Source organism: Curtobacterium sp. MCPF17_003 (assembly GCF_003224385.1).
GTDB classification, from domain to species: Bacteria; Actinomycetota; Actinomycetes; order Actinomycetales; family Microbacteriaceae; genus Curtobacterium; species Curtobacterium flaccumfaciens.
The window spans coordinates 55,959-105,161 of record NZ_QKLC01000014.1; the positions used below are offsets into that span (position 1 = coordinate 55,959).

Annotated in this window: 45 protein-coding genes (1 of these 45 cut by a window edge); 28 read left to right on the top strand and 17 right to left on the bottom strand. The window is 66.9% G+C overall.

Going from position 1 to position 49,203, the window contains the following annotated elements:
- Positions 1 to 1,420, bottom strand: partial view of a bifunctional lysylphosphatidylglycerol flippase/synthetase MprF gene (locus DEJ30_RS13880; protein ID WP_146238596.1) — the 5' portion only. The gene continues 1,079 nt to the left of window position 1, outside the view; only the first 1,420 of its 2,499 coding nucleotides appear in the window; its start codon is at positions 1,418 to 1,420; its stop codon lies beyond the left edge, outside the window.
- 5 nt (positions 1,421 to 1,425) lie between these two features.
- On the bottom strand, positions 1,426 to 2,757 hold the full coding sequence (locus tag DEJ30_RS13885; RefSeq protein ID WP_110862306.1) for an esterase family protein: 1,332 nt from the start codon (positions 2,755 to 2,757) through the stop codon (positions 1,426 to 1,428).
- Positions 2,758 to 2,940: 183 nt separating this feature from the next.
- Between DEJ30_RS13885 and DEJ30_RS13890 the strand changes: the two genes are divergently transcribed.
- On the top strand, positions 2,941 to 3,633 hold the full coding sequence (locus DEJ30_RS13890; RefSeq protein ID WP_258369959.1) for a CoA pyrophosphatase: 693 nt from the start codon (positions 2,941 to 2,943) through the stop codon (positions 3,631 to 3,633).
- A 15-nt stretch (positions 3,634 to 3,648) separates the two neighbouring features.
- Here the strand turns inward: DEJ30_RS13890 and DEJ30_RS13895 are convergent, their stop codons facing one another.
- Complete coding sequence (locus DEJ30_RS13895; protein WP_146238597.1) at positions 3,649 to 4,170, bottom strand: hypothetical protein; 522 nt, start codon at positions 4,168 to 4,170, stop codon at positions 3,649 to 3,651.
- A gap of 44 nt (positions 4,171 to 4,214) precedes the next feature.
- A complete protein-coding gene (locus DEJ30_RS13900) occupies positions 4,215 to 5,375 on the bottom strand; it encodes an ROK family protein (RefSeq protein ID WP_110862308.1) in 1,161 nt (386 codons plus the stop codon).
- 132 nt (positions 5,376 to 5,507) lie between these two features.
- On the opposite strand from DEJ30_RS13900, the gene DEJ30_RS13905 reads away from it, so the two are divergent.
- The 6 genes from DEJ30_RS13905 to DEJ30_RS13930 all read left to right on the top strand — a co-directional run bounded on the left by DEJ30_RS13905 (position 5,508) and on the right by DEJ30_RS13930 (position 12,805).
- A complete protein-coding gene (locus DEJ30_RS13905; protein WP_110862309.1) occupies positions 5,508 to 6,806 on the top strand; it encodes an extracellular solute-binding protein in 1,299 nt (432 codons plus the stop codon).
- Positions 6,807 to 6,818: 12 nt separating this feature from the next.
- Positions 6,819 to 7,775, top strand: coding sequence for a carbohydrate ABC transporter permease (locus DEJ30_RS13910; RefSeq protein ID WP_110862310.1), 957 nt, complete (start codon positions 6,819 to 6,821; stop codon positions 7,773 to 7,775).
- Entirely contained in the window at positions 7,775 to 8,689 is a 915-nt protein-coding gene (locus tag DEJ30_RS13915; RefSeq protein ID WP_027466185.1) for a carbohydrate ABC transporter permease, read from the top strand. The genes DEJ30_RS13910 and DEJ30_RS13915 overlap by 1 nt, the downstream gene beginning before the upstream one ends.
- 92 nt (positions 8,690 to 8,781) lie before the next feature.
- Entirely contained in the window at positions 8,782 to 10,440 is a 1,659-nt protein-coding gene (locus DEJ30_RS13920; protein WP_110862349.1) for a glycoside hydrolase family 13 protein, read from the top strand.
- A gap of 215 nt (positions 10,441 to 10,655) precedes the next feature.
- The gene (locus tag DEJ30_RS13925; protein ID WP_110862311.1) at positions 10,656 to 11,591 is read left to right on the top strand and encodes an ABC transporter ATP-binding protein; all 936 of its coding nucleotides are present in this window, start codon (positions 10,656 to 10,658) and stop codon (positions 11,589 to 11,591) included.
- On the top strand, positions 11,588 to 12,805 hold the full coding sequence (locus DEJ30_RS13930; RefSeq protein ID WP_110862312.1) for an ABC transporter permease: 1,218 nt from the start codon (positions 11,588 to 11,590) through the stop codon (positions 12,803 to 12,805). Before DEJ30_RS13925 ends, DEJ30_RS13930 begins: the two co-directional genes overlap by 4 nt.
- Positions 12,806 to 12,830: 25 nt before the next feature.
- On the opposite strand, the gene DEJ30_RS13935 is transcribed toward DEJ30_RS13930, so the two are convergent.
- Entirely contained in the window at positions 12,831 to 13,463 is a 633-nt protein-coding gene (locus DEJ30_RS13935) for a TetR family transcriptional regulator C-terminal domain-containing protein (protein WP_110862313.1), read from the bottom strand.
- Positions 13,464 to 13,628: 165 nt separating this feature from the next.
- On the opposite strand from DEJ30_RS13935, the gene DEJ30_RS13940 reads away from it, so the two are divergent.
- Positions 13,629 to 15,023, top strand: a complete 1,395-nt coding sequence (locus DEJ30_RS13940) for a recombinase family protein (RefSeq protein ID WP_110862314.1) — start codon at positions 13,629 to 13,631, stop codon at positions 15,021 to 15,023.
- Between the two features lie 70 nt (positions 15,024 to 15,093).
- Here the strand turns inward: DEJ30_RS13940 and DEJ30_RS18270 are convergent, their stop codons facing one another.
- Both DEJ30_RS18270 and DEJ30_RS13945 read right to left on the bottom strand, forming a co-directional pair.
- Complete coding sequence (locus DEJ30_RS18270) at positions 15,094 to 15,270, bottom strand: hypothetical protein (protein ID WP_181420144.1); 177 nt, start codon at positions 15,268 to 15,270, stop codon at positions 15,094 to 15,096.
- A gap of 204 nt (positions 15,271 to 15,474) precedes the next feature.
- On the bottom strand, positions 15,475 to 16,995 hold the full coding sequence (locus DEJ30_RS13945) for a phage/plasmid primase, P4 family (RefSeq protein ID WP_110862315.1): 1,521 nt from the start codon (positions 16,993 to 16,995) through the stop codon (positions 15,475 to 15,477).
- A 1,241-nt stretch (positions 16,996 to 18,236) separates the two neighbouring features.
- Here DEJ30_RS13945 and DEJ30_RS18675 point away from each other — a divergent pair.
- The 14 genes from DEJ30_RS18675 to DEJ30_RS17940 all read left to right on the top strand — a co-directional run bounded on the left by DEJ30_RS18675 (position 18,237) and on the right by DEJ30_RS17940 (position 30,293).
- On the top strand, positions 18,237 to 18,518 hold the full coding sequence (locus DEJ30_RS18675; RefSeq protein ID WP_110862316.1) for an HNH endonuclease: 282 nt from the start codon (positions 18,237 to 18,239) through the stop codon (positions 18,516 to 18,518).
- Between the two features lie 84 nt (positions 18,519 to 18,602).
- Positions 18,603 to 18,854, top strand: coding sequence for a hypothetical protein (locus DEJ30_RS17910; RefSeq protein WP_146238598.1), 252 nt, complete (start codon positions 18,603 to 18,605; stop codon positions 18,852 to 18,854).
- A 2-nt stretch (positions 18,855 to 18,856) separates the two neighbouring features.
- Positions 18,857 to 20,269: a terminase large subunit domain-containing protein gene (locus tag DEJ30_RS13955; protein ID WP_181420145.1), complete on the top strand. Its 1,413-nt coding sequence runs from the start codon at positions 18,857 to 18,859 to the stop codon at positions 20,267 to 20,269.
- A gap of 62 nt (positions 20,270 to 20,331) precedes the next feature.
- Complete coding sequence (locus tag DEJ30_RS13960) at positions 20,332 to 21,504, top strand: phage portal protein (protein WP_110862318.1); 1,173 nt, start codon at positions 20,332 to 20,334, stop codon at positions 21,502 to 21,504.
- Positions 21,497 to 21,676, top strand: a complete 180-nt coding sequence (locus tag DEJ30_RS17915) for a hypothetical protein (protein ID WP_146238599.1) — start codon at positions 21,497 to 21,499, stop codon at positions 21,674 to 21,676. The genes DEJ30_RS13960 and DEJ30_RS17915 overlap by 8 nt, the downstream gene beginning before the upstream one ends.
- Positions 21,669 to 23,201, top strand: coding sequence for an HK97 family phage prohead protease (locus DEJ30_RS13965; protein ID WP_110862319.1), 1,533 nt, complete (start codon positions 21,669 to 21,671; stop codon positions 23,199 to 23,201). The genes DEJ30_RS17915 and DEJ30_RS13965 overlap by 8 nt, the downstream gene beginning before the upstream one ends.
- Positions 23,201 to 23,506 carry a hypothetical protein gene (locus DEJ30_RS17920; protein ID WP_146238600.1) on the top strand — a complete coding sequence of 102 codons (306 nt, stop codon included), beginning with the start codon at positions 23,201 to 23,203 and terminating at the stop codon, positions 23,504 to 23,506. The genes DEJ30_RS13965 and DEJ30_RS17920 overlap by 1 nt, the downstream gene beginning before the upstream one ends.
- Positions 23,503 to 23,886: a hypothetical protein gene (locus DEJ30_RS17925; protein WP_146238601.1), complete on the top strand. Its 384-nt coding sequence runs from the start codon at positions 23,503 to 23,505 to the stop codon at positions 23,884 to 23,886. Before DEJ30_RS17920 ends, DEJ30_RS17925 begins: the two co-directional genes overlap by 4 nt.
- Positions 23,887 to 23,922: 36 nt before the next feature.
- Entirely contained in the window at positions 23,923 to 24,324 is a 402-nt protein-coding gene (locus tag DEJ30_RS13970) for a hypothetical protein (protein ID WP_110862320.1), read from the top strand.
- A 2-nt stretch (positions 24,325 to 24,326) separates the two neighbouring features.
- The gene (locus DEJ30_RS17930) at positions 24,327 to 24,737 is read left to right on the top strand and encodes an HK97 gp10 family phage protein (RefSeq protein ID WP_146238602.1); all 411 of its coding nucleotides are present in this window, start codon (positions 24,327 to 24,329) and stop codon (positions 24,735 to 24,737) included.
- 25 nt (positions 24,738 to 24,762) lie between these two features.
- Complete coding sequence (locus DEJ30_RS13975; RefSeq protein WP_110862321.1) at positions 24,763 to 25,026, top strand: hypothetical protein; 264 nt, start codon at positions 24,763 to 24,765, stop codon at positions 25,024 to 25,026.
- 193 nt (positions 25,027 to 25,219) lie between these two features.
- Entirely contained in the window at positions 25,220 to 27,367 is a 2,148-nt protein-coding gene (locus tag DEJ30_RS13980) for a phage tail length tape measure family protein (protein ID WP_110862322.1), read from the top strand.
- Entirely contained in the window at positions 27,364 to 29,592 is a 2,229-nt protein-coding gene (locus tag DEJ30_RS17935) for a hypothetical protein (protein ID WP_146238603.1), read from the top strand. Before DEJ30_RS13980 ends, DEJ30_RS17935 begins: the two co-directional genes overlap by 4 nt.
- A gap of 8 nt (positions 29,593 to 29,600) precedes the next feature.
- On the top strand, positions 29,601 to 30,293 hold the full coding sequence (locus tag DEJ30_RS17940; RefSeq protein WP_146238604.1) for a hypothetical protein: 693 nt from the start codon (positions 29,601 to 29,603) through the stop codon (positions 30,291 to 30,293).
- Positions 30,294 to 31,233: 940 nt separating this feature from the next.
- On the opposite strand, the gene pnuC is transcribed toward DEJ30_RS17940, so the two are convergent.
- Complete coding sequence (gene pnuC, locus DEJ30_RS13995; protein WP_110862325.1) at positions 31,234 to 31,902, bottom strand: nicotinamide riboside transporter PnuC; 669 nt, start codon at positions 31,900 to 31,902, stop codon at positions 31,234 to 31,236.
- A gap of 393 nt (positions 31,903 to 32,295) precedes the next feature.
- Here pnuC and DEJ30_RS14000 point away from each other — a divergent pair, with 393 nt between their 5' ends.
- The 6 genes from DEJ30_RS14000 (at position 32,296) to DEJ30_RS14025 (ending at position 37,020) form a co-directional block, all read left to right on the top strand.
- On the top strand, positions 32,296 to 32,850 hold the full coding sequence (locus DEJ30_RS14000) for an alternate-type signal peptide domain-containing protein (protein WP_110862326.1): 555 nt from the start codon (positions 32,296 to 32,298) through the stop codon (positions 32,848 to 32,850).
- A 45-nt stretch (positions 32,851 to 32,895) separates the two neighbouring features.
- A complete protein-coding gene (locus DEJ30_RS14005; protein ID WP_110862327.1) occupies positions 32,896 to 33,474 on the top strand; it encodes a TasA family protein in 579 nt (192 codons plus the stop codon).
- Positions 33,471 to 34,367 carry a hypothetical protein gene (locus DEJ30_RS14010; RefSeq protein WP_110862328.1) on the top strand — a complete coding sequence of 299 codons (897 nt, stop codon included), beginning with the start codon at positions 33,471 to 33,473 and terminating at the stop codon, positions 34,365 to 34,367. Before DEJ30_RS14005 ends, DEJ30_RS14010 begins: the two co-directional genes overlap by 4 nt.
- Positions 34,364 to 35,167 (top strand): signal peptidase I, encoded by an 804-nt coding sequence (locus DEJ30_RS14015; protein WP_258369962.1) that lies wholly within the window; start codon positions 34,364 to 34,366, stop codon positions 35,165 to 35,167. Before DEJ30_RS14010 ends, DEJ30_RS14015 begins: the two co-directional genes overlap by 4 nt.
- Positions 35,133 to 35,564: a hypothetical protein gene (locus DEJ30_RS14020; RefSeq protein WP_110862330.1), complete on the top strand. Its 432-nt coding sequence runs from the start codon at positions 35,133 to 35,135 to the stop codon at positions 35,562 to 35,564. Before DEJ30_RS14015 ends, DEJ30_RS14020 begins: the two co-directional genes overlap by 35 nt.
- 136 nt (positions 35,565 to 35,700) lie before the next feature.
- Positions 35,701 to 37,020, top strand: coding sequence for a GNAT family N-acetyltransferase (locus DEJ30_RS14025; protein WP_110862331.1), 1,320 nt, complete (start codon positions 35,701 to 35,703; stop codon positions 37,018 to 37,020).
- Between the two features lie 40 nt (positions 37,021 to 37,060).
- On the opposite strand, the gene DEJ30_RS14030 is transcribed toward DEJ30_RS14025, so the two are convergent.
- From DEJ30_RS14030 to DEJ30_RS14070, 9 genes are all read right to left on the bottom strand, one after another.
- Positions 37,061 to 38,065: an ABC transporter permease gene (locus DEJ30_RS14030; protein ID WP_110862332.1), complete on the bottom strand. Its 1,005-nt coding sequence runs from the start codon at positions 38,063 to 38,065 to the stop codon at positions 37,061 to 37,063.
- A complete protein-coding gene (locus tag DEJ30_RS14035; RefSeq protein WP_110862333.1) occupies positions 38,062 to 38,997 on the bottom strand; it encodes an ABC transporter permease in 936 nt (311 codons plus the stop codon). Before DEJ30_RS14035 ends, DEJ30_RS14030 begins: the two co-directional genes overlap by 4 nt.
- The gene (locus tag DEJ30_RS14040; protein ID WP_110862334.1) at positions 38,994 to 40,736 is read right to left on the bottom strand and encodes an ABC transporter ATP-binding protein; all 1,743 of its coding nucleotides are present in this window, start codon (positions 40,734 to 40,736) and stop codon (positions 38,994 to 38,996) included. Before DEJ30_RS14040 ends, DEJ30_RS14035 begins: the two co-directional genes overlap by 4 nt.
- Positions 40,733 to 42,400: an ABC transporter substrate-binding protein gene (locus DEJ30_RS14045; RefSeq protein WP_110862335.1), complete on the bottom strand. Its 1,668-nt coding sequence runs from the start codon at positions 42,398 to 42,400 to the stop codon at positions 40,733 to 40,735. Before DEJ30_RS14045 ends, DEJ30_RS14040 begins: the two co-directional genes overlap by 4 nt.
- A 204-nt stretch (positions 42,401 to 42,604) precedes the next feature.
- Positions 42,605 to 43,558 carry a cation-transporting ATPase gene (locus DEJ30_RS14050; RefSeq protein WP_110862336.1) on the bottom strand — a complete coding sequence of 318 codons (954 nt, stop codon included), beginning with the start codon at positions 43,556 to 43,558 and terminating at the stop codon, positions 42,605 to 42,607.
- 228 nt (positions 43,559 to 43,786) lie between these two features.
- Entirely contained in the window at positions 43,787 to 45,061 is a 1,275-nt protein-coding gene (locus tag DEJ30_RS14055) for an FAD-binding protein (protein ID WP_110862337.1), read from the bottom strand.
- A gap of 17 nt (positions 45,062 to 45,078) precedes the next feature.
- On the bottom strand, positions 45,079 to 46,614 hold the full coding sequence (gene araA, locus DEJ30_RS14060) for an L-arabinose isomerase (protein WP_110862338.1): 1,536 nt from the start codon (positions 46,612 to 46,614) through the stop codon (positions 45,079 to 45,081).
- Positions 46,611 to 47,321, bottom strand: a complete 711-nt coding sequence (locus DEJ30_RS14065) for an L-ribulose-5-phosphate 4-epimerase (RefSeq protein WP_110862339.1) — start codon at positions 47,319 to 47,321, stop codon at positions 46,611 to 46,613. The genes araA and DEJ30_RS14065 overlap by 4 nt, the downstream gene beginning before the upstream one ends.
- Entirely contained in the window at positions 47,318 to 49,021 is a 1,704-nt protein-coding gene (locus DEJ30_RS14070; RefSeq protein WP_110862340.1) for a xylulokinase, read from the bottom strand. The genes DEJ30_RS14065 and DEJ30_RS14070 overlap by 4 nt, the downstream gene beginning before the upstream one ends.
- Between the last annotated feature and the right edge of the window lie 182 nt (positions 49,022 to 49,203).

Sequence of the window (49,203 nt, forward strand, 5' to 3'; positions counted from 1 at the left end):
GCCCGTCGAGGTCGCTGTCCGAGGGCCCGGCCCCGGTCGGCCGGACCGCGGCGATCGCCACCGCGAGCCACAGGAGCGGGCCCGAGATGCCCACGACGAACCGCAGCGCCGGCTCGGCCTGCGCCAGGTGCGTGGGCAGGGTCACGGGTGCGATCGGACCGAGCACGGCGAGCGCCAGGTGGAGGGGCGCGCGCACGCTGTCGCCCGAAGCCACGGCGACGCCGACGACGACGACCGCGAGCACCACGGCCGATCCCGCGACCGTGACGGCGAACCCCAGCAGTCGTCGCCGGTCGGTCCGCACCGGGAAGTCCGCGCGGCGAAGGACGAGCACCACGGCGGTGGCGATCGGCACCAGCACCGACGCGACGAGCGAGAGCGAGACCGCGAGGTGGTCCGAGGCCAGACGCTGCACGACGGCGTGGTGCCGCTCGGGCAGCACCCCGTACGAGACCGCGGTCGCGACGCCTGTGATCAGGTCGACGGTCACGACGAGCCACAGCGCGAACCGGCTGCCGCGTCGGAGCCCCACCGCACCGACCGCCAGGACCACGAGCGGCATCACGGCCAGCAGCGACTGGAGCGGGCCGTGCGGGTGCACCGCGGCGAGCGCCCGGACGCAGCTGGCGGTCACCCCGGTCACCGAGCAGTGCGGCATCCGCCCGGTCGGCCCGGTGTCGAGCACCACGGCGAGCGGGGCGAGCAGCCCGAGCTGGGCACCGGTGACGAGCGCGAGGACGGGGCCGACGGCCGACACCGTCACCGCGGCCACCAGCAGCACGCGGGTCTCGCGTGAGGAACTCCGGGTCCAGCCGCTCCGCACCGGCGACCGCCGCAACACGCGGCCGAGCACCAGGCCGATGAGCAGGGCGAGCGCCGCGTGCAGGTCGGACGCGTGCCCGGAGTACAGCAGCAGCGCGGCGACGACGGCGATCGACACCACCCGGATCCGGCGTCGCCACAGCGCGCCGGCGAAGGCGCTCGCGGTCGCGATGGTCCCGACGATCCAGGTCCAGGGGCCGACGTGTCCCAGGTGCACGAGGAAGCCACGGGTCGCCGGGGCACCGTCGAACAGCTGCAGCACGGCAGCGAGGCCGGTCCCCACGACGGTCGTGACGACCATCGCGAGCAGGGTGCGCCGCCAGCCGAGCAACCGTTCGGACGCCCCGGTGCACACCACGACGGCGACGAAGGTGACGAGGAACCCGACGACGCTGCTCGTCACCGCGACCACGCCGAGCGGGCCCATCGTCCCGCCCAGGGTGTCGGGCGTCCGACCGCTGAGCGCGCCGATGCAGCGGAGCACCACGGCGGCGATGCCGGCGACGATCGTCAGGGCCGAGACGACACTCGTCAGTGGGTACCGACGAGCCACCGGGACGAGACGCTTCGGGGTCGCCCCCGCGAGGGCCGCGGTCACCGCGCTCACCGGAGGCCCAGGTGCGCGATGACGCCGGGCATCCCGACGCGCAGGGCGTAGCGGACGGTGTTCCAGTCGTGCGCGGAGCCCTCGGACACGAACAGTCGGGTCTGCATCCCCGCGGCGTCCGCAGCTGCGCGGAGCGCCGTGGTCGACGCGACGTAGGGTGCGTCCTCGCTCCCGTAGGCGAACACCGTCAGGCGCCCGGGGTAGGGACCGTGCGCCCGCATGATCGCCCGTGGTGCCGCTGCGGCGTACCGGCTGGCGGAGCCGCCGAACCCGACCTGGATGCTGTGCTGGACGGAGCCGTTCAGGGGTGCGAGTTCGCTCGAGATGGCGAAGGTCGTGCCGAACGCGCCGGGGTGCGCGGTGGAGAACTGCATGGCGCACGTCGCGCCCTGCGAGAACCCGACGATGCCCCAGGCCGAGGGCGCTGCCCCGACGCGCAGGTGCTGCCGGATCCAGTCCGTGGTGTCGGTCGTGATGTACGTCGCGGAGTGCCCGAGGGGCGAGTCGACGCACATCGGGTTCCGGTCCGGTGCCCCGAGTTGGTCGGGCGCGACGACGATCGGGGCGAGTCCGTGGTGGGCCTCGGCGAACGCGTCCATCACCGCGCCGAGCCGACCGGCCTGGAACATGTCGCTCGGCTGGCCGGGTTGTCCGGCCAGGCTGATCAGGACCGGCAGGGTCGGTGGTCGGTCGGTGAGGGCGGCCGGCGGCAGGTACACGTCCGCCGGCCGCGCGTGGAAGTGGGAGACCGTCGACGGGATGGCGACGGAGAGCACCTCCCCGCGTCGCGGCATGTCGGCGGGGGCTCGCCAGGTGGCCGGGTCGACCACCGGACTGGAGGCGCGCCCCACCCCCGTCTCGTGTGCCATCGGACCGGACGGGTACGGATCCGTCGCGACGGCCTGCTCGATCGTGCGGTACGCCCCGAAGTCGACGTTGACGCCGAGGACGGCGGCCAGGGCCACCGCCACCGCCACGAGCACGCCGAGCACGCGGCGGACCCAGCCGCCCTGGACGACCGTCACCACGAGCAGGCCGGCAGCGCCGAAGGCCAGGGCCACCCACATCCGGGTGATCGGGGTGAACGACACCCCGTACAGGTCCTGCACGTCCCCGAACCACCACACCGCGACCAGGCCGATCACGGCACCGACGGCCACGGCACCGAGCCGCCAGACCAGCCCCCGGACCGGGTGCCGGGAGCGACGACCGAACGCCGGCAGCAGCGCGGCGACGGCGAGGAGCCCGGCGGCGACGTCCACCGGGACGAGCACGGCCGGTGCGACGACGGCGACGTGGAACAGGGGTCGGAGCAGATCGTGGAACATGGGGCCTCCCGGCGGACGATGCAATCGTGGCGGCGGCCCGCTGCGAACGGGGCACCCAGGCGCTTCCGGTTCGCACAGTTCCCACCTGTGCAGCTCTCAGGCGGCACTCGAACGACCCCCAGCTCAGCGTCCGGTGCGACGGTGCCGCCAGACCTCTCGGTGGCGCACACCTAGGGTGAACGGGTGACGCACGACGGATCGGTACGGGCTGCACTCGCGGCGGTCGCAGCGGATGGCTGGGGTGACGGTGGGCCGCTCGTCGAACCCGGCAGCACGGCCTCGCCCCGACGGGCCGCGGTCCTGATGCTCTTCGGCGCGCTCGACCACGCGCCGAGCGACCGACCGGCAGCAGCACCCGGGGTCCCGCGCGACCTCGACGTCCTGCTCCTCGCCCGGGCCACGACCCTGCGCGCGCACGCCGGCGAGGTCGCGTTCCCCGGTGGACGCATCGACCCCGGTGACGCGGACGCCGTCGCCGCCGCACTCCGCGAGGCACAGGAGGAGACGGGACTCGACCCCGCCGGCGTCGAGGTGCTCGGCACACTGCCAGCCGTGCCCCTGGCGTTCTCGAACCACCTGGTCCGGCCCGTCATCGGCTGGTGGCGCGACCCCTCACCGATCCGCGTCGTCGACGAGCACGAGTCGGCGGCGGTGTTCCGGGTGCCGGTGGCCGACCTGCTCGACCCGGCGAACCGCGGCGTAACCGTGCTCCGCCGCAGTGGTCAGGAGTGGCGCGGACCGGCGTTCACAATCGAGGCCGACGGGGACGAGCACCTGGTGTGGGGCTTCACCGCGATGCTGCTGGATGCGCTGTTCGACCGACTCGGTTGGACGGAACCGTGGGACCGCCAACGGGAGATCCCACTGCCGGGCTGATGCGCCGGGTTCGCGTCAGAGCCCGTTCGCACGGCGACGGAGTTCCTCGCGCACGACCTCGGCCTTCGCGAGCGCGCGGGGCGTCGTGATCACCGAGAACAGCAAGAACCCGACGAAGAACGCCACCCCGAACCACCACCAGGGCGTCGAGGTCAGGGCGAGCCAGATGGCGAGGACGACCATCACCCCGAAGACGACCGGCCCGAACCACCGGCTCCGCCGCAACTGTCGGTGGTGCTCGTCGACCGTCGCGGACCACGTGGCGAGATCAGCGCCCTCGGGTACCTCGCCGCGCTTCAGACCGCGCTGCACGTCCGTCAACTCCGTCGCGCCGCCGGCTCGCCGACGAGCCTTGCTGATCCATACGCCGAAGAACGCCGTCATCGCACCGGCGTAGAAGACCGTGCCGATCGCCCGCCCGAGCAAGGAGATGTCTCGAGGGGAGACGAGCAGCCCGATCCCGAACCACATCCCGCCCGCGAACAGGAAGAGCACCGGCAACAACACGGGCATCGGGAGGGATCGGAGACGGTGCACCACGAGATCCTGTCAGATCTGCAAGAACCCGGTGCGCCGCGTGGTCATGATGCGAGCATGGGGCGGAGCGCGAACGCCAGCGGGTCGGCCCGCACCGCGTCGACCGCGTGGGCCACGGCCCCGATGACGACGACGTCGGCCCCGAGCGAGGACGCGACGAGTTCGGGCACCGGGTCGAAGTGCCCCTTCGCGAGCAGGTCACGCGCGCGGTCGATGACGGCGACCGCGGGCTGGGCGATCGCGCCGGCGACCACCACGCGGTCGATGTCGAGCAGGCTCGCGAGCAGGATGCAGACCCTGGCCAGGCGGTCCCCCAGGCGGTCGACGATGGTGCGCGCGACCGGATCACCGCTCCGTGCGGCCGCGAACACCAGGGCGGCGTCGGCGGCGAGCGCGGAGTCCGCGGGGATGTGCCCGGCGGCGACGGCGTCGGCCACGAAGGCGCGGGCGACGGCGCCGATGCCGTCGGACGAGCCGACACCCTCGACGAGTTCGAGCACCCGCATCTCGCCCGCACCGCCGTGGGCACCGCGCAGCAGGACCCCGTCGACGACGAGTCCCGCGCCGAAGCGTTCGCCGGACAGCAGCGCCGCGAACGAGGCGTCACCCGAGGACGGCCGCTCGGCGAGCGCGGCGAGGTTCGCGTCGTTCTCGACGAGCACCCGCCCGTCCGGCACGGCGTCGACGAACCCCGGGTTCATCCGGACCCAGAAGCCGCCGTCATCGGGCGAGGCACCGGCGGCGTCGACCGGTGCCGGGATGCCCACGACGGTGACCAGGACCCGGGCGCGGTCGACGTCGGCCGAGTCAAGTGCGGCGGCCACGGTGTCGGCGAGGACCCCGAGCCGCACGGGCACGTCGAGGCCCGATTCACCGAGCGCGCCCTCGGCACGACCCAGCACCGTGCCGCGCAGGTCGGCGACGAAGGCCGTGACCCGGTGCTGGCCGGCGTCCACACCGACGACGACCCCGGCGACCGTGTCGAGCTCGTAGCGGCGGGCGGGGCGTCCCATCCGGTACTCCCCCGCGGCGCGGGCGTCGTCGAGCTCGCGGAGCCAGCCGAGCCGCACGAGTTCCTCGGCCGCTCCCAGCACGGTCGACCGGGTCAGGCCGGTGGCGTCGATCGCCTCGGTCGCGGTGAACGCCGACGAGTCGAAGGCGTACGCGAGCAGCGTCTCTGCGCTCGTTCCACGGGGTGGCGGCATGTCGTGACCCTATCGCGCGACGAGTTCCTTGCGGAATTAGATTTTCTCGCTACATTTAGTTCCGCGGGTGGCATCGGAGCCACCCGCGGGACGGAACGGCAGGGACGCCGGGTCCGGACGGACGGAGACGACGTGCAAGCACACGCCACCGCCAGGAGCGCAGCATCGGTCAGCCGACGCGGGTTCCTGCTCGGAGCGGGCGGCATCGCAAGCGGGCTCGCGCTCGCCGGATGCGCCCCGATCGGGTCCTCCAGCGCCAAGCCGGAGACCATCACGTTCTACGTGTCGAAGCCCGAGGTCATCGGCTACTTCGACGACGTCATCGCGCAGTTCCACCAGACCCAGTCGAAGGTCCGGGTCGTGCGCGACTCGACCTCGAGCATGTCCGCGAACTTCGTGCGAAACCGGCCGCCGGACCTCGGCTGCTGGAACTACAACTTCTCGGTCGTGCCGTTCGTCGAGCACGGCGCGCTGACCGACCTGTCCGACCTGCCGCAGGCCGACACCATCAACCCCGACCTGTGGCCGCTCATGGAGCAGACCGCCGACTACCCCGGCCGGAAGAGCGCCCTGCCGTACTCGGTGACCGCGGCGTCGGTGATCTACAACAAGGCGCTCTTCGCGCAGCAGGGGCTCGAGGTCCCGACGACGTGGAGCGAGTTCGCCGACGTGTGCGAGCGCCTCACCAGGGCCGGGATCGCGCCGATCTACGGCACGTTCAAGGACAACTGGACGATCGCCCAGGGCATGTTCGACTACTCGATCGGCGGCATGATCGACACCCCGGCTACCTTCGAGGCACTCCGCCGCGAGGGCACGAACGTCGGCAAGGGATCCGCCGTCTCGTTCGAGCGCGACCTGCGGAAGCCGATGGAGCGCATGGTGCAGCTCCGCGCCTGGCACCAGGACGGCGCAGCGAGCCGCGGGTACGGCGACGGCAACCTCGCCTTCGCCCAGGGCAAGGCAGGCATGTACCTGCAGGGACCGTGGGCCCTCGGCGAGATCGCCAAGACCACGAAGGACATGGACCTCGGCACCTTCCCGTTGCCCGTCACCGACGACCCGGCCGACCGGAAGGTGCGCGTGAACGTCGACCTCGCGCTCTGGATCCCGGAGGCGTCGCGCAAGCAGGAGGCCGCCCGCGAGTTCCTGTCGTTCCTGATGTCCAAGCGGGTCAACGACGAGTACAACGCGGACAACAACGGCTTCGGAGTGCGCAAGGACGCTCCCCCGGCGTCGAACCCCGCCCTCCGTGGCATGCAGTCGTACTACGACGACGCAGCCTTCTACCTCGGCGCCTCGCAGCTCATCCCCGCCGAGATCCCGGTCGCGAACTACGCGCAGTCGATCGCCTTCGGCGGCGACCCGCAGCGTCAGCTCCGCACCCTCGACGCCGACTGGGCGCGTCTCGCGCTCCGCACGGCCGCGTAAGGAGACGTCCGAATGGCAACCACGACCACCGAATCCATCACGACGGCGGACCGCCGCCGCCGTGGCGGAGCCGCCACGGGCCTCCAGGCCGGAGGACGGAACGGACGACGCAAGCCCCGCGTCGACCCGCTCTTCCTGGCGTTCCTGCTGCCCACCCTGGTGCTCTTCACGCTCGCCATCACGCTGCCGGCTGTGATGGGCATCGTGCTGAGCTTCACGAACTCCGTCGGCTTCGGCGAGTTCCGCTTCACCGGGCTCACCAACTACGTCGCGGTGTTCTCCGACCCCGCGATCCTGCAGGCGTACCTGTTCACGCTCGGGTTCTCGCTCGTCACCGTGATCGTCGTGAACGCGATCGCGTTCCTGCTCGCCATCGCGCTGACGTCGAAGATCCGCGGCAAGATCGCGCTGCGTGCGGTGTTCGTGCTGCCGATGGTGATCTCGGGGATCGTCATCGCCTACGTGTTCTCGTTCCTGTTCGCGAACAGTCTGCCGGCCTTCGCCACCGCGATCGGCTTCGGGCCGCTCGAGCAGAGCATCCTGGCGAACCCCGACCTGGCCTGGCTGGCGATCGTGGTCGTCACGGCCTGGCAGGCGATCCCGTCGACGCTCCTCATCTACATCGCCGGTGTCCTCTCGATCCCCGGCGAGGTGTACGAGGCAGCCGCCCTCGACGGTGCCAGCGCCTGGCGGCAGCTCGTCTCGATCACCGCACCGCTGACGGCGGGCTACATCCTGATCAACCTGGTCATCGGGTTCAAGAACTTCCTGAACTCGTACGACATCATCGTCGGCCTGACCGACGGCGGCCCCGGCACCTCGACCACCAGTGTCGCGATGTCGATCTTCAAGGGCTTCAACGGCGGCGACTACGCCTACCAGATGGCGAACGCCACGATCTTCTTCGTCATCGCGGTCGTCATCGCCGTGATCCAGCTGCGGGCGACCCGCGGGAAGGCAGCGCTCTGATGTCCCTGCAAGCACCCCTGCGACCGGGGACCACCGCGACCGGCAGCATCCGTTCCGTCGACGCCGACCGGTCCTCCGGCTCGGGCAAGGCCGGCCGCGGTCGTTCGAACTGGCCCGTCACCGTCGTCCTCGTGCTGTGCGCGCTGTCGGTGCTCGTGCCGCTGTACGTCACCCTGACGATGGCGTTCAAGACGACCGGCCAGGCCGTCGACGGCAACGCGTTCTCGCTGCCGGCACCGTTCAGCGTCGACGGCTTCGTGCAGGCGTGGCAGCTGACGGACTTCCCGCGCGCCTTCGCGGTCTCGGTGTTCGTCGCCGCGATCACCGTCGTCGGCACGATCCTGCTCGCCTCGTTCACGGCCTACGCGATCGCCCGGAACTGGGACCGCCGGCTGTTCCGCTGGTCGTTCTTCTACCTGCTCGCGGCCATGTTCCTGCCGTTCCCGGTGCTCGCGCTGTCGCAGGTGAAGCTCACCGGGCTCGCGCACCTGGACAACCCGCTCGGCGTCGCGATCCTGCACGTCATGTTCCAGCTGTCCTTTAGCGTGCTGCTCTTCACGGCCTTCCTGCGGTCGATCCCGGCGGAGCTGGAGGAGAGTGCACGCATCGACGGTGCGAGCACGGGGCAGGTGTTCTGGCGACTCGTGTTCCCGCTGCTGGCACCGATGAGCGCCACCGTCGGCATCTTCGCGTTCCTCGCGTCCTGGAACGACTTCGTGATGCCGTCGCTGATCACCTCCGACCCGGCGCTGCAGACCCTGCCGGTGCTGCAGCAGATGTTCCAGACGCAGTTCAGCAACAACTACAACGTGTCGTTCGCCTCGTACCTGATGGCGATGGCCCCGGCGATCATCGTCTACCTCGTCACCCAGCGGTGGGTGATGGCCGGCGTGACCCAGGGCGCCATCAAGTGACCGACACCGCCGGTGCGGGCCCGACCGCGATCGCCGGCGCAGGCCCGACCGACACACACCCCTCGAACCCCTCGAACCACGAAAGGCCCGACGTGACCGACACCCTCGCCCAGCCCGCCGCCACCACGCACGACGAGACCTGGTGGCGCCAGGCCAGCGTCTACCAGATCTACCCCCGCTCGTTCGCCGACGCGAACGGCGACGGCATCGGCGACCTGCCCGGCATCACCGAGCGGGTGCCGTACCTGGCCTCGCTCGGCATCGAGGCCGTCTGGCTCAGCCCCTTCTACCCGTCCGCCCTGGCCGACGGCGGCTACGACGTCGACGACTACCGCGACGTCGACCCGCGCCTCGGCACACTCGACGACTTCGACCGGATGGTCGAGGCACTGCACGCCGCCGGCATCCGGGTGATCGTCGACGTCGTCCCGAACCACACGAGTGACCGGCACGAGTGGTTCCGCGAGGCCCTCGCGGCCCCCAAGGGCTCCCCCGCCCGCGACCGCTACGTGTTCCGCGACGGCAGCGGACCTTCCGGCGAGGACGCCCCCGCCGACTGGATCTCGATCTTCGGCGGCCCGGCCTGGACCGCCGTCGGCGACGGCCAGTGGTACCTGCACAGCTTCGCGAAGGAGCAGCCCGACCTGAACTGGGCGAACCGCGAGGTCCGCGACGACTTCCTGCACACCCTGCGCTTCTGGTCCGACCGCGGCGTCGACGGGTTCCGCATCGACGTGGCCCACGGCCTGGCGAAGGACCTGGGCGAGACCCTGCCCACCTGGGCCGAGCTCGCCGAGATGCCGAAGGACGGCACGCACCCGCTCTGGGACCGCGACGACGTGCACGAGATCTACGCCGAGTGGCGGACGGCCTTCAACGAGTACACGCCGGCCCGCACCGCGGTCGCCGAGGCCTGGGTCCCCGCCCACCGCCGTGCCCGCTACGCCAGCGCCGAGGGACTCGGTCAGGCGTTCAACTTCGACCTGCTCGAGGCCGACTTCGACGCCGGCCAGTTCCGCACGATCATCGAGTTCAACCTCGGCCTCGCCGAGCAGTCCGGCTCGTCGACCACGTGGGTGTTCTCGAACCACGACGTCGTCCGGCACGCCACCCGCTACGCCCTGCCGCCCCGCGCCGGTGGCACCGACAAGCAGGGCAGCGCCTGGCTGCTCGCCGGCGGCTCGCAGGACGCGCTCGACCGGTCGCTCGGCCTGCGCCGCGCACAGGCCGCCACGCTGCTCGAGCTCGCCCTGCCCGGCTCCGCCTACCTGTACCAGGGCGAGGAGCTCGGCCTGCACGAGGTCGGTGACATCCCGGACGCCGACCGCCAGGACCCGGCCTTCTTCCGCAACCCCGGCGTCGACGTCGGTCGTGACGGCTGCCGCGTGCCGATCCCGTGGACGCGCACCGGCTCGTCGTTCGGCTTCGGTCCGGACGGTTCGCACCTGCCGCAGCCGGCGTGGTTCGCGGACTCCAGCGTCGAGGCCGAGGACGCCGACCCCGACTCCACCCTGAACCTGTACCGGAAGGCGCTCGGCCTGCGTGGCCAGCTGCAGTCCGAGGAACAGCTCGAGTGGATCGAGACCGGCCGTGACGACGTGCTGGCGTTCCGTCGGCCGAACGGCTGGACCAGCGTGACGGTCTTCGGCGACGAGCCCTTCGCGTTACCGGCCGGCGAGCTGCTGCTCACCTCGGCCCCCGTGGTCGACGGCGCCCTGTCGGGCGTGGGGACGGCCTGGTTGCGTTCCTGACGCGACGCTCGCGCCCTGGGCGTGAGCGGACGACGGACGGGAGGCGCGATGCCGGCTGACACCGCGCCTCCCGTCCGCCGGAAACGGGCGTACCTGCCGGAAATGGGCGTACCTGCCGGAAACGGGCGTACTGGGTCGAAAGTTCCGACCAGGTACGCCCGTTCTCGCATCCCATCGCGGCCGTTCTGGGAAGAAAGTCCCGGTAGGGTCGCCGCATGAGCGGGGCGAGCATCAGCGTGCAGGACTTCGTGATGCGGTTCGGCGACCGCAACGTGGTCGACGGGCTGTCGTTCGACGTCGCCCCCGGTGAGACGTTCGGGCTGCTCGGCAGCAACGGCTCCGGCAAGACCACGACGATCCGGGCCCTGCTCGGCATCACCACCCCGACGGCGGGCACGCTGACGATCGACGGCCTCCCCTACCGGCCGGCCACCGGCGGCATCGGCTACCTGCCCGAAGAGCGCGGGCTGTACCGCAAGGAGTCCGTCATCGACGTGATGACCTACTTCGGGCGCCTGCGCGGGCTCCGCGGTGCCGAGGCGACCGCGTGGAGCATGGACTACCTGGCCCGGGTGGGGCTCGCCGACCGCGCGAAGCTGCGCGTCGACAAGCTGTCCGGCGGGCAGCAGCAGAAGGTGCAGCTCGGCATCACGATCATGGACCGGCCGCGGCTGCTCATCCTCGACGAGCCGACGAAGGGGCTCGACCCGGTGAACCGGCGACTCCTGCTCGACCTGGTCGACGAACGGAAGGCTGACGGCGCGACCGTGGTCCTCGTGACGCACCACATGGACGAGGTCGAGCGGCTCTGCGACCGCATCCTGCTCCTCAAGGACGGGCGGGCCGCCGCGTACGGATCCGTGCCCGACGTGCAGGACGCCTTCGGTGGCGCCGTCGCCCGCGTGGGGCTCGACGGCCCGGTGCCGAAGTCGCCGCTGTACCGACTCGCCCGCCACGAGGGGCACGTCGCCTACCTGGTCCCGACCCGGGCCGCCGCTCCGGACGGTGCGGACGTCCTGGCAGAACTGGTCGCGGCCGGGGTGCACGTCACCTCGTTCGAGATGCGCCGGATCCCGCTCGACGAGATCTTCGTGCAGGTCTACGGGCACGACGCCCTCGCCGCTGCGTCGTCGGACGGAGTCGCGGCATGAGCAACCTCGGCACGGTCGTCCGGTTCGAGTTCGTCCGCGCGGTCAAGAAGCCCGCGTTCTGGATCGGCACCCTCGCGCTGCCGGTCGTCATCGTGGTCGTCTCGCTGCTCGTCGGCATCGGGCAGGCCGCCGGCACGAACTCCGTGGTGTCCGGGTCGTCCGCCACGAAGACCCCGTTCCACTACGTCGACGAGTCCGGCCTGGTGTCCGAGTCCGTCGCTGCGAAGTGGGGCGGGACCCCGTCCACCGATGCCGCCGCCGACCGCGCCGCCGTGCGGTCCGGCGACCTCGACGCCTTCATCGTGTTCCCGTCGTCGCCGTCCACGACGGCCATCCGGGTCGACGCCGCCGACCGCGGGCTCTTCGCCAACGGGGTCTGGTCGTCGCTGGCGGAACGGGTGCTCGAGCAGAGCGTCGCCGCTTCGGTCGACGACCCCGAGACCGTGGAGCTGCTCCGCAGTCCACCCGCCACCGACGTCACCACCTACGCCGACGGCCGGGTCGCGCCGGGCTGGTTGTCGGTCGTGCCGCCGTTCCTGTTCGTCGCGGCGTTCTTCGGGCTCGTCATCCTGCTCGCCGCCCGGATGGTCACCGTCGTGGTCGAGGAGAAGGAGAACCGGATCTCCGAGATGATCCTGACGACGGTGACCGCGGGCGACCTGATCCGCGGCAAGGTCGTCGCCATGCTGCTCGTCGGCTTCGTGCAGGTCAGCGTGTTCGTCGTGCCCGGCCTGGTCGGGCTGCTCGTCGCCCTGCCGCTGGTGGCGTCGCAGCTCGGTGGGCTGACGGTCGACCCGTGGCGGATGGTGACCGGGGCGCTGCTGCTCGTCGGCGGGGTGCTGCTGGCGTCCGGGCTGTTCGTCGCCGTCGGGGCCGCCGTGCCGTCGATCAAGGACGCCTCGGCCCTGCAGTCGGCGGCGATCTTCGCGCTGATCATCCCCCTGTACGCGGCGTTCTTCGTGATGACGACGCCGACGTCGCCCGTCGCCCAGTTCTTCACGTACTTCCCGACCTTCACGCCGATCACCGCGATGGTGCGGAACGCCGTCGGGGCCCTGACCGTGACGGAGTCGGTGGTCTGCATCGTCGAGGTGTTCGTCGTCGCCGGGCTGCTGCTGTGGTTCGCGGAGTACCTGTTCCGGCACTCGGTCGCGCAGTACGGGTCGAAGGTGACGGTGCGGCAGGTGTTGTCGTGGCGGGGGCGGCGGGGCTGACCTCGTCGGTCGTCGCCGCGCGGCGTCAGACGCGGACGGGTGCCTCGTCGAGGTCCCACGACGGGACAGCGTGCCGCTTCCATCCCTGGCGCAGCGTGTTCGCCGCACGGTCGAACTCGACCAGGACGTCGATGTGCGGGCGGACGAGCATCTGGATCTGCAGCCCCTCGAAGACCGCGAGCAGCTGCGTCGCTGCCTGGTAGGCGGGGATGCCGGCCTCTTCCGCGCCCTTGTCGAAGTCACGCTGCAGCCCGACGGTCAGCTGCTCGGCGTACTCCTCGAACCGCTTGCGGAACAATTCGGCGAACCCGGACTCCGAGCTGGCCACGGTGATCAGCCCCGCGAGCACCCGGACGAGCCCGGGGTCCGCGACGTCCTCGGCGAGGGTCAGGCGGACGTGCTCGATCGTGCACGCCGGCGGGTTCTTCCGCCGGGTCCCCCGCAGCTGCGACCACCGGTCGTAGGTGACCAGGAGCAGGGCGTCCCAGGTCGGGAACAGCCGCTCGACGGTCTCGAGCGGGATGCCCGCGACGTCGGCGACGACTGCCGCGTCGACGTCGTCGAACGGGTGCAACCGGTAGGCGCGGATCGCCGCGCGCACCGTGCGTTCTGCGAGGGACTCGTCGTCCTCGACGCGTTCGCCGTGCAGGGGTTCCATCCGACCATCTCAGCGCATTCCGGGCCGTTTGTCTCGTCCCAGAGCGGGGGCCGTGCTCCCCGCCGCGTCAGCGCGCCGCCACCACGGCGGTCAGCCGACGGTCACGGGCGCCGCCGGCGGGCGGACCCGCTGGCGCATCCACACCCGGAACCGTACATTGACCGTATGAGTGATCGTGCAGCCCTCTACGTCCGGCAAAGCGTGGAAAACGCCGAGGGCATTGACCGTCAGCGTGAGCGTACGCGCAAGCTCGCAGAGGGCCGCGGTTGGACGGTCGCGGAGGTGTTCGAGGACAACGGGGCCTCAGCGTTCAAGAGCCGCGGGGCCTCAACGGGTTGGGGCCGGATGCTCGCAGCCGCGGGGCGGGGAGAATTCAGGTACGTGGTCGCCGTGGACCTGGACCGGCTGTTGCGGGGACAAGCCGACCTGCTGGCACTGATCGAGTCTGGCGCTCGCGTGGTGACGGTAGACGGGGAGATAGACCTGGCGACCGCTGACGGAGAGTTCAGGGCGACGATGACCGCAGCACTCGCCCGGTTCGAGGTTCGCCGCAAATCGGAGCGTCAAAAGCGCGCGAACCTGCACCGGGTGACACAAGGGAAGCCTGTCCCCGGCCGACGCCGGTACGGGTATGAAACGGACGGAATTACACCCCGGGAGGATGAGGCCGCGGTGGTCCGACGCATCTTCGCGCACGTGCTCGGAGGCGGGTCCCTCTACAGCCTTGCCGGTCAGCTGAACGCTGAGGGGGTCCCGACCGGAGGCCGCGCCTCGCAGTGGAACACCCGCAGACTCCGTGATCTATGCAAAGTCACGGCCTACGGCGGTCAGGTCGAACACCTTGGGACGGTCGCGGACTCGGAGCACATCACGCCGGTGGTCCCCCGCGCCGACGCCGTGGCCGTCCGTCAAATCCTGAACGCCCCATCCCGACGCACTACACCCGGCAATAAACCCGTCCACCTGCTGTCGAGCATCGCTACGTGCGGGGTGTGCGGCGCGACCCTCACAGCGCGCCTGAAGCGGTATGAGTGCAGGGCTTCGAACGGCGGGCACGTCAGCATCCGAGAGGACCGGTTAGACGGGTTCGTCATTGAGGCGGTCGGCTTCCAATGGCGCATCCAAGAGCCGTCTGACGCCGTCGTGAGCGCGGGACTAACTTCCCTGCTCACCGAGTCTGCGGAGCTGGCACAACGCCGCTCAGAGGCCACTGAGCTGATGTTCGAGCCGGGTATCGACCGCACCGTGGTCCGGAAGCGCCTCACTCAGATCGACTCGCGCTCCATCGAGGTTGAGGCTGCAATTGTCCGGGAACGCGGAGAGAGCGCCGCGAACGGGATCGCAGCGGAGGCCCGGGCCGCGTGGGTCGCAGCGGGAGCGGACAACTACTCGGAAGCCGGGTTCCCAGCGTTCTGGGAAACCCTCGAATTGGAGAAGCGCCGTGACATTATCCGGGGCATGTTCTCCGTGACCGTGACGCGCCCGGACGGGAAACGCGGAGAGATGGCCGATTTCGAACGTACTACTATCCTCCGCCTTTCGGACGGTAAAGCTGTATGATAGAAGTACCCATTTCAATCCCGATATGGGAAGCCCCGCGGAATCAGTCAACCGCGGGGCTTTCGCTTTGTCAGTAGTTGATACGAACGATGGCAGTCCACGGAATCAGCGTAGCTTTCTCTCCATGCCCATCAAGGTAAATTCCCCGGTCGTCACGATTGCCGAGAGTGCCTCCGACGAGTTCGCCATTCACAAGCCGTATCTCTACGTCAGTTCCCGTCGGAAGCTCTTTGTACTGATCAGGCATGATCAACTTTCTATTTAATGATTGAATATATATCGGTAGACGGGACTGTCCTCCTATATGGAAAGGATTGACAGATTCTTATGTGCACGGTTCTCAAAGGGCTATTTCCACTTCTGGACCGGGGTGGACCGGGGTACTTGGTTAAAGCTCTATACTCACTTGTATAGGCTCTTAAAAACAACCCCGGTCCACCCCGGTCCAAATTCATGAATTGAACCGAACGCCCTTCCAAACTCGCACCTTGCCCGTCAGGGTTGATGCCCCAAAAGCGTAGCGTCGAGAGAAGATTGTTGACGCGTTGACATTGATGCGGTCCTTTGTGACGTTGTTGCGGCTACACAAGTCATGCGTGCTGAAGCGGCTGGTGAAGGTCTGGTCATTCCAGACTGACCGGCCAGATTCCCTGAGCCAGTCCGTGAAGTCTTCGAACAGATCAGTGGTAGGCATCATAGCTGTCGGATCGAAACTCAGCCGATCTTGGGCATACGCGAGAATCAAGTCAGCTTCGGCGCGCCATGCCTGAGTATCACTCTGAATGGTCAGCGGCGTCGGTAGCTGCGCACGATCGTTGCCGTACCAGAGGCGCGCGCCCTCCACTACCCACGCCAGAACGGCTTCAAGCTGTGCGTCAGTGTTGTCACGGATGCGCTCACGTAGGCCGGGAACGCCATGACGCTCGTTAGGGGCCATGAGCGGTTCGGAGGGGTGCACGTACTTATATGGGAACAGGACCAGCTGAAGCCGTCTCCACGTGCCGTGGTCGGTCTCGGCAACCTGTAAGTCATAATTGGTGTCCACAAACAGCGTGTGTGTTGTGTTCCAACTCACGAAATCCTGACGCATGGCACGCGCCGTCATGACAGGCGTTCCAATCAGGTCTTTTAGGCGCTTAGTTGGGAGCCGGTGGCCGTCCGGTGTCTCTTCAATGAGCGCGTAACGAGCACCGCGAAGTGTCATCATTTCCGTGGGGTGTTCACCAGGGTTGGCAAGCAACACCTTGTCGGGAACCACGACACCGTAGCCGCCTACGGCCCTATGGATACCTTGCGTGATCGTTGACTTACCGTTCTGGCCTCCACCCTTCTGAATGATCAGTACATCATCGTCCACAGGGTGGCCCGTTATGGCCTGCCCGTATCGAACCTGCATGTACTCCCGCACATCATCGGGAAGGGCCTGTAGCGCCGTGTGCCAGTCCTTGTGCTCTGCACCTGGGTAGTAATCCACCGCAGTAATCTTCGTGAGCATCCACTTGGGGTGGTGATCGAAGATTGTGCCAGACGTCAGGTCAATGATGCCGTTCTGAGCGTTGAGGTAATCAGGGTACCTGTCGAATTCCGCCGCATCCGTAGTGAGCAGACCCTTCAGGAAATAGGAGACGTTGACAGCCTTGTTCTTAGCTAGGAGGATCTTGTACTGCGTGTTCGTGTGAGGGTCCGGGTGAGCGGATATGACCTTGACGAACATCTCCTTCAGAATGGCGCGAACCACGTCAATAGCAACGGGTTCGGGTACAGCTGACCACACCTGACCGTCCCATTGCATCCATCCCCAGTCCTTCACCCATCGCAACGAATGGCGAAGAGGGGCAATTGGGTTGATGCGACCGGTGCTATATGTCACTTTGCCCGTTGCAATGTACTCAGCAAGTAACGAGTCTTGAATAAGATTTTCGTCAATCATTGCCGCCCCCGGGGCCTCCGAGGGCTTGGGTAGTTCAGTCATAATTATCTTTCTTGAAATAAGAACCGCCCGGCTCAACCTCTATGAATCTCACAACATAGAGGGAGCCGGGCGGAAGAATTTGGTAAACAGCCGCGAGGGTGAGATTGTGGCTGTTCTACTATTGTACGGCTATTCGGAATGACCGAGAGAGGCTTTGACCAAACCTCTCACTTCATGTCCAATTGCGATCAGGCAGGCCTCAGCCGTGCGAGGCCAGAGCGTCGAGTCCTGGTCCTCATGCATATCGGTAAACCTTCTCCCATGTTATGAGGGCGTCCACGGGTCCAAGCAGGTACGCGTTGCCCTGCTCAAAGAGCCATCCACCTTGTACTGGCATATAGTCGGCCCACTTTGAGCCATCTCGGATAATGATTCGATTCTGGTGATCGAGCGTGATTGACATTTGTGCTCCGTTCGTTATTCCAATTGTCGGAGAGTCGCAGAGCAGCGATTTATCCTCAATCAGTTATAACGTCCGATTTGACGCGGTAATCAAAGGGTTGTCCACAGCAAAAAAGTGTTTGAAGCCTCAATCGCATCCGGAAATATAACTGATAATAGATATATGGACGTTGAAGAGCTTTGCCCCGGATGCGAGGTTAACCCTGCCCGGAATTCGGCGTCACGCCTTTGCGGGCCTTGCTATAAACGCGAATGGTACAAAAAGCACTATGTGCCGCACCCGAAAGCACCAGCCAGCGAAAGCACAAAGCCTATTTCGTACAACGGTGCGCATCTGAAACTCAAGCGCATTCGAGGACTCGCAAAAGCTCAGGTATGCGTGGATTGTGGAAAGCCCGCACTCGAATGGAGCTATAACGGCGATTCCGATTATGAGCAGGTTGCATCTGTGGAGATGACCACGGATGGCCACAAATACGAATCGATCATGAAATGGTCCCCATACATATGGGACTACAGCCCCCGGTGCCGCATGTGCCATCGAATCTATGACGGGAAGGCCCCCAATGACCAGCCGTAAGACACGCCTGGAAGCCCTCAGACGGGCTTTGAACAACATTCCGGATGACGGTATGACCGTCTTCGAATTGAAGGCTCTGAGCGCCATATGGCGCTTCACAGTGCGAGAGATTGAGAAGGAAGAGTCATGAGCGAGGAACTACGGGCACGCCTCCACCAGATCGTGGACGCAGCCTGTGACACGCACGGCCTCAGCGACCGCTACCGTGCGCAGGCCCACGCCGACATAGACGAGAAAGCACGGAGACAGGCAGAGAGCGATGAGCCAACACAGCAGTAAGGGCACTGAGTGGGAGGCATTGAAGCTCCGGGTATGGCAGAGGGATGACTACCGCTGTGTGTATTGCGGTGTCGATCTAGATGCAACTAACGGACCCAATGGTCGCACTGTAGATCACCTCCTAAGCAAAGCAAACGGAGGACTTGACACTATGGATAACTGTGTCAGTGCGTGTAGGTCCGACAACTCATCTAAGGGCGTCCGCGATCTAGTACGCCGCGCATGGGTCAACCCGAACTGGCTGACCAGAATTCCGGCCTGACCGGCGGGGGTCTTCTCTGACGGTCGGCCGTCGAGTCCCCGTCAAACTCAACTTTTTACTCGCAGAACCCAGAATGTTTCAACTATGACTGTCCGCAAGGCAACTCTCTCCGCCGCCACAGAGCGGTTCATTCGTGACGTTGAAACAGACCTTATTGACGCTGATCTTCCGGCAATTAGCCAGCTCCGCTTGCTCGCAGGGCAGATCGACACCGATCCATCCGTATCGAGTCTGCACGGACAATACGGCTTGACTTATAGGGACTTGGTGAAGCGTCTGGAGCTACGAAAGGCCCCTGCTACCACCGATCCGCTGGAAGCGTTGCTACAGACATGAGAATGACACCGGCGCTGTCCGGTGTCTTCCCGTCCGATATAGACCCGTACCTTCCAGCCCTCCGCTACGCGTGGATTCAAGCCACCGGACACGACTTCGACGCATGGCAAATAGACCTACTCCGCCGCGTCTTCGAGGTCTACCCGGACGGGCACCCGCTCGCCGGTGAACTGAGGTACCGCCAGGTCATCATTTCGATGGCGCGCCAGCAGGGAAAGACCGAGATTGCCGCTGCCATCGGTCTCTATGGCTTGCTGCGTGAGGGTGCAAGCGCGTATGTGGTCGGTATCGCCAGCAGCGCCGAGCAAGCGCGTTTGGTTTATGACCGAGCAGCGAATGTAGTGGCCTCCAACCCTGCCTTGAAGCGACGGTTTTCCAAGCTTACGGAGACCCGTGGACTCCGCACTATTGAGGGCGGCCGTTGGGAAGTGAAGGCCGCGAAGAGTGCCAGCCTTCAGGGCATCCCGACCTCAGTTGCGATCTGCGACGAGGTTCACCTTCTGAAGCCCGCGTTGTGGACGGACCTGCTGAACGGTCTCGGTGGACGCCGTAACGGGATTGTTGTTGGGATCACAACCGCCGGGGACGATTCCAGTGAGCTATTGAAGAGCCTCTACATCAATGCAGACAAGGCCATAGCCGGTGACCTGGACCGTTTCGGTGCGTTCATCTATGAGGCCTCAGCGGCCCGCATTCCGGACGATGACGCCGAGCTTGGGCGGCTGCTCATGGAGGCCGGTCCTGCCCTCGCAGAGGGGCACGCAGCGGGCAACCTCGCTGCCGTCATTGCGGACGTGCGGAGCATGCCTGCTGATGAGGCGATCCGGTACAGACTCAACCGATTCGTCTCCGGCTCATCCGGATTCATGGATTCCTCCCTTTGGGGGAAGGCCTCAACGGTCGAGCCGATGCCGACTGGCAAGGCCGTCATCGCAATTGACCGCACCACTGACTGGAGCAGTGCAACGGTCGCTGCCGCGTGGAAGGCCGAGGACGGCGCGGTATGGACCGAGTTGGTCGGCTCCACGCTCCGGCCGTCTCTGGATCAACTGGAGCGCATGGCCGTTGCCCTGTGGCAGACGGGGCGCGTGCAGACGTTCGTGCTGGACGCGTATGGCCTCAAGGAACTCGCCACCCGACTCCAGGACCGCGGATACCCCGTGCAGACACTTGGACAGGCTCAGCAGTACCAGGCACCGAGCACGCTCTACGCGCTCACCGCGCGCGGCAAGCTCCGTCATCCCGGGGACCCGCTGATGACCATGCAGCTCCCTCGCGCGGGAACGAAAGCCCAAGGGGAGGCCTACCGCATTGTGCGCGGCGCATCCGGCTCCGATATTGATGCAGTTATTGCAACAGTCGAAGCGGTCTACGTCGCCGAAACGCGTAAAGATATGGGGCTACAGATTAGCTAAACCCTCAAGTCACTATCCCGATTATCAATTACAATTGATATATCGAATACGACGGGATAGTAATGGGTGTTTGGAACGAACTCTGGAAGACGCGGGAAACGCGTTCTGACGTTCCGCCTGCCACCAACTCTGGTGACAACCGCCTTGCCCGCCGTGCGCCGTCACGCAGTGACGCTCCGCTCAGCGTAGAGCCGAACACAGCGCTAACGCTGTCCACCGTTTACGCCGCTGTAGGACTCATCGCGACCGGTGTGAAGCAGGCATCAATAGACGTGTACCGCAATAACGTTGCGGTCGCAGTCCCAGCGTGGGTCCGTCAGCCAAACGCCTCCCAGTCTCAGCGCGCCTTCAACGAGCTGACGGTTATCAGTCTTGCAACCCGCGGTAACGCCTACTGGAAAGTGGACCGCGACCAGGCGGGTCGGGTCCTCAACCTCTCGGTACTCGACCCACGGTCCGTGTCAATCCACACGGACCCAAAGACGGGCGCTGTCAGCGGGTACCTCGCAGGTACAGACATGCTCCGTCCCGACCAGGTGAAGCACCTCGCAGTCTTCCGCCGCCCGGGTGAGGCCTACGGTCTCGGACCGATTCAGGCAGGCGCACGAGACCTCCGCTCCGCTCTTGACACTCGCGATTTCGCCGGTGACGTATTCGGGCGCAGTGGAGTTCCAACCAAGGGGTACCTGAAGGCAGACCAGCAGCTATCACCCGAAAGCCGTTCGGAAGCCCGCAGTGCATGGACTGAAGCGGTATCAGACCCTGACGGAATCCCGGTCATGGGGCAGGGCATTGATTACAAGTCCGTAATGCTTTCTCCCAAAGAAGCGCAGTGGATTGAGTCTCAGCGATTCTCCACTACTCAGGTTGCACGCATTTTCCATATCCCCGCTTCCATGCTTCTCGCTGACGTTGAGGGCACAAGCCAGACCTATCAGAACATCTCCCAGGCGTGGGTTGAGTTTCAAAAGTTTGGAATGGCCCCGTACGTCCTCGAAATAGAAGACGCCCTGTCGAGCCTTCTGCCTGGTGTTGGTGTCGTCCGGTTCAATTTCGAAGCCCTTCTCCGCGCGGATACACAGACACGCTATGCCACCTACGCAATGGCGACATGGATGACCAAGAACGAAATCCGCGCCATCGAGGGCCTACCACCGGTTGATGGCGGGGACACGCTCTCCGCTCCGGTAGCTCAACCGCCGGCCCCTGCCGAGGACGGTGAGGCCGATGGCTGAAAACGTCTCAAATCAGATCGAGACCAGCCCTGATCTGACCATCGATCAGACCAACGCCCAAAAGGCGATTATCACCAGCCCGGAACCGGTCCTCCAGACCGCATCCGTCCCGTACCCACAGAACCCGACCGGCCCCGTCGAGGACCCGGAAGCCGAGGAACCTAATGAGTGAGATTCAAACCAGAGCCGTTGAGCTCCGCGCAGATACCGAGACAGGAATTGTCGAGGGCATCGCAGTGCCGTACGGCCAGCGCACCAGTATTGGTGGCGATTTCACTGAAATGGTTGAGCGCGGTGCTTTCGAAGGTTCCGAAGGCGTGAAGCTTTTCTGGTCCCACTCGGAGATTATCGGACGCGTCACAGACATTGAGGATCGCGAGGAAGGCCTTTATATCAAGGCGCGCATCTCCGACACGGCGCAAGGCCGTGACGTCCTCACCCTCCTACGTGACAACGCCGTAGACAAGTTTTCCATTGGATTCATTCCAGTGGAGTCCCGAACAGACGATGACGGCACGGTTGTTCGCACCCGTGCGGAGCTAAAGGAAGTCTCTGTCGTCCCGTTCCCAGCGTACGCGAACGCGAACGTTGCCCAGGTCCGCGAGGCCATAAACACTATTAAGGAAACTCCAATGGCAGATCAGCCAAACAACGCGGACCTCACTGAGGTACGCGAGTCAGTAGAGAACATCGAGCGCCGCCTCGACGTTCTCGCCTCCCGACCAGCCGAGCAGGTAGCGCCTGCCGTAGATACCCGCTCCGCTGGGGAAATCGTCAAGGCGATCGCATCCGGCGACCAGGACACCATTGACACGGTGAACCGCGCTTACACAGGCGCTCAGCTTTCGGACTCGGTTGTCCGTCCGCAGTTCATTGGTGACCTCACCCGCCTCGTTTACAACGCCTCCCCGCTGCGTGGAATCTTCTCGACCGGCACACTCCCTCCCGAGGGCATGAGACTCGAATACTCCAAGCTAAAGAGCAACAGCGTTCAGGTTGCAACTCAGGCCAATGAGGGCGACAACCTTGTATTCGGAAAGGTCGCATTCGACCAGGAATACGCCGACGTAAAGACTTTCGGTGGCTACACCGAGCTGTCACGTCAGGTCATCGAGCGCAGCTCTATCAACCACCTGAACCACACTCTCACTGCTCAGGCCAACTCCGCCGCCGCCTACTTGGACGCCAACTTCCGCGCCGAGTACACCGCAGAGGTTGCCGCACAGACCACAGCTGGCAACACCGTTGTTCTCGACGTGACCAGCACGGACTATACGAAGTGGCTTGACGGCATCATTGACGCCGCTGGTTTGTACCAGCAGAACGGTCGCACCCTCGACGCTCTCGTTGTGGACCGCGCCGGATTCAAGGCAGTATCTCACCTCGTTGGTGCAGACGGTCGCCCGCTCTTCTCCCTCAACGGTGGAGGCCAGGCCGTCAACACAATCGGAACGTTGAACCTCACGGGGATCACCGGCCAGATTGCAGGCGTTACCGTCGTGCTTGATCCACTCCTAACCGGGAACGTTGCATTCGTGAACGCTGCCGCACTCCGTGAGTACCGCAGCCCGCTCGTGCAGCTTCAGGACGACAACATCATCAACTTGACTCGCGACTTCTCCGTATACGGGTATGTCGCTGTTGCTCACGAAGAGCCAGGTTCGATCGTTCCTGTTAAGAAGACAGCATCTGCGTAATGGTTACCCTTGACGATTTCCGCGCCTACATCGGTGACGCCCGCGGCGACGATGCTCCACTAGAGCGTGCCCTTTCAACGGGCATTGCTCTAGTTGACCGCGCCATTTCCGGTGTCACCAATATCCCGGATGCCGTCACCGACCAGGCGTACCTGATTGCAGCATCCGAGATACACGCTCGGCAATCTGCCCCGCAGGGGGTCTCGCAATTCGCCTCACCGGATGGTGCACCCATCAGGCTCGCGAGAGACCCCCTGACCCCGGTGTACCCGATCATCGCGCCGTATGTCGGGTGGTTCGCATGAGCCTTGATCTTGCTGCCGAACGCGAATACATCGCAGACATTCTCGACGGATTGAATTTGGCCACAAGCTACACATTCATTCCGGCCCGGCTAACTGTCCCCGGATTCATCGTAGTTCCGGATGCGCCTTACCTCACAAGCGGGGGCACCTTCGGGACCGCCGTTCTCCACCTTCGCGTCACCTACGTTTCGTCTCCCGGCTCAAATGAACAAGAACAGGCCGACGTGGACAACGCAATCAGCCATGCAGCAAACGCCTTTCTAGCGGACGACGGGCGCATATCAATTGATGGCGCATCCAGTCCCTATGGAATCGCGACGGGCAGCGGCCAGACCTACCTTGCAGCTGACCTTCAAATCAGCTTCACAATCAATCTCTAAGGAAGACTAATAATGCCTACCGCAACATCGAAGCGTATGAGTGGAACGACCCTCAGCTTCCTCCTCGGCACGACCGAATATAAGGCCGACGCCACAAACGTCACTCTCACTTGGGATGACGCCGACTCCGGCACCGTCACTTTTGCCGATGCTGAGGCAGGCGGCAAATTCCAGGCAACCCTTTCGGGTACCGCTATCCAGAGCACCACGGCAACGTCTTTCTGGACGTACGCGTGGCTCAACGTTGGAACCACCGTCGCATTCAAGCTCGCCCCTAATGGCAACACCACAGCATCGGCGGACGCGCCTATCTTCTCCGGAAACGTGAAGATCGGCAAGCGACCTGACCTCGGTGGTGACGCACAGATCAGCGGAGATGACTGGACGTTCGATTTCGAGTGGACCGTCATTGGTGACGTTACGAGAGCCGTTTCGTAGTCATGCCTCAGGACGTCATTGAGTTCGGCAACGGTGATAGCCGTGTCCGAATCGAAGGTCTGAATAAGACCATCAGGGGTCTCCGCAAAGCCGGTGCTGATTCGCAGGACATGAAAGACCTCATGCACGCGATCGGAGAGGTTGTTGTGGGGGCGGCTCAGGGTGGCGTTCCCAAGGAGACAGGAAAGCTCAGCGACACCATTCGCGCGGGCCGCGGCGCTACAAAGGCCGTGGTTCGTGCGGGTGGCGCTCGCGCCCCCTATGCGGGCGTCCAGAATTACGGATGGCCTTCCCGAAACATTCGAGGGACCAACTATCTGACGGATGCTGCAAACCGCAACCAAAGCACCGCTGTGGACATGCTTCAGCAGGGCCTAGAAGAAATCGTCCGGCGTAATGACCTCGCCGGTTAACAACACGTAGAACGGAACACTACTCATGGCAAGTCTGGATGACTTCACTATCCGCGAACTCAACTTCATTGAAAACACTATCGGTGCTTCCATCGGCTCTGTCGCTGGCAGCGAGGACCGCCCGCAGGGCATGTTCCTTGCTGCAATGGCGACGGTCTACAAGAAGCGCGAAGACCCCAGCTTCACACTTGAAGATGCGTTGGACCTAAAGGTCTCTGAATTGAACGAATTGCTCCCGCAGTCTGAGGATGAAGACGCGGGGGAAGAACCCGGCGTGAAGGCCAGCTAAAGGATATGGCGACCTTTGTTGTCGCCCTTGGATTCACGCCAGAACAATATTACCGCCTGACGGTCGCAGAACGGAACGCGATCATCCACGAAACCAACAGGCGAAATAAACAGCGAAAGCACTAGACCGCCAGTGGGCGGGGGTTTGTTCCGTTACTCCGCCTACTGGTGTCATATTACCGGAGAAGCATCAAATGGCAGGATCGTCAATTGTCGTCTCGGTCCTTGCCGAAACGTCGAAGTTTAAAAGTGGAATGGACGGCGCAGCGGGGTCCGCTGACAAGTTTGGTGCGCGCTTCGGGAAGGTCGCCCTTGCTGGTGCCGCAGCTGTGGGGGCGATCACTGTCGGCGTCGGTGCCTTCATCAGGTCCTCAATTGACGCTGCGGCAGAGAGCGAGAAGGTCGCCGCCCAGACTGCCGCCGTTGTGAAGAGCACGGGCGGTGCTGCCGATAGAAGCGCAGACCAAATCGGTGACCTAGCTCTAAAGCTCTCCAACCTCACCGGAATTGACGATGAGGTTATCCAGAGCGCCGAGAATATGGTTGCGACGTTCACCAACATCAAAGGTAAGCAATTTGATGACGTGACCAAGAGCGCCCTTGATATGGCTACCGCTCTCGGTACCGATCCGGTCAAGGCCGCGCAGTCGCTTGCCAAAGCCGTCAATGACCCGGTTGCCGGTATGTCCAAGCTTACAAAGCAGGGCGTCACGTTCTCGGAGCAGCAGAAGGCTCAGATCAAGCAGTACGCCGAGATGGGTGAGACGGGCAAGGCCCAAGCCGTCATCCTTGCGGAGGTCAACAAGGAATTCGGCGGATCAGCCGAGGCCTTCGGTAACACCTTCGCCGGAATTAAGGAAAAGATCGCTAACGCCTTCGGCAACATGCAAGAGACTATCGGCGGAGCATTCCTACCGGTTCTCTCGCAGGTCGGCGGCGGTATTGCTGTCTTCCTCCAGAAGCTTGGCGAATCCGAGAAGTTTGTTGGAATCGTCCAAGGCATCGCGGATGCTATCTCGACCACGCTCTCCGGAGGCGGACCGCTCGGTGTAGCCATTGACTTCATTTCTGGTGCGTTCCAAACGTTTGGCCCGATTATCTCGCAGGCCTTCGGTCCGCTCTTGCCGGTCATTCAGCAGATTGGCGCAGCCTTCCTAACCATTGCTCCGAGCGTTTCCCCGTTCGGGATCGTGCTTCAGTCCCTGGTACCGGTCCTGCCACAGCTCGTGTCCCTGATCGGTCAGCTTGCCGGTACCGCGCTCACAACGCTCAGCACGGTTATGACTGCCCTTGCACCGGTCCTCACCACGGTCGCGAACATCCTCATTCAACTTCTGTCTCAGGTGTTCGTCGCGCTCATGCCGATTGCGGTGCAGCTCGTGACGGTGCTCAGCTCTGCCCTTTCAGCCATCGCACCGGTCTTCGCTCAGCTCATCGCAGCAATCGCGCCGCTCATTTCGCAGATTGCTGGTCTACTCATCCCGATCATCAGCGCATTGCTGCCCGTTGTGACCACGGTTTTCAAGGCGATCGTGCCAATCATCTCCGCTGCAATGAAGATCGTGCAGGGAATTATTCAGGTCGTGACAGGCATCATCACCGGAAACTGGAAGCAAGTGTGGTCCGGAATCCAGAACATCGTTTCTGGTGTCTGGGGCGTCATCAAGGGCGTCATCGTTGGCGCGATCAGCATTGTCAAGTCGGTCATTACGGCGGGCCTCAACCTAGTTCGCGGAATTTTCTCCAGCGTCTGGGGCGCAATCTCCGGCGTTGTCACTGGAGCGGTCAACGGCATCGTCGGGCAGGCCCGCCAGCTCGCATCCGGCATCGGAGACGGCGTTGCTAAGGCCGTCAACTTTGTGACCGGCCTCCAGGACAAGATCACGTCCGCCCTCGGTGCTGCCGGTCAGTGGCTTGTGGACGCTGGTGGGCGCGTGATCGATGGATTCGTCCGCGGTATCACCAACGGCATGGGTGCCATTGCCTCCATCGCATCGAGCATCGGCAACAAGCTGATGAGTTCCGTTAAGGGCATCCTCGGTATTCACTCTCCCTCCCGCGAAATGGCCAAGCTTGGAAAGTTCTCGATTCAGGGATTCGCTAACGGCCTCTCAAAGCTGAAGCCGGTCGAGCGAGCAATGACCGCGCTCGGGAAGACAGTGCTGTCCGGCACTCCGGAACTAGCCTCCGCTGACGGTCTCGCAGGATACGCGGGCGGTCGTCAGGTCGTCATCAACACTTATCACGTCAACGCTCAGATGCTAGAGCCAACCCCTGAGGCAGGCCGCGTCATCCACAAGAGCCTTGACGACTTCAACCGAAGAAACGGGGTCCGCTCATGATTGAACGCCCAGTCACAAACTTCCTGACCTTCCAGGTCTGGGATCAGCTCACCGGCAATTGGCGCAACCTTGCTCCGTTCGCCACGAAGGTTGATATCACCCGCGGCGGTTCACAGAACGGCGCATCTACCGCTATGGAAGTCGGCAGCCTAACGGCAACGCTTTACGGTGCGCTGGACCTTGCGAACGAGACTGCGTTGAAGCCGAACAGCCCAATCCGTGTTGTTCGCAAGGCGCAGTCAAGCAAGGTTCTGTGGAACCTTCTGGGTACTTCCGTGGGAACTACAGCTATCGCAGCGCCGCAGTATATTGACCTCCATCAAGGTCTCAGTGCGTCCTCCGCTGGTGTCAAGGTCTGGTGGGAAAACCTCGGTGCGGGCGCTGACATTGGCGTGCAGGAAGGTGCTCCATTCGCACGCACGGAGCCGTACCAGACCACAACCAACGTGCGCCCGGATGCGTTTATCCCGGGCGAAACGTACACCGTCACAGCCACAGCGGCGGACGTAGCGTCGGAAAGCGTATGGAGTGTTCCGACCGCTTTGGTGGTCTACACGGGCACCGGTTGGGACACAAGAACAATCGCACTCGGTGCGCCACGTCCAGTGTCGGCTACGCAGACCGCATACCCGCCCGTCACGTTCACCGTGCCCGCCGATCAGCCCTGGCGCGTCGGTGTCCGCGCCCTTCAGTATGCGAACGCCTACGGACAGCCAGCGGGCACTAAGGCGCAATCCATGCTTTTCACAAAGTGGAACGTCAGCACCGTATCCGCGGAAAAGCCGGAGTTTACCGGCACGATCAATGATCTATCCCAGACCGTCGATTACGACAAGGCTGCCGGAACTAAGAACATCTATACCACCATCAGCGCGACAGACGCGGTGCAGAGTCTTGCGAACACGGACCGCAACGGCGTCGTGTCCCGCTCGGGTGCAGGTTTCCAAGACTTCGCCGGTCGGATTGACCAGCTTGCTTCCAGTGCTTTGGTTCCGATCAACTACGCCCCGAACATGGACACTACCGTCTACACCTGGCCCGGCGCGTCCGATCAGTCTTGGACGGGTTATTCATCAACTGGGGTTGTTGCATCACGAACGTTCGTTGCTGGCCCCGGGGTTAAGTATCGCTGGACCACCACAAACGCGAGCGTCGGGACATTTCCGACCACCGTTGCACGTCTCTTCACAGACCTCAACCTGAACGCCACTTATACCGTGACCATGAACGTAACTCTAGAAGAGGCCGCAAACGTCACGCTGGGGATGTTCCAACTTCGCTACGCCGAGGGAGCGAACTACCAGTACTCAGAACCGGTGTCCGTGAGCCAGGTTGGGGAGAGCATGGTGCTGTCCCTGACTTTCAAGGTGAACAGTTCTAAGAGTGTTATTCAGTTCCAGCAGGTCGCAGGCGCTAATACCACCTACGCAGCAGGCGGCGGCACATTGGCGCTGACCATGCGCGGAATGCAGGTAACCCGCATCTCGGACCCCAAGGGCTACCAGCTCTCGGATATCGCTTTGCAGTCGAACCTCGCAAACCATCTCGACGTGGCCTGTAACACGGTCGGTGCGCGCTGGTGGGTCAACAAAAACGGTGAGGTTATCGTCAGTCGTCAGTTCTTGAACAGCGGTTCACACCTGAGCGTAGGAGATACCGCGACTTCCGATATCTCCTACACGGACGTATTCCTAGGTTTCGACACTAAAAATGTAGTTAACACGCTTGCCGTCAACAATCACGGGCGTGACGTGGCCACCGGCAATACGGCCGACGTGTCTAGCACCATCACGGCGGATTCATCAATCCGCAGGTGGGGCGCGCACGCATCGTCGGTGGACATGTCCATGTACTCGGAGGGCGCGTACGGGTCTAACCTCAGCCGTCGTGCCCAAGACCTCATGAGTTCCTTGTCCCGCCCGAAATACGTGGTCAGCCGTTTCACGATCAATGTGCAATCACGTCCTGACGTTCTCGAATGGCTTGAGCTACGTGCGCCAATTCGAGTTCGGTACGGCGGCATCGATCAGACCTGCCGCATCCTGTCGCTCACGCACTCGATTGACCCCAACCGTTGGGAAATCACTGTCGAGGTCAACGAAATCGTTTCTGGGGCCACCTTCTCGGACTTCACCCGGAAGTACCCGGTCCTCAGCTTCAACCAATTCAACACGCAGCACGCGGGCCAGAAGTTCCGCGACTTTAACGCTAACCCGCTCGCTTAGGAAAGAATATGACTAGCTACACTTCCCCTGACGGTATCCCGCTACCAGACGGCACAGATGACATAACCCCGCTTGACGAATGGCTGGAAGATCAGGCCATCGCAACGCAGGCCGCTCTATTGCGCCCGGGCGCTGTTGCAAGCTCCGCAGCGCGTGACGCCGCTATCCCTGCCCCGATGCCCGGTCAGCGGGTGTGGCGCACTGACCTGTCCCGCGAAGAGATGTACCTGACAGCCGCGTCCGGCGCAGTCGCGTCGGGGTGGTATCCGACCGCGGGAATCATCCCGGCTGCCACTCTCTTTCGTGGCGCGTCTTACAGCTACACCACGGGTGCGGGTTGGGGTGTGCCATGGGACTCCGTGAAGAGCAACGTGGGCAACTGCCTAACCCCGAACGTCGCGAACACAGCACACACCATGAACCAGGCGGGCCGCTACCGCGTCACGATCCAAGCCCTCCAAGGCGGTACCGCGACCTACTACAACATCCGCCTGTTGCTTAACGGCACCGCCTACGCGACCGGTCCAAGCACCGGTACCGGCGCTACCAGTTCTGTGGCGCTGACAGTGGACGTGGTGGTCACAGCTGGGACAACGCTGTCGGTGCTCTTCCACTCGGGTGTCAACGTCACGAACGTTCCCGCGGTGAATGACGGCGGGCAGGCCACGTTCATGAACGTGCAGTATCTAGGACCGGCGTAATCAGCTATCGTCAGTCTCGGTCCCATGACCATGCCCCGGGTGCCATCAACGGTTGAATCAGCCCGGGGCATTCTCATGCTTCCGGGGTGTCGGGGGCCGGTCGTACCTTTGCCCCATGTTCGAGACACAGTGCAAGAGTTGCGACCTCACCGTCACGCCCGTTTCCAATCCGGATCACGGTAAGCGCTTGGCAGCGCCAAAGATGATCGGCACATGCGCCAACGGCCACCGACACGGGTACAGCCCCGACCAGTCAGACCCGCCCCGGCTGACGCAAGGCTGGTGACACGAGCGACGCCCCCGACCGTCAGGCCGGGGGCGTCGTCGTTCAGTCCGGCCTGCTACCAGAGCAGTCCGATCCGATCCGCCCACTCGAACGCTTCGTACATGAGCGCTCCGAGCTTGGTAGAGGCGATGAGCGTCATGAGCATGTTGCTCAGGACTCCCGTGACACTCCGGACGGTAAACGCCGCGTGAGTGACATTTGTCGTCTGAGTGGTACCGTAGTGCCACGGACTCGTACGCGGGTTCCGAGGGGTTGCAGGCATAGCTGTGCTCCGATCCGCCAGGGCGACGGCCCAACTTTCCACGGCTTGACCGCCGACCTGGCTACTGTGCAGCGCCCCGGCCCGAGTGGTCGGGGCTGCTTGCGTTACAGAGCCTACCGCGCGGCCCCCACAGTTCGGGGGCCTCTGTGGAGAAAGAGTTACATCCATGTAGTTCTCCACACCCTGTGGACAACCGACCGACACGCCCGGACCCCCGATTTTCCGCGGATCCATGGGGGGTCACTAACACTTGTCCACACCCTGTGAGTCTGTTCTCCCCACAGTGTGGATATCACCGCTTGGGCGTGTCGCGGCACACCGCTCTGACCAGGGCTTTGTGTGTTTGTGTGCTAGATGGCAGTTCGCGGTGTGGTATCAACACCGCACGTTGCCTACGCGCCGACCGTCTCAACGTGCGGGATTCGTACACGCCTTTGACGGTTCCACACGAAGAACCCGGTCAGGGTGAAGACGCCGTAGAAGACGTACATCAGCCCGGAGGCGTAGTACCCAGCGGAGAACAGCAGCGGCACGCCGACCAGGTCGACCGCCACCCAGATGAGCCAGAACTCGACCCACCCCTTCGCCATGCCGTAGGTGGCGAGCAGCGAGCCGACGAAGATCCACGCGTCGCTCCACACCGGCTCGTACGACCCGAGCGCCCGGAACACGGGGGTCAGCAGGGCGGTGCCGCCGATCATCCCGACGACGAGCAGCAGACGGGTCCGCCAGGAGGCCCAGCGCGGGTCGATCACGGTCGTCGCGTCCTCGGGGCGGTGCGTCCACCGGTACCAGCCGTAGATGCTCACGATGATGAACATGACCTGGCGGCCGGCCTGCCCGAGCAGGTTGACGGGGTTCGGGGTGTCGAAGAGCGCCCCCATGAAGACGGTGAAGAGCAGGGCGTTGCCGACCAGCCCGACGGGCCAGGCCCAGACCTTCCGACGCATGCCGCCCAACGCGCTGAGCAGCCCGAAGACGTTGCCGATCACCTCGCGCCAGAGCACCGTCTGGTCACCGATGACGATCTGCGCGTCGAACAACCAGCGCACGATGTCCATGGGCCCTCCTCGTTTCCGGACGGTGCAACGACGCCGTGCCTACCGGCATTCCTTCTGTGATCGCTCTGCGCACGCAAAGCGCACGCTCAGAATATCGGGGTACAAAACGTGTCCTCCTTGTCGGGGACCAAAATGACCCCCGTTCTGGGTTCACGTGAACGATCGTTCTCACTTGTCCGCACTTTGGGGGACAGGTAACGTCGACACCAGAGCGAGTCCAGCCCGCCCGAGCAGCAGCACATGCGCTCCGGGGCCCGGCGACCGCTCTCGGCACCGGTCAGCCGCGACCCCCTCCAACCACTGGGTCGATGACAACCTCCCCACCGGACACGACGCCCGAATGTCCCCGGTGGGCTTCAGCGTGCCCCGAGCACGCAGGAACGGATCCTCCCCATGCACAAGATCGTCACCGGTGCCATCGCCGGCGCAGCAGGCGTCGCACTCCTCCTCGGCGGTGCGGGCACGTTCGCCCTCTGGAACGCCAGCGCCTCGAGCGCCGCGTCCGCCGTGAGCGCCGGCACCCTGACGCTGAGCGCCAACAACGACGGCGCCTGGACGGACATCACGAACGGTCGTTCCACCGCGATCGACCCGACGAAGGCCCTGATGGTCCCGGGCAACACGTTCCAGTTCACGCAGACGCTGAACATCGGCGCGACCGGACAGGACCTCAAGGCGAACCTGACCTACGCCAACCAGAGCATCACCGGTGACGCCGCGCTGCTCGCCGCCACGACGAAGACGCTGGCCGTCACCTCGACGAGCGCCTCGGTGGTGCAGTCCTCGTCGAACGCGAACACCTTCGTGGTCTCGCCGTCCTCGTCCACGTCGACCGTCAAGGTCGTCTTCACGGTGACGCTCCCCGCGTCGGCGACCACCGGTCAGGGCGGCTCGATCAACCTCAGCGCGCTGGCCTTCACGCTCACCCAGACCGCGATCGGTTCCTGATCCACCGATCGCACCCCACCGACCACGACGACCAGGAGCAGGCACATGACCGCCACACCGCGGACGACGGGACGCCACCGCGCAGCCCGACGGCACCGCTGGGTCTGGCCGGTCGCGCTCGCCCTGGTCGTCGCGGTCGGAACAGCGCTCCTCGGCACCGGCGGCACGTACGCGCTCTGGAACGGGACCGCCAGCACGGCGGCCACCACGGTGCGCTCCGCCACGGCGACCGTCAGCGTCAGCAGCACCACGGCGATGAACACCGCGGTCCTCGGGCCGGGCACGAGCACCACCGGCACCTTCACGGTGCGGAACACCGGGTCGGTCCCCCTGTCGGTGCGCGTCACGACGACGGCCTCGAAGTCGTCCGTCGCGGCGGCGACCGGTGAACTGACGCTCCACCTCGCGATGGTGTCGTCGGCCGCGAAGTGCGCACCAGGACTCACCGGCACGAGCGGTCGGCTGGCCACCTTCGACACCGGCACCGGGTCCCTCACCCTGCCGGCCGGGGTCAGCGGGATCGCGTGCCTCGAGATGGGCCTCGACGCCGACGCCCCGCAGACCGTCGCCGGTGCCACCACCGACTTCACCCTCACCGTCACCGGAACGCAGGTCTCCGCATGAACCGCCGCCTCCGACTCCTCGTCACCGTGCTGCTCACCGCCGTGTTCGTCGGTGGCACCTCGAGCGCCGCGTGGGCACTGTGGAGCGCGTCGGGCACCACCGCGGCGAGCACCACCGTCGGCACGGTCACGGCGTCGATCAGCGGCACGAGCGCCCTCACCACGGCGTTCTCGTCGAGCGTCACCTCGACGACGAAGCCGATCACCCTGACCGACTCGGGCACCCTCGCCGGCACCGCCACCACCACGGTCTCCGTCGTGTCCGGCAGCTCGACCGCACTCGCCAAGGCCGTCACCGTCGTCGCCTGGCCGGTCGCCTCGACCGCGGGCTGCACCACGAGCACGGCCGTGGGCTCCGGGTCCGTCACCGGCACCTGGGCGTCGCTGCCGAGCATGAGCGCGAAGCTCGCCGCCGGTGCCTCCGCCGTCTGGTGCACGCGCAGTACCCTGCAGTCGTCGGCCCCGGCTGCCTCGACCGCCAAGGTGAACGTCAACCTCACCGTCACGAGCGGCACCTGGACCTCGGGCGTCGTGGCGGGCGGCTTCACCCTGACCACCCCGGCTGCGGTCGTCGACACGACCCCCGCGCTGGTCTGCACCGACCACGGCGGTTGGTACGTCGAGATCCGGTGGGACGCCGCGAACCGCCCGATGGACACCTGGTACGGGGCCTTCGTCGGCTCGACCCCGGTCGGACAGAAGGCACAGGACTACTCCGCGTTCATCACCATCGCACCGACGGACGTCCCCGCGAGCGCCGGCACCTCCGGCACGTTGACCGTCACCGTCAAGGTGCTCGACAGCGCCGGCAACCCCACGAGCACCGTCGCGGGCACCGGCAAGGTCACGCTCTTCACGCAGGACAACGGGGCGGCGATCCGATGCGGCGCATGAGCACCCCCACCCCCCGCACCGGCTGGCGCGCCGTCGTCCACGCCGTCGTGCTCGGCCTCAGCACCGGGCTCCTGCTGCTCGTCGCTGCCCTGGCGGTCGTGCTGATCGTCGTGCCGAAGGCCACGGGCTCGATGCCGCTCACCGTCCTGACGCAGTCGATGGAGCCGACCCTGCCCCCGGGGACCCTGCTCGTGGTCCGTCCGACCCCGATCGACGACATCCGGGTCGGCGACGTCGTCACCTACCAGATCGTGTCCGGCCAGCCCGCGGTCGTCAGCCACCGCGTGGTCTCGGTGTCGTCGTCGTCGGACGGCGAGCGGACTCTCGTGCTCAAGGGCGACAACAACGCCGAGGCCGACCCGGCACCGGTCACCGCCGTGCAGGTCCGTGGCGTGGTCTGGTACTCCGTGCCGGAGATCGGCATCGTCAACCAGATCGTCAACGGGTCGCGGAGCTGGCTCGTCCCCGCGGTCGCCGGCGTGCTCCTGACCTACGGGGCGGTCATGATGACCGCGGGCTTCGTGAGCGCCGCACGCCGTCGCCGCGACGGCACCAACCGCGCCGACACCCGCCGCGTCGGCACCAGCCACGGACGACGCAGCGCAGCGCACCACGTCGAACGGACCACCACCGAGACGACGACCACCACCCGGTCTAGGCTCGGTGGACGTGACGGACGGAGTGCAGCGGGCGCGGGAGCTCCTCGACGCAGCGGCCCGACGGCTCCGCGCCGCGGACGTCCCGGACGAAGCACTCGGCGAGTACGTGCAGCCGAAGGCCGTCCTCGGGATCCGTCGTGACCCGACGATGCGGCCCCTCGGTCGGGTGTGGCGGGTCGGGGCACTCCTGATCGGGTCGTCCCCCGAGACCGCCGGCCGCGTCTGGGCCACCGGGTCGATCACCCGCGTCACCGAACCCGGTCGGTCGCAGTACCAGTCGGTCTCGGCCGAGGTCCGTCGCGCCTACCGAGCCGCCGCCGCGAAGGGGCACTTCAGCGCCGGTGACACGGTGAACCACGGCGCCGCCCCGATCCCCGTCGACGACTCCCTGCTCGACGCCGAGGGCGTGCTCGTCGTCATCGACGACGTGCCGTCGGTCCGGTGGTCCCCGACGGCCGGCGCCGCCGTCCCCCTCGCCGACTACCTGGACGACCGCGTCGGGCTGCTCGTCGATCCCCCGCGGGGCGCGACCGACTGACGCGGCACCGGGCACGGGCCCTGAGCCGGCCGACCCCACACGGCACACGGTCCACCGGACGCGATCCGGGCCTCCAGGCCGACCGGACCGACCACGCGCCTGTCGCGACGTCACCCGGTCCCGATAGTGTCGGGACGTGAGCAACGAGGCATTCGACGACCGCTACGAGCTGCGCGAGTTCGCGCCCGGGACGGACGACAAGGGGGCACCGAACGCCGAGACGGCAGCGTGGATGCAGGCCGTCGGGATGGGCTTCCACGAAGCCGACCCCGACCCCGAGGGCGCGGCCCGCATGGCGTCGTACTTCATCGCCGACGAAGAGACGTTCCTCGGGGTCTACGTACGCGAGCCGTTCCCGGGGTCCGTCGACGAGACGTGGCCGGCCGGCACCTTCACGTGGTTCCGCAAGGCGCTGAGCTGGGGCGACGGCTCCTCCGTCGACACCCAGGCGATCTCCGCGGTCACCGTCCGCCCGACCGAGCGTCGCCGCGGCATCCTGCGCCGGATGATGACGCACGCGCTCGAGCGCGGGGTCGCCGAGGGCTACGCCGTCGCGTCGCTGACCGCGTCCGAGGGCACCATCTACCGCCGCTTCGGCTTCGGCTGCGCCATCCGCGAGCGTGCCGTGCACGTGCGCCGCGAGCGTGCGCTCCCCCTGCTCGCCCCGACGTCCGGCACGGTGTCGGTCGTCACGCCGCAGTGGCTGGCCGACGGCCCGGGCAAGGCGGTCTTCGACCGGTTCCACGCCCGCACCCCCGGCTCGATGGTCCGCAACACCGGCACCTGGCCGGTCGCGTTCGGCCTGCTCGGCCACGACGGGCAGAAGGCGAAGGACGTCCGTGCGGCGGTGCACCGTCCCGACGGCTCCGACGAGATCGACGGCTACGTCACCTGGCGCGTCAAGGAGGACCGCGGTTCCGACACCGCGGTCGAGATCGTCGACCTGGTGTACGCGGACGACCAGGCCTACACCGCTCTGTGGGAGTTCCTGCTCTCGGTCGACCTCAACGACGTCGTGAAGTACAACCGCTCCCGCCTCGACGACCCGATCGTCGCCGCGCTCGGCGACAACCGTGCGTACGACGTCGACCACGAAGAGGACCACGTCTGGCTGCGTGTGCTCGACGTACCGGCGGTGCTGGCCTCGCGGCCGTTCGCCGTCGACGGGTCCCTGACACTCGGGGTCACCGACGCGCTCGGCTTCACCACCGGCACGTACCGCCTCGACGTCCAGGAGGCCCGTGGCACCGTCACGCGCGTCGCCGACGACGTCGACGTGGCCGGGTCCGACGTCCAGCTCGACGTCGCGGAGCTCGGTGCGCTGCTGATCGGCTCGGTCTCCCCCGTCACGTTGGCCGCCGCGGGGCTCGTCCGCGCTGCGGACCAGGCGTCGGTGGAGCTGCTCCGCGCGATGCTGCTGCCGCCGCGGACGCCGCACGGCATCACGTACTTCTGACGGACGTCGCCCGCGTGGTGGGGCGCGAGCGGAGGCGGCTCTACGCCCGGCGTCGCACCCGCGGGTCGACGAACGCGTAGACCACGTCGACGATGACGTTCGCCGTGACGATCAGCAGCGCCGAGAACACCGTGAAGCCGACGACCACCTGCAGGTCGAGGGTGTGCACCGCGTCGATGAGCAGTGCACCGAGGCCCTGCATCGAGAACACCTTCTCGGTGATGACCGCACCGCCGAGCAGCGACCCGAGGTCGAGCCCGAACAGCGTCACCACGGGCAGGATCGCCGTCCGGAGGCCGTGCCGCACGACGACCTGGCGCTCCCGCAGCCCCTTGGCCCGGGCGGTCCGCACGAAGTCCTGCGACATCGACTCGAGCATCTCACCACGGGTCAACCGGGCGTAGATCGCAGCGCTGATGAAGGCGAGCACGCACCACGGCAGGATCAGGTGGGTGAACCAGCCGACCGGGTCGTCGCTGAAGGCCACGTACCCGCTGGTCGGCAGGATCCCGAGCACGAAGCCGAACAGCAGGATGCCGAGCAACCCGACCAGGTACGCCGGGGACGAGACGCCGGCGACCGCGACCGTCATGACGGCCCGGTCGACGAAGGTGCCGCGGCGCAGCGCCGAGACGGTGCCGCCGGAGACCCCGGCGACGAGCCACAGCACGGCGGCGCCGACGGCGATCGAGGCGGTGACGGGCAGGCGCGCCAGGATCAGCTCGGTGACGCTCTCGTGCAGCTGGAACGAGTACCCGAAGCACGGCGCCGCGCACTCGATGACGCTGTTGCCACTGCCGAAGGTCCGGCCGGCGAAGATGCCGCCGAGGTAGGCGCCGAACTGTGCGAGCCAGGGCTTGTCGGTACCGAGGAACGCCTGCACCTCACGCAACCGGTCGGGGGTGCAGGGCTTGTCGCAGATCGCCCGAGCCGGGTTGGTCGGCAGGAGCATGAAGAGCGCGTACGTGATGGCCGCGACGACGAGCAGCACGACGGCGGCCCCGAGCACGCGGATCGCGAGGAACCGCAGGGTGGCGGCGTTCACGCGGTGCCCCCTCGCGGGTCGAGGGCGTCGCGCAGAGCGTCACCGAGCACGTTGAAGGCGAGGGTGATGAGGAACAGTGCGGCTCCGGGGAACACGAGGTACATGGGATCGGTCTGCACCCAGCCGATGGCGTCGCCGATGCTGCGACCCCACGACGGCGTCGGCGGGTTGACGCCGACGGCCAGGAACGAGAGCGCGGCCTCGGCGCCGATCATCGACGGGATCGAGATGGTGGCGTAGACGGTGATCGTCGCGGCGAGGTTCGGCAGCAGCTGCGTGCGGATGACGTGCCAGCGCCCGGCGCCCATCGCGGTGGAGGCGACGACGTAGTTGCGGCTGACGAGCGACAGCGTCTGCCCCCGCACGACACGGGCCACGGCCGGCCAGCCGAAGAACCCGATGACGAGCACGACGAGCACGGGCTTCGGGAACGTCGACGGCACGATCGCGGTGAGGGCGATCATGAACACGAGCGACGGGAACCCGAAGATCACGTCGACGACCCGCGAGAGCACCCGGTCGTACCAGCCACCGAAGAACCCGGTCGTGACGCCGACGAGCACGCCGATGACGATCGACACCAGGGTCGCGGCGAGTCCGATGCCGAGCGAGGTCCGCGCACCGTACGTGACGATCGAGAACAGGTTACGCCCGGTCAGTGGCTCGACGCCGAACCAGTGCTCGCCGCTGATGCCGCCGCCGGCGCCCCGGGGTGCACCGAACGAGTTGAGCGCGTCGATGTCGTACGAGTACGGGTCCTGCCCGGACGCCTTCGCGATGAGCGGGGCCGCCACGGCGACCACCAGGAACACCGCGATGACGACGGCCGAGGCCACCGCCCAGCGGTCCTGCCGGACGCGTCGCACCACGGCCCGGAAGCCGGTCGTGCGGCCGGACGGTGCGACCGGTCGGTCGACGACGTTGGCCGTCACGAGGCCACTCCTTCCCACGCGCGCCACGCCTCGCGGCGAGCGGCCTGTCGCACGGGATCGGCGACGGGTGCTGCGGCGAGGAGCATGCGCGTGTAGTCCTGTTGCGGGTCGTCGAGCACGGCGTCGGTGCTCCCCCGCTCGACGACCCGGCCGTCGCGCAGCACGATCACCTGGTCGGCGAGCTGGCGGACGACGGCGAGGTCGTGACTGATGAGCAGCATGCCGAAGCCGAACTCCCGCTGCAGCCCGGCGAGCAGGTCGAGCACGGCGGCCTGCACCGTCACGTCGAGTGCCGAGGTCGGTTCGTCGGCGATGAGGAGTGCCGGCCGCAGTGCGAGCGCACGTGCGACGGCGACGCGCTGCCGCTGTCCGCCCGACAGCTGGTGCGGGAACCGCTCCGCCCACGTCGGGTCGAGCTGGACGGCGGTCAGCAGCGTTCGGACCCGCTCGGCGCGGTCGGCGGCGGAGTCGGTACCGTGCACGAGCAGCGGTTCCGCGATGCTCCAGCCGATGGTCTGTCGCGGGTTGAGCGACGACGCCGGGTCCTGGAACACGATGCCGACCCGACTGCGCAGCTCGCGCAGTCGTCGTCCGCGAGCGGTGCGCAGGTCGCTGCCGTCCACCTCGACCGAGCCGGCGACGACGGGCACCAGCCCCGCGAGCGCACGCCCGATCGTGGACTTGCCGGAACCGGATTCGCCCACCAGGCCCACGGTCTCGCCGGCGTGCAGGTCGAGGTCGATGCCGGACACGGTCGGTCCGCCCCGGCGCGAGTACCGCACGGCGACGTCGCGCAGGCGCGCCACGGGCGGCCGGGAGGCGCGGCTCGCCGCTGCGGGGCCGGCCTGCGCCCGTCCGAGACTCGCCGCTGCGGACAGATCGCGGCCTTCGGAGGCCGCATCCTGTCCGGCAGGCCGATTCTCGGTCGACGCGAGCGGCTCGTCGGAGGCGGGGCGCGCCTCCAGGCTGGGGACGGCCGCCAGGAGCTCGCGCGTGTAGTCGGCGGTCGGGTGGGCGAAGACCTCGGCGACGGTGCCGTGCTCGACCGGGTCGCCGCGGCGCAGCACCAGCAGGTCGTCCGCGACGTCCGCGACCACGCCCATGTCGTGGGTGATGAGCAGCACGGCGAGGGAACGCTCGCGGCCGAGCCGCCGCAGCAGGTCGAGGATGCCGGCCTGCACGGTGACGTCGAGCGCGGTCGTGGGCTCGTCGGCGAAGAGTGCGACCGGGTCGCCGGCCAGTGCCATCGCGATCATCGCGCGCTGGAGCTGGCCGCCGGACAGTTCGTGCGGGTAGGCCTTCCGGATGCGCTCCGGGTCGGTGAGGCCGGCGTCACGGAGCAGTTCGTCGACGCGTGCCCGGACCCCGGCGCGGTCGAGCCCGGTCGGGTGTGCCCGGACGGCCTCGGCGATCTGCGTGCCGATCGAGAGGACCGGCGTGAAGGAGTTCATCGGCTCCTGGAACACCACGCCGATGCCCGCACCCCGGACAGCGCGGACCGTCTCGACGGCGGCACCGATGAGTTCCTCGCCACGGAACCGGGCACTGCCCGACACCGAGGCCTGCGGCGGCAGGAGCCCGAGCACGCTCATGGCGCTGACGGACTTGCCCGAACCGGACTCCCCCACCAGGGCGAGGACCCGGCCGGGCGTCAGGTCGAAGGCGACGTCACGGACGACGGGCTCCGCGTCGCCGAACGCGACGCGGAGCCCCTCGACCTGCAGGATCGGTTCGGTCACTGCTCGAGCGAGACCTTGAGGTAGTTCGGGTACGCGGGGAAGTCCGCGATCTGGAAGTTCTGCACGTTCGAACCGGCGAGGAAGGACTGCTTCGCGTAGATCAACGGCACGACCGGGGCGTCGGCCATGATCTTCTGGTCCGCCTGGGCCCAGAGCTTCTGCGCGTCGTCCTGGTCGACCGTGGAGCTCGCCTTCGCGATGAGGGCGTCCACCTCGGGGTTGCTGTACTTCGAGACGTTGTAGCCACCGCCGCCGATCTGCGACGAGTCGTAGAGGGGCTGCAAATTGGCGTTCGCGCTCGGGAAGTCCGGCTGCCAGCTCGACAGCGACAGGTCGAAGTCGGTGCCGTTGGTGGTCGCCTGGGTGAAGGAGTCGTAGTCGAGCGGCTTGAGCGTCACGGCGATGCCAGCGCGCTTCAGGCCGGACTGCAGCGCCTGGGCCTGGGCGAGGTAGGTCGGGTCGTTCTGCGTCACGAGGGTCAGCTTCAGGCCCGTGACGCCGGCCTCCTTGAGCAGCTGCTTCGCCTTGTCGACGTCGCCGGTGGCCTTCGTCTCGTACAGGTCGTAGTCCTGGCGACCGGCGATTCCCGGGGTGATGAGCGTCGAGGCGTACGAACCGGCGATCGCGCCGCCGGCGGCGATCCGGAAGGACTTGCGGTCGACCGCGTACTGCAGCGCCTGGCGGACCTTGAGGTCCTTGAGCTCACCGCGCTGCGTGTTGATCGCCATGTAGCTGATCGGGCCGGCCTTCGACGTGGCCAGGCGCTCCTGGGCTGCCGGGTTGCTGCGCACCTGGTTGAGCTCGGCGGCACCCAGGTAGATGGCGCCGAACGAGTTCTTGGCGTCCCCGTTGTCCGCGATCAGCGTCTGCGTCGCCGTGGACTGGTCCTGGCTCTCCTTGAAGACGATCTTCGACGGGCCGGCGGTGCGGACCTCGTCGGTCTTCGCACTCCAGTTCTCGTTGCGGACGAGCGTGACCTGCGAGCCCTGCGTGTTCGACTGCACCTGGTACGGACCGGACGCGACCGGCTTCAGGTCGTAGGCGCCGGTGTCCTTGCCGTCACCCTCGGGCACCGGCGTGAAGGCCGGCATCGACGCGAGCCACGGCCAGTCGCCGTACGCGTCGTTCAGCTTGAAGACGATGGTCTTGTCGTCCGGGGTCTCGATGCTGTCGAGCGACTCGCCGTCGAACGGACCCTTGTAGTCGGCACCGCCCACCAGGAGCGACTTGTGGTAGCTCAGGCCACCGCTCAGCGTCGGCGCGAACGAGCGCTCGATGCCCCACTTGATGTCCTTCGTCGTGATCGGCGTGCCGTCCTGGAACTCGACGCCGTCCTTCAGCGTGTAGGTCCAGGTCTTGCCGTCGTCGCTCGAGACCCCGGTGTTGGTCGCCAGGTCGGGGACGACCTTCGCCGTCTTGCCCGGCTCGACGTCCCACGTGGTGAGCCGTCGGGCGACGAGGCCCAGCGACGTGATGCCGAGGCTCTGGCTGGTCGCGGGGTCGAGGTGGAACGAGGTCTGCGGCGTCAGGATGTTGAGCGTGCCGCCCTTCGCCGTGCCCTCGGCGCCGTCGTCGGACGAACCCCCACCCGAGCAACCGGTCAGGACCAGGGCTGCTGCTGCGGCGACGGCCGCGGTGATCGTCAGGCGGTTGGGGCGTCTCATGACGGTGCTGCTCCTCGGGGAAGGGGGTCGCGATCGCGGTGGCGGTCGCTGCGACGGCGGAACGGTTCACCCGCCGGGCGGCGTCCATCCTGACACCGCGACGGTGGCCCGTCCGAATCTCGCGCGCCTCGGACGACGCACGACGAAACATTGCAAGCGCCGCACGCCGTCCCGCTATTCCCGATGCGTTCGCACAGCGGTGCGTCAGCGGTCGAAGAGCCCACCGAGGAAGTCGTTGCCGAGGTTCGATGCCTGCTCACCGAGACCGGACGCCTGCTCACCGAAGCCCGCGGCCTGCTCGCCGAACCCGCCGAGGAGCTGCTCGCCCTGACCGACGAGCCCCTCGACGCCACCACCGAGGTCACCGAGTCCGAGGTCGCCCATGCCCGAGGCGATGCCCTCGAAGTCCACGCCGAGGTCGGCGGCCCCTGCCAGGACCGGCCCGGCGGCGGCGCTCAGCACCGCTCCCCCGGCCACCGCGGCGGCGAGGCCACCGAACGCCATCGCGCCGGCGCCGACCGCTGCACCACCGGCGAAGGCGCCGCCACGGCCCCGGCCGGGACCCGACCGACCCGAGCCGCCGGAACCGCCGAGGACCCGTCGGACCAGACCCGGACGCGACATCTCACCGCGGGTCATCGCACGGGCCATGCCGCCCGCCGAGTCGTCGCGCAGGTGCTCGTGGGGCGGGAGCTCGGAGTTGAGGCGGTCGCGGACCTGCTGGCGCTGCGCGGGGGTGAGCCGCGCGAAGGCGTCGTGGTGGACCTGTTCGAGCTGCTCCGGCGACGAGGTGCGGAGCAGGTAGTCGTACTTCGCCAGGGCGACCTTGTCGGCGTCGGCCCCGTGCTGCGGCGTGCCAGCGTTCTGCTGCGGCTGGCCGTACTGCGCCGGCTGCGGCTGGCCGTACTGCTGCGACTGGCCGTACTGCTGCGGCTGCGGCTGGCCGTACTGCTGCGGCTGGCCGTACTGCTGCGGCTGCGGCTGCTGCTGGTTCCGGTCGTCGCCGGTCAGCTTGTCCGCGGCGCTGCGCACGATGCCGCGCCAGTCGGTCCCATCCTGCTGCGCTCCGCCGGGTGCCGTTCCCCCCTGCCCACGCTTCTGGAGCTGCTTGTCGATGGCCTTGGAGGCCATGCCGAGGATGCGGTTGAGGTTCGCCATGCCCCGACCTTTACGTCCTCACATGTGAGCGACCGGCACCGAGCCGGGGGTTCGCCAGGGCATCCGATGGGGATCCCCTGTGAGAACCGCCCTGCATTCGAGCACACATCCACGTGTCGCGAGCTTGCTCGTGACCGTGGTCAGGCTCCTGATCGACCTGTCCCGCAAGGACTCAGGACCCGGGCGCCCCGCATCGCAGCCGGTGGTGCGGGGCACCTGTCCATCGCGTCAGGACAGGATGCGCGCCAGGAACGCGTTGCGGAACCGCCCCGTGGGGTCGAGGTCGCGGGCGAGCGCGGCGAAGTCGGACAGCCGCGGGTACGCCTCGTGCAGCCGCTCGGCACTCGCGGCGGAGACCTTGCCCCAGTGCGGCCGCGGGTCGAACGGTGCCAGGACGTCCTCGATCCGGGCCACCGCCACGGCCACGGCGGCGGGGTCGCGACGGAACGTGAAGTGCAGGCCGACCGACTGCCGTCCGGACGACGGCGCGAGCCAGGCGGTGTCGGCCGCGATGGTGCGGACCTCGGCGGCGATGAGGATCGGGGCGAACAGCGACGCCAGCGGTCGGAGCGACTCGAGGGCCGCAACGGCAGACGCCGCAGGGATCAGGTACTCCGCCTGGATCTCGGCCCCGGTCGACGGGGTGAACGAGGACCGGAAGTGCGGCAGCCGCTCGGACCACGGCCCCGGCACGCCGCCCTGTTCGGTGACGCCGGCGGGGTCGTTCTCGCCCGGGTGCACCGGACCCGAGGCCGCTCGGGCCCCCAGGGCGACGAGGTCGACCGTCGGTGCGGCCTCGTCGACGCGGTGCTTGACCCAGACCTGCCGGGCGCCGCGGTCGTCGAACGACGTGAACATCGACACCGAGTACGCGTCGCACATCACCTGGTCGAACTGCTCGGCGACGGCGTCCCACGGCAGGTCGAGGTGCACCGTCGTGGCGACCTGGAACGTCGGCTCGATCGCGAGCTCCACCGCGGTGACGACGCCGAGCGCGCCGATCCCCACCCGGTGGGCGTCGAGCAGCCCGTCCGGCGACGAGGCGTCGACGTGCGCGAGCTCACCGGAGGCGCGGACGACGTCGAGGCCGACGACCGCCTGCGCGAGCGACGGGTTCCGCACGCCGGAGCCGTGCGTTCCCGTGGCGACGGCCCCGGCCGTGGAGATGTGCGGCAGGGACGCGAGGTTCCCGAGGGCCCAGCCACGGGCCTCCAGACCGGCCGCGACCTGGCTGTGCGTCATGCCGGCAGCGACCCGTACGACGCGACGCGACGTGTCGATGTCGAGCACGGGCGGCAGGTCCGACAGCGACACCTGGACGGCATCGGTGTCGGCGATGGTGTTGAACGAGTGTCGCGAGCCGAGCGCCGTCAGGCGCGGCGTCGAGGCGACGAGCTGCTGGAGCTCGTCCACCGACGTCGGCCGGGCCAGCGCCGAGGCGCGGTAGGTGACGTTGCCCGCCCAGTTGGTGCGGGTGCGCTCGGCCGCGATCACGTCGCTCATCGTGGTGTCCTGACTCCTCAGAAGCCGCGGTCGAGACGGTGCCACGTCTGCTGGAGACGCAGCTCGTCGCGGAACCCGCGTGCGGTGGTGTGCTCGTCGATGACCAGGAACTCGGTGCCGACCATGGTCGCGAAGTCCTCGACGACCTGCAGGCCGACCGCCGTCGTCATCACGGTGTGGTGGGCGGCGCCGGCGGTGAGCCAGGCCTCGGCGGCGACGGGGAACGACGGCCGGGGCTCCCAGACCGCGCGGCCGACGGGCAGCTTCGGCAGGGCCTCGGTCGGGGGCACGACGTCGACGACGTTGGCGGTGAGGCGGAAACCGTCGCGGGTGTCGGACAGCGCGACGACGACGGCCTCGCCGGAGTCGGCGGTGAAGACCAGGCGGACCGGGTCGTCCTTGCCACCGATGCCGAGGGGGTGGATCTCGAGCGTCGGCTTCGTGGCGGTGAGCGTCGGCGAGACCTCGAGCATGTGCGCCCCGAGGATCTTCTCGGCACCCGGGGTGAGGTCGTAGGTGTAGTCCTCCATCAGGGAGGCACCACCGGGCAGGCCGGCACCGGCGACGTTCATCGCGCGGACCAGGACCGCCGTCTTCCAGTCGCCCTCGGCACCGAAGCCGTAGCCGTCGGCCATGAGGCGCTGCACCGCCAGGCCCGGCAGCTGCTTGAGCGAGCCGAGGTCCTCGAAGTTCGTGGTGAACGCGGCGCTGCCGTTCTGCTGCAGGAGCGTCCGGAGGCCGATCTCGATCGCGGCACCGTCGCGGAGCGCGGCGTGCCGTTCGCCGCCGGCGCTGCGGAGTGACGGGTCCACGTCGTAGTCGCGCTCGTACGTGGCCACGAGCGCGTCGACCGCTGCCGTGTCCGCTTCTGCGGCCTCCACCGCTGCCGCGAGCTCGTTGACGGCCCACGTGTTGACCTGCACGCCGAGCTCGATCTCGGCCTCGGTCTTGTCGCCCTCGGTGACGGCGACGTAGCGCATGTTGTCGCCGAAGCGGGTGAGCTTCAGCTCGCGGACAGCGGCGGCACCGGCGGCGGCACGGGTCCAGTTCGCGACGCGCTGCTGGACGCGGGGGTCCGAGACGTGGCCGACGGCCGTGGCGTGCCGGACGCCGAGGCGGGCCAGGGCGTAGCCGAACTCACGGTCGCCGTGCGCGGCCTGGTTGAGGTTCATGAAGTCGAAGTCGATGTCCGCCCAGGGCAGCGTGACGTTCGCCTGCGTGTGCAGGTGCAACAGCGGCTTGGTCAGCGCCTGCAGGCCGCCGATCCACATCTTGGCCGGGCTGAACGTGTGCATCCACGTGGTGACGCCGATGACCTTGTCGTCGGCGCTCGCCTCGATGAGCGCCCGGCGGATGCCGTCGGCGTCCTTGAGCACGGGCTTCCAGACGAGCTTCACCGGCAGGTGCCCGGCGAGTTCCGCGTGGACCGCCTTGCTCTGCTCCTCGACCTGGCGCAGGGTCTCCTCGCCGTAGAGTCCCTGGGAGCCGGTGAGGAACCAGACCTCGTAGCTGTCGAGCGTGGCCTGGGGGTCGACGGTGGTGTCCTGCGTCATCGCATGGCTCCTTCGGGGTTCTGTCCGTAGACGTTCTGGTAGCGATCGAAGAGTCGATCGATGTCGGCTTCGGGGATCGGCACCGCGTCGCCGAGCTGCCGCGAGATGTGGACGGTCCGTGCCACGTCCTCGCACATCACGGCCGCCTTGACGGCGTCCTTCGCGTCCTTGCCGATCGTGAAGACGCCGTGGTTCTGCATCAGGACCGCACGGCTGCGGTGGCCGCTCAGGGTGTCGACGATGCCGTGGCCGATCGAGTCGTCGCCGATGATCGCGAACGGGCCGACCGGGATGGGTCCGCCGAACTCGTCAGCCATCGCCGTGATCACGCAGGGGATCGCCTCGGCGCGGGCGGCCCAGGCGGTCGCGTAGGTCGAGTGGGTGTGCACGACGCCGCCGACCTCGGGCATGTTCCGGTACACGTAGGCGTGCGCGGCGGTGTCGCTGGACGGGCCGTGCTCGTTGCCCCAGCCTTCGGCCGGCACGCCGTCGAGGGTGCAGACGACCTGGTTCTCCGGCGTCAGGTCGTCGCTCGACACCCCGCTCGGCTTGATGACGAACAGGTCCGTCCCTGGCACGCGCTCGGAGACGTTGCCGCCGGTCCAGATCACGAGGCCGTAGCGGACGAGTTCGCCGTGCAGGCGCGCGACGCGCTCCCGCGTCGTCGCCACCGCCTGGCGTGTGGTCTCGTCGATCGCGTCCGTCATCGGGTCACTTCCTCTGTCTGGAGGCGCGGGTCGGCGCCGTCGGTCTGCTCGGTCGGTCCTGTGGTCGCGCCGGGGCGGGTCGCCGCCGCGGCGACGTCCTGCACGGGCAGTGCGGCCCGGTAGCGCTCCAGGTACGTCTGGAACCCGGCGACGTCCGCCTGCTCGGGTTCGGCAACGTGCACGGCGTCCCCGCCGAACACGGTGTCGGACAGGTAGTCGGCGAGCTGCTGGTCGGTGTGCTCGAGGTAGGCGGCGAGCACGGCGATCCCCCACGCGCCGCCTTCGCCCGCGGTCTCCTCGAGCGCGATCGGCACGCGCAACGCCGCCGCGAGGAGCCGCTGCGGGCTGCCGGGCGTGCGGAAGAGCCCGCCGTGCGCGGTCATCCGGTCCACCTGCACCTGTTCGCCGTGCAGGACGTCCATGCCGATGGCCAGGGTCGCGAAGGCGCCGTGCACCTCGGAGCGCACCAGGTTGCCGAGCGTGAAACGTGCGCCGGGGGTGCGGAGCAGCAGGGGCCGACCGTCCTCGACGTGGGTGACGGGTTCGCCGGCCAGGTAGTTGAAGGAGAGCAGGCCGCCGGCGTCGGGGTCGGTGTCGTCGGCGACGGCCTCGGCGAGCAGGGTGGCGTAGACGTCGTCGATGCCGATCGGCGTCGCGCCGGTCCGCTCGCTCGAGGCCTCGGCGAAGCGTCCGAACACCCGGGCCCAGCTCGCGATCTCGCTCGCGCCGTTGTTGCAGTGCACCATCGCCACGGCGTCGCCGGCCGGGGTGGTGACGACGTCGAGTTCCTCGTGCGCGGTGGTCAGCGGCTGCTCGAGCACGACCATCGCGAAGATGCTCGTGCCGACGCTGACGTTGCCGGTGCGCGGGGCGACGGCGTTCGTCGCGACCATGCCGGTTCCGGCGTCGCCCTCGGGCGGGCAGAGCGGTGCGCCGGGTTCGAGTGTGCCGGTCGGGTCGAGCCAGGCCGCGCCCTCGGGGGTCAACTCGCCGGCTTCGGCTCCGGCGACGAGGACCTCGGGCAGCAGGGACCGCAGGTCCGGCACGCCGATCAGGTCCTGCGCGGTGGCGAGCATGGCGTGGTCGAAGTCCTTCGCGCCGGGGTCGCCGGGGCCGCTGTCGACGGGGCCGCCCTCGATCGGGAACATGCCGCTCGCGTCACCGACGCCCAGGACGTTCCGCCCGGTCAGGCGGCGGTGCACGTAGCCGGCCAGCGTCGTGACACCGGCGATCCCGGCCACGTGCGGCTCGTCGTCGAGGACCGCCTGGTACAGGTGCGCGATCGACCACCGCAGCGGGATGTTGAAGCCGAGCGCCTCGCTGAGCCGTTCGGCCGCGGGGCCCGTGGAGGTGTTGCGCCAGGTGCGGAACGGCACGAGCAGCTCGCCGGCGGCGTCGAACGCCAGGTAGCCGTGCATCATCGCGCTCACCCCCACGGCGCGGTACGTGGTCGGGGTGACTCCGTACTGCGCCTCGACGTCGGCCACCAGGGCGGCGTACGCGGCGCGGAGTCCGGTCTCGACGGCGCCGAGCGAGTAGGTCCAGCGACCGTCGAGGTACTCGTTCTCCCACTCGTGGGAACCGGCCGCGATGGGCACGAGGTCCTCGTCCACCAGGCAGGCCTTGATGCGGGTGGAGCCGAGCTCGATCCCGAGTGTGGTGCGGCCGTCCACGATCCGCTGTCGGCGGTCGTCACCCATGCGTTCCTCCAGAACCTCGTCGTCCCCAGTGAGCGCTCACATCCTGGCACGTGAGCGCTCACTCACGCAACGCCGCGGCGCGCCGCCCGTCCGTCCGGTCTGTCCCGCTCGTCCGGTCGTCCGGTCGTCCGGTCGTCCGGTCGTCCCCCCGCCCTGTCTCTTATACACATCTGACGCTGCCG

Excerpts from the sequence above, each read along its gene's own strand:
- DEJ30_RS13935 (WP_110862313.1), bottom strand. The coding sequence starts at position 13,463 with ATGGAACCCCTGCACGGCGAACGCGTCGAGGACGACGAGTCCCTCGCA.
- DEJ30_RS14070 (WP_110862340.1), bottom strand. The coding sequence starts at position 49,021 with ATGGGTGACGACCGCCGACAGCGGATCGTGGACGGCCGCACCACACTC.
- DEJ30_RS17920 (WP_146238600.1), top strand. The coding sequence starts at position 23,201 with ATGGTTACCCTTGACGATTTCCGCGCCTACATCGGTGACGCCCGCGGC.
- DEJ30_RS14045 (WP_110862335.1), bottom strand. The coding sequence starts at position 42,400 with ATGAGACGCCCCAACCGCCTGACGATCACCGCGGCCGTCGCCGCAGCA.
- DEJ30_RS13915 (WP_027466185.1), top strand. The coding sequence starts at position 7,775 with ATGTCCCTGCAAGCACCCCTGCGACCGGGGACCACCGCGACCGGCAGC.
- DEJ30_RS18675 (WP_110862316.1), top strand. The coding sequence starts at position 18,237 with ATGAGCCAACACAGCAGTAAGGGCACTGAGTGGGAGGCATTGAAGCTC.
- DEJ30_RS18270 (WP_181420144.1), bottom strand. The coding sequence starts at position 15,270 with ATGCCTGATCAGTACAAAGAGCTTCCGACGGGAACTGACGTAGAGATA.
- DEJ30_RS14065 (WP_110862339.1), bottom strand. The coding sequence starts at position 47,321 with ATGACGGACGCGATCGACGAGACCACACGCCAGGCGGTGGCGACGACG.
- DEJ30_RS13925 (WP_110862311.1), top strand. The coding sequence starts at position 10,656 with ATGAGCGGGGCGAGCATCAGCGTGCAGGACTTCGTGATGCGGTTCGGC.
- DEJ30_RS17915 (WP_146238599.1), top strand. The coding sequence starts at position 21,497 with ATGGCTGAAAACGTCTCAAATCAGATCGAGACCAGCCCTGATCTGACC.
- DEJ30_RS17910 (WP_146238598.1), top strand. The coding sequence starts at position 18,603 with ATGACTGTCCGCAAGGCAACTCTCTCCGCCGCCACAGAGCGGTTCATT.
- DEJ30_RS13910 (WP_110862310.1), top strand. The coding sequence starts at position 6,819 with ATGGCAACCACGACCACCGAATCCATCACGACGGCGGACCGCCGCCGC.
- DEJ30_RS13975 (WP_110862321.1), top strand. The coding sequence starts at position 24,763 with ATGGCAAGTCTGGATGACTTCACTATCCGCGAACTCAACTTCATTGAA.
- DEJ30_RS13965 (WP_110862319.1), top strand. The coding sequence starts at position 21,669 with ATGAGTGAGATTCAAACCAGAGCCGTTGAGCTCCGCGCAGATACCGAG.
- DEJ30_RS17935 (WP_146238603.1), top strand. The coding sequence starts at position 27,364 with ATGATTGAACGCCCAGTCACAAACTTCCTGACCTTCCAGGTCTGGGAT.
- DEJ30_RS14050 (WP_110862336.1), bottom strand. The coding sequence starts at position 43,558 with ATGGCGAACCTCAACCGCATCCTCGGCATGGCCTCCAAGGCCATCGAC.
- DEJ30_RS13980 (WP_110862322.1), top strand. The coding sequence starts at position 25,220 with ATGGCAGGATCGTCAATTGTCGTCTCGGTCCTTGCCGAAACGTCGAAG.
- DEJ30_RS17930 (WP_146238602.1), top strand. The coding sequence starts at position 24,327 with ATGCCTCAGGACGTCATTGAGTTCGGCAACGGTGATAGCCGTGTCCGA.
- DEJ30_RS14000 (WP_110862326.1), top strand. The coding sequence starts at position 32,296 with ATGCACAAGATCGTCACCGGTGCCATCGCCGGCGCAGCAGGCGTCGCA.
- DEJ30_RS13945 (WP_110862315.1), bottom strand. The coding sequence starts at position 16,995 with ATGACTGAACTACCCAAGCCCTCGGAGGCCCCGGGGGCGGCAATGATT.
- pnuC (WP_110862325.1), bottom strand. The coding sequence starts at position 31,902 with ATGGACATCGTGCGCTGGTTGTTCGACGCGCAGATCGTCATCGGTGAC.
- DEJ30_RS13900 (WP_110862308.1), bottom strand. The coding sequence starts at position 5,375 with ATGCCGCCACCCCGTGGAACGAGCGCAGAGACGCTGCTCGCGTACGCC.
- DEJ30_RS14015 (WP_258369962.1), top strand. The coding sequence starts at position 34,364 with ATGAGCACCCCCACCCCCCGCACCGGCTGGCGCGCCGTCGTCCACGCC.
- DEJ30_RS17925 (WP_146238601.1), top strand. The coding sequence starts at position 23,503 with ATGAGCCTTGATCTTGCTGCCGAACGCGAATACATCGCAGACATTCTC.
- DEJ30_RS14010 (WP_110862328.1), top strand. The coding sequence starts at position 33,471 with ATGAACCGCCGCCTCCGACTCCTCGTCACCGTGCTGCTCACCGCCGTG.
- DEJ30_RS13885 (WP_110862306.1), bottom strand. The coding sequence starts at position 2,757 with ATGTTCCACGATCTGCTCCGACCCCTGTTCCACGTCGCCGTCGTCGCA.
- araA (WP_110862338.1), bottom strand. The coding sequence starts at position 46,614 with ATGACGCAGGACACCACCGTCGACCCCCAGGCCACGCTCGACAGCTAC.
- DEJ30_RS17940 (WP_146238604.1), top strand. The coding sequence starts at position 29,601 with ATGACTAGCTACACTTCCCCTGACGGTATCCCGCTACCAGACGGCACA.
- DEJ30_RS14005 (WP_110862327.1), top strand. The coding sequence starts at position 32,896 with ATGACCGCCACACCGCGGACGACGGGACGCCACCGCGCAGCCCGACGG.
- DEJ30_RS13960 (WP_110862318.1), top strand. The coding sequence starts at position 20,332 with ATGGGTGTTTGGAACGAACTCTGGAAGACGCGGGAAACGCGTTCTGAC.
- DEJ30_RS13955 (WP_181420145.1), top strand. The coding sequence starts at position 18,857 with ATGACACCGGCGCTGTCCGGTGTCTTCCCGTCCGATATAGACCCGTAC.
- DEJ30_RS14055 (WP_110862337.1), bottom strand. The coding sequence starts at position 45,061 with ATGAGCGACGTGATCGCGGCCGAGCGCACCCGCACCAACTGGGCGGGC.
- DEJ30_RS13930 (WP_110862312.1), top strand. The coding sequence starts at position 11,588 with ATGAGCAACCTCGGCACGGTCGTCCGGTTCGAGTTCGTCCGCGCGGTC.
- DEJ30_RS13970 (WP_110862320.1), top strand. The coding sequence starts at position 23,923 with ATGAGTGGAACGACCCTCAGCTTCCTCCTCGGCACGACCGAATATAAG.
- DEJ30_RS13940 (WP_110862314.1), top strand. The coding sequence starts at position 13,629 with ATGAGTGATCGTGCAGCCCTCTACGTCCGGCAAAGCGTGGAAAACGCC.